General features: G+C 40.9%; 38 protein-coding genes, 1 tRNA gene and 1 pseudogene. 13 read left to right on the forward strand and 27 right to left on the reverse strand.

Annotation, left to right across the window (positions count from 1 at the left end; translation table 11 throughout):
- From ABJV04_RS17090 to wecA, 12 genes are all read right to left on the reverse strand, one after another.
- Positions 1–1,258, reverse strand: a 1,258-nt coding sequence (locus tag ABJV04_RS17090; RefSeq protein ID WP_348492802.1) for a hypothetical protein, incomplete at its 3' end; no start/stop codon positions are given.
- 20 nt (positions 1,259–1,278) lie between these two features.
- Positions 1,279–2,973 (reverse strand): hypothetical protein, encoded by a 1,695-nt coding sequence (locus ABJV04_RS17095; protein ID WP_348492804.1) that lies wholly within the window; start codon positions 2,971–2,973, stop codon positions 1,279–1,281.
- A 250-nt stretch (positions 2,974–3,223) separates the two neighbouring features.
- Positions 3,224–4,312, reverse strand: coding sequence for a dTDP-glucose 4,6-dehydratase (gene rfbB / locus ABJV04_RS17100; RefSeq protein WP_348492805.1), 1,089 nt, complete (start codon positions 4,310–4,312; stop codon positions 3,224–3,226).
- 16 nt (positions 4,313–4,328) lie between these two features.
- Entirely contained in the window at positions 4,329–5,192 is an 864-nt protein-coding gene (rfbD, locus tag ABJV04_RS17105; protein ID WP_348492807.1) for a dTDP-4-dehydrorhamnose reductase, read from the reverse strand.
- Between the two features lie 28 nt (positions 5,193–5,220).
- The gene (gene rfbC / locus ABJV04_RS17110) at positions 5,221–5,769 is read right to left on the reverse strand and encodes a dTDP-4-dehydrorhamnose 3,5-epimerase (RefSeq protein ID WP_348492808.1); all 549 of its coding nucleotides are present in this window, start codon (positions 5,767–5,769) and stop codon (positions 5,221–5,223) included.
- Position 5,770: 1 nt separating this feature from the next.
- A complete protein-coding gene (gene rfbA / locus ABJV04_RS17115; RefSeq protein ID WP_348492809.1) occupies positions 5,771–6,652 on the reverse strand; it encodes a glucose-1-phosphate thymidylyltransferase RfbA in 882 nt (293 codons plus the stop codon).
- A gap of 30 nt (positions 6,653–6,682) precedes the next feature.
- Positions 6,683–8,140, reverse strand: a complete 1,458-nt coding sequence (locus ABJV04_RS17120) for a lipopolysaccharide biosynthesis protein (protein WP_348492810.1) — start codon at positions 8,138–8,140, stop codon at positions 6,683–6,685.
- 2 nt (positions 8,141–8,142) lie between these two features.
- On the reverse strand, positions 8,143–8,793 hold the full coding sequence (locus ABJV04_RS17125) for an ABC transporter ATP-binding protein (RefSeq protein ID WP_348492811.1): 651 nt from the start codon (positions 8,791–8,793) through the stop codon (positions 8,143–8,145).
- Positions 8,790–9,575, reverse strand: coding sequence for an ABC transporter permease (locus ABJV04_RS17130; protein ID WP_348492812.1), 786 nt, complete (start codon positions 9,573–9,575; stop codon positions 8,790–8,792). The genes ABJV04_RS17125 and ABJV04_RS17130 overlap by 4 nt, the downstream gene beginning before the upstream one ends.
- A gap of 22 nt (positions 9,576–9,597) precedes the next feature.
- Positions 9,598–11,379 carry a polysaccharide biosynthesis/export family protein gene (locus ABJV04_RS17135; RefSeq protein WP_348492813.1) on the reverse strand — a complete coding sequence of 594 codons (1,782 nt, stop codon included), beginning with the start codon at positions 11,377–11,379 and terminating at the stop codon, positions 9,598–9,600.
- On the reverse strand, positions 11,379–11,738 hold the full coding sequence (locus ABJV04_RS17140; RefSeq protein ID WP_348492814.1) for a DVU3141 family protein: 360 nt from the start codon (positions 11,736–11,738) through the stop codon (positions 11,379–11,381). Before ABJV04_RS17140 ends, ABJV04_RS17135 begins: the two co-directional genes overlap by 1 nt.
- A 123-nt stretch (positions 11,739–11,861) precedes the next feature.
- The gene (wecA, locus tag ABJV04_RS17145; RefSeq protein WP_348492815.1) at positions 11,862–12,932 is read right to left on the reverse strand and encodes a UDP-N-acetylglucosamine--undecaprenyl-phosphate N-acetylglucosaminephosphotransferase; all 1,071 of its coding nucleotides are present in this window, start codon (positions 12,930–12,932) and stop codon (positions 11,862–11,864) included.
- 718 nt (positions 12,933–13,650) lie between these two features.
- Between wecA and ABJV04_RS17150 the strand changes: the two genes are divergently transcribed.
- The 3 genes from ABJV04_RS17150 to galE all read left to right on the forward strand — a co-directional run bounded on the left by ABJV04_RS17150 (position 13,651) and on the right by galE (position 16,624).
- Positions 13,651–15,168 (forward strand): peptide MFS transporter, encoded by a 1,518-nt coding sequence (locus tag ABJV04_RS17150; protein ID WP_348492816.1) that lies wholly within the window; start codon positions 13,651–13,653, stop codon positions 15,166–15,168.
- A 132-nt stretch (positions 15,169–15,300) separates the two neighbouring features.
- Positions 15,301–15,606, forward strand: a complete 306-nt coding sequence (locus ABJV04_RS17155; RefSeq protein WP_348492817.1) for a DUF6170 family protein — start codon at positions 15,301–15,303, stop codon at positions 15,604–15,606.
- Between the two features lies 1 nt (position 15,607).
- Positions 15,608–16,624: a UDP-glucose 4-epimerase GalE gene (galE, locus tag ABJV04_RS17160; RefSeq protein ID WP_348492818.1), complete on the forward strand. Its 1,017-nt coding sequence runs from the start codon at positions 15,608–15,610 to the stop codon at positions 16,622–16,624.
- Between the two features lie 1,079 nt (positions 16,625–17,703).
- On the opposite strand, the gene ABJV04_RS17165 is transcribed toward galE, so the two are convergent.
- A complete protein-coding gene (locus ABJV04_RS17165) occupies positions 17,704–17,910 on the reverse strand; it encodes a cold-shock protein (protein WP_303470701.1) in 207 nt (68 codons plus the stop codon).
- Positions 17,911–18,544: 634 nt separating this feature from the next.
- On the opposite strand from ABJV04_RS17165, the gene pulA reads away from it, so the two are divergent.
- Both pulA and ABJV04_RS17175 read left to right on the forward strand, forming a co-directional pair.
- Entirely contained in the window at positions 18,545–21,370 is a 2,826-nt protein-coding gene (gene pulA, locus ABJV04_RS17170) for a pullulanase-type alpha-1,6-glucosidase (protein WP_348492821.1), read from the forward strand.
- Positions 21,371–21,401: 31 nt separating this feature from the next.
- Positions 21,402–22,064, forward strand: a complete 663-nt coding sequence (locus tag ABJV04_RS17175; protein WP_348492823.1) for a DUF480 domain-containing protein — start codon at positions 21,402–21,404, stop codon at positions 22,062–22,064.
- Between the two features lie 258 nt (positions 22,065–22,322).
- On the opposite strand, the gene ABJV04_RS17180 is transcribed toward ABJV04_RS17175, so the two are convergent.
- From ABJV04_RS17180 to ABJV04_RS17190, 3 genes are all read right to left on the reverse strand, one after another.
- Complete coding sequence (locus ABJV04_RS17180; protein ID WP_348492825.1) at positions 22,323–23,420, reverse strand: glutathione S-transferase N-terminal domain-containing protein; 1,098 nt, start codon at positions 23,418–23,420, stop codon at positions 22,323–22,325.
- A gap of 7 nt (positions 23,421–23,427) precedes the next feature.
- Positions 23,428–24,453 carry an alpha/beta hydrolase gene (locus ABJV04_RS17185; RefSeq protein ID WP_348492827.1) on the reverse strand — a complete coding sequence of 342 codons (1,026 nt, stop codon included), beginning with the start codon at positions 24,451–24,453 and terminating at the stop codon, positions 23,428–23,430.
- Between the two features lie 528 nt (positions 24,454–24,981).
- The gene (locus ABJV04_RS17190; RefSeq protein ID WP_348492829.1) at positions 24,982–25,731 is read right to left on the reverse strand and encodes a glutathione peroxidase; all 750 of its coding nucleotides are present in this window, start codon (positions 25,729–25,731) and stop codon (positions 24,982–24,984) included.
- A gap of 450 nt (positions 25,732–26,181) precedes the next feature.
- On the opposite strand from ABJV04_RS17190, the gene asnB reads away from it, so the two are divergent.
- Positions 26,182–27,849, forward strand: coding sequence for an asparagine synthase B (gene asnB, locus ABJV04_RS17195; protein ID WP_348492831.1), 1,668 nt, complete (start codon positions 26,182–26,184; stop codon positions 27,847–27,849).
- Positions 27,850–28,258: 409 nt separating this feature from the next.
- Here the strand turns inward: asnB and ABJV04_RS17200 are convergent, their stop codons facing one another.
- From ABJV04_RS17200 to queE, 3 genes are read right to left on the reverse strand one after another with little or no spacing between them, the layout of a single operon-like run.
- On the reverse strand, positions 28,259–29,101 hold the full coding sequence (locus tag ABJV04_RS17200; RefSeq protein ID WP_348492833.1) for an amino acid ABC transporter substrate-binding protein: 843 nt from the start codon (positions 29,099–29,101) through the stop codon (positions 28,259–28,261).
- Positions 29,102–29,104: 3 nt separating this feature from the next.
- Positions 29,105–29,521, reverse strand: coding sequence for a hypothetical protein (locus ABJV04_RS17205; protein ID WP_348492834.1), 417 nt, complete (start codon positions 29,519–29,521; stop codon positions 29,105–29,107).
- Between the two features lie 14 nt (positions 29,522–29,535).
- Positions 29,536–30,219, reverse strand: a complete 684-nt coding sequence (gene queE, locus ABJV04_RS17210; RefSeq protein WP_348492835.1) for a 7-carboxy-7-deazaguanine synthase QueE — start codon at positions 30,217–30,219, stop codon at positions 29,536–29,538.
- A gap of 112 nt (positions 30,220–30,331) precedes the next feature.
- Here queE and queC point away from each other — a divergent pair, with 112 nt between their 5' ends.
- The 3 genes from queC to hemW are packed head-to-tail and all read left to right on the forward strand — an operon-like array spanning position 30,332 to position 32,759.
- A complete protein-coding gene (gene queC / locus ABJV04_RS17215; RefSeq protein ID WP_348492836.1) occupies positions 30,332–30,988 on the forward strand; it encodes a 7-cyano-7-deazaguanine synthase QueC in 657 nt (218 codons plus the stop codon).
- Positions 30,989–31,002: 14 nt separating this feature from the next.
- Positions 31,003–31,623, forward strand: a complete 621-nt coding sequence (locus tag ABJV04_RS17220) for an XTP/dITP diphosphatase (RefSeq protein WP_348492837.1) — start codon at positions 31,003–31,005, stop codon at positions 31,621–31,623.
- Positions 31,620–32,759 carry a radical SAM family heme chaperone HemW gene (hemW, locus tag ABJV04_RS17225; RefSeq protein WP_348492838.1) on the forward strand — a complete coding sequence of 380 codons (1,140 nt, stop codon included), beginning with the start codon at positions 31,620–31,622 and terminating at the stop codon, positions 32,757–32,759. The genes ABJV04_RS17220 and hemW overlap by 4 nt, the downstream gene beginning before the upstream one ends.
- A 24-nt stretch (positions 32,760–32,783) precedes the next feature.
- On the opposite strand, the gene ABJV04_RS17230 is transcribed toward hemW, so the two are convergent.
- The 7 genes from ABJV04_RS17230 to ABJV04_RS17260 all read right to left on the reverse strand — a co-directional run bounded on the left by ABJV04_RS17230 (position 32,784) and on the right by ABJV04_RS17260 (position 39,376).
- On the reverse strand, positions 32,784–33,572 hold the full coding sequence (locus ABJV04_RS17230) for a DUF2884 family protein (protein WP_348492839.1): 789 nt from the start codon (positions 33,570–33,572) through the stop codon (positions 32,784–32,786).
- A gap of 89 nt (positions 33,573–33,661) precedes the next feature.
- The gene (locus ABJV04_RS17235; protein ID WP_348492840.1) at positions 33,662–34,168 is read right to left on the reverse strand and encodes a DUF1566 domain-containing protein; all 507 of its coding nucleotides are present in this window, start codon (positions 34,166–34,168) and stop codon (positions 33,662–33,664) included.
- 1 nt (position 34,169) lies between these two features.
- Positions 34,170–35,876, reverse strand: a complete 1,707-nt coding sequence (locus ABJV04_RS17240) for a DUF1566 domain-containing protein (RefSeq protein WP_348492842.1) — start codon at positions 35,874–35,876, stop codon at positions 34,170–34,172.
- Positions 35,877–36,019: 143 nt separating this feature from the next.
- On the reverse strand, positions 36,020–36,502 hold the full coding sequence (locus ABJV04_RS17245; RefSeq protein WP_348492843.1) for a PAS domain-containing protein: 483 nt from the start codon (positions 36,500–36,502) through the stop codon (positions 36,020–36,022).
- Positions 36,503–36,504: 2 nt separating this feature from the next.
- Positions 36,505–37,500, reverse strand: a complete 996-nt coding sequence (locus ABJV04_RS17250; protein ID WP_348492844.1) for a response regulator — start codon at positions 37,498–37,500, stop codon at positions 36,505–36,507.
- A 781-nt stretch (positions 37,501–38,281) separates the two neighbouring features.
- Positions 38,282–38,620 (reverse strand): DUF3718 domain-containing protein, encoded by a 339-nt coding sequence (locus tag ABJV04_RS17255; protein WP_348492846.1) that lies wholly within the window; start codon positions 38,618–38,620, stop codon positions 38,282–38,284.
- Between the two features lie 426 nt (positions 38,621–39,046).
- Positions 39,047–39,376, reverse strand: coding sequence for a hypothetical protein (locus ABJV04_RS17260; RefSeq protein ID WP_348492848.1), 330 nt, complete (start codon positions 39,374–39,376; stop codon positions 39,047–39,049).
- 354 nt (positions 39,377–39,730) lie between these two features.
- Here ABJV04_RS17260 and ABJV04_RS17265 point away from each other — a divergent pair, with 354 nt between their 5' ends.
- The 3 genes from ABJV04_RS17265 to ABJV04_RS17275 all read left to right on the forward strand — a co-directional run bounded on the left by ABJV04_RS17265 (position 39,731) and on the right by ABJV04_RS17275 (position 43,018).
- On the forward strand, positions 39,731–41,143 hold the full coding sequence (locus ABJV04_RS17265) for a DUF945 family protein (protein ID WP_348492850.1): 1,413 nt from the start codon (positions 39,731–39,733) through the stop codon (positions 41,141–41,143).
- Between the two features lie 177 nt (positions 41,144–41,320).
- A tRNA-Ile gene (locus ABJV04_RS17270) sits at positions 41,321–41,397 on the forward strand.
- 427 nt (positions 41,398–41,824) lie between these two features.
- Positions 41,825–43,018, forward strand: a complete 1,194-nt coding sequence (locus ABJV04_RS17275; protein WP_348492852.1) for an MFS transporter — start codon at positions 41,825–41,827, stop codon at positions 43,016–43,018.
- Positions 43,019–43,544: 526 nt separating this feature from the next.
- Here the strand turns inward: ABJV04_RS17275 and ABJV04_RS17280 are convergent.
- Positions 43,545–43,886 carry a DUF3718 domain-containing protein gene (locus ABJV04_RS17280; protein WP_348492854.1) on the reverse strand — a complete coding sequence of 114 codons (342 nt, stop codon included), beginning with the start codon at positions 43,884–43,886 and terminating at the stop codon, positions 43,545–43,547.
- Between the two features lie 344 nt (positions 43,887–44,230).
- Between ABJV04_RS17280 and ABJV04_RS17285 the strand changes: the two are divergent.
- Positions 44,231–44,515: pseudogene (locus tag ABJV04_RS17285) on the forward strand (transposase); the annotation flags it as partial.

The following is a 44,515-nucleotide window of genomic DNA, read 5'->3' on the forward strand; positions in this document are numbered from 1 at the left end:
TTCGTTTTTCGAGTTTTGTTTTAAGTGAAGCTAACTCAAACTTCAATGAACTTTTTACACTCTGAAAAGATTGTTTGGCTTGTGAACTCTCTTCCAGTTGTTGTTTATGTTCTAACTCTAAAGTTGAAAAGCTTATTTTCAATTGCTCTAAATTACTCGCTACTTGTTGTTTTTCAGCCTGCAATGTTTCGAACTGTTTTGTAGACTCTGCTTTTTGAGTTTCTAAAGAACTCTGTAAATGTTCGATTTTTGTAGTTTTTTGCTCCACTTGAGCCGTCAATGTTTGAATTTGACTGAATAATTTTTGATATTGCTGTTCGTTTTCTTCTTTATCTTTTCCGTGCGTTTCAATTAATTGTTGCTTATCCGTTTGAAGCTGTTTTATTGTGGCTTCAGATGCTAACTTGTCACTTTTTAACCTTTTTTCCAAACTTTTTACTAAGTCTGTTCTTTGTTGATCAGACTCTTCCAACTCTGATTTAAGTTTGTTTTTAGTTTCAACTACTTTCTTCAATTCAACAGACTGTTTTTCTAAAGATTGAGTAAAATCCAACTTTGCTTTTTCGGCATCATTATTTTGCGCCTGCAATTGACTTTTATACTCATCGATTTCCTTCTGATGCTGACCTTTTTGCAACTGCAGTTGTTTTTTTACCAACTCAAGTTCAGACCACATGGGGTTACGATGCATCTCGGCAACGGGAATATCGGGGTCGAGGATATCTGTAGTGTTCAGTTCGAAACCTTGGGACTGCAATAAGGATAATAATTCCGGAGCAGGTAAGGCATTTTCGTATAACGAGAACTCAGGAAAAGGTAAATAAAGTGAGTTTATATTCTGCCAAAAATCAGTGCTGAACAAAGACTCTAATATCAAGTGATTTATATCAAGTATATCCAAAACCAAGGTAATCGAAGCAGGTTGAGTAATGTACTCTTCTAACACATCAACAATAATTTGAGTATTTACTTCTTCCCGCTCTTCTAACTTTAACCCCGGATAAAGTTCCTTTAAGCCTGTAGCAGATGAAAAAGCAGAAAACTCACCTAAAGAATACCGATTAAAATCAGATTTCTGAGCAGTATTAGAAATTACTCCGTGGACTATTTTGAACTTTTTATCTTTACTAAATTGTTTACGAAGCTTGGTTACCTGTTCTAAGCGAGCTTCAACCAACACCACAGTTTCGAACTTATCGAAGTTAATACTTGGTGTTTCGGCTTGTCCAGCTCCTAACCAAATTAAAACTTTATTCATTATATTCGTCCTTGCTCAAACTATGGTTTATTTTGATTAACAAGCATTTTTGGAGAGGCACTTCTTCCTTCACTTATTCCAAACTTTATAAAATGGACAAGTGGATTAATATCTTTACCAGCAATATCAGGGTAGCGCTGAAGATACCACTTCCCATCAAACTGGGGACTCGGGAAACGCCCCTCTTTGGCACCAAATTTTAGATAATGTTCCGCAGGATTAATCTCCGATGCCGCCACATCAGGATAAGTTTCTAAGTACCAAGCTGCGTCAAAATATTCGGAGGTTAATAACAAACCTATATTTTCCTGTAATTTAGCTTTCTTTTTATCCATATTCCCAACGGCTTTTACCAGTTTACGAACGGGATCTGCCGACTTCCAGAAAGTGGATGATTTAATCTGGGTTATTTCAGTTTTTGCTTGATTCAAATTGTGCTTAAGAATGTTATTTTCACTCTTTGCCTTAGCGATTTGAGAGGCTTGTTTATCCAACTCCATTTGCTTTAATTTGATTTGCTGTAAATTTTTAGCCTGAGTTTTATCTTTTTGTTTTATCTCTGCGTTGAGATCAGTAACCTTGTTATTTAACGACACCACCAAATTAGTTGAATTAGCCAGTTGTTTCTCTAAATCAGCGTTTTTCTTGTTGAGCGATTCTAGTTCAATTTTAACGGCTGTAATTTCTTTGTCTTTAGATTGGTAGTATAAGAAAAACTCTTCTAACTCTTCTTGTACCTGCCCTAATTGCAGTTCTAATAACTCCCCTTCACTTTTCTCCGCCTCTAACTTAGCTAAGGTATCTTTTAATTGGGTTGTTAACTGCAATTCTGTTTGTTCATATTTCTGTTTTTCAGTTTCGAAATCTAAATAAAACTGTTCTAACTCTTCCTGCACGCTTGCCAATTGTAATTCCAACAACTCATGTTCTTGTTTTACACTTTCGGCTTGCTGTTTCAGTGAGGTACTCTGGAGCACCAATTTATCTTGTAGTTCAGCAACAATCTTCTGTTCACCTTTTAACGCTTGGTTAGCTAAATCCATGGCGTTTTCTTGTTCTTTGAGTTGATTGTTTAGAGTTTCAATATTTTTCTCTAACTCTTTTCTTGTACTACTATCAGCAGCATTCAGTTTTAACACCTTGTCGCTGTCCAAAACCAAATCAATTGTCTCACATACCGGCAAACTGCTAGCTGTTAAGACGAGATTTAGATGCGCCAATCTTTGTTCCTGACGAACGTGTTGACATGCAAGCAGTAGATTAAAATCGGAGATAAGTTGATAATCAACGCTGTTAAGAATGGAAACTCCCTGCTCGTTCATTTGTTCGGCAAAAGTAGTTTGATTCAGCAATGCTTGATTTAAATTAATCAGTTTAATTTTACGGCGATATTGTTTATGAACGTTCAACAATAAATCACCTTTTTGTTGCCATTCATTAGTGGCGGTTGCTAAATCCTCACCTTGACTAATTGCACTTGCGAGAATAAATTCACTTTGTTGATAAAACAAAAATGCCGAATCAATTTTATTCGTTTGCAAATCTTTCGCCAATAGTTCTAAGTCAACTACGGGTTGGTAACAAAAGACGAGTTTACTTTCTGTATTGTTTTCTAAATCACTATAAGATTCTATAAATTTGATATTCTTATCATCAAATGAGTTCGCTAAATTTCGCCAAAGCTCTGTGTTCTCAGTGGTAGTGATGATTTTCAAACTATATATCCTATTAATATCATTTGACTTTTTGATTGCTTGGATTAACAGTTTCAAAGGAAACTGTTAATCTGTTAATTTGACGACTACTAATTATGTAAATAATAACTAATTTGTAAGAATATTACACCCGTAACAGCATCTATTGTTTAATAGCCTATATATTTGTTAACTAAACAATTACTGACCCAATATTTAAATAACTAAAGAACATTTAATTAAAATTTGCGTTCTTCAGAAAAGACACTAATTAACGCTCAACTAATGTTTTCCACCAACTATCATTTTTTAAATACCAATCAATCGTTTTAGCTATCCCTGATTCAAAAGTCTCTTCAGGTTTATAGTATAATTCATTATTAGTTTTAGTGGCATCTATCGCATAACGTCTATCATGGCCTGCCCTGTCGGTAACGTAAGTAATCAGGTTTTCTGCGCAGCCTTGAATTGCCTTCGCTGCATCTGGATACTTTTCTTGTAATTCGGTACTAGTAGCAAACGCCTGATTCATCTTTTCACACACCAGCTTCACAATATCAATATTAGCCCATTCATTATGGCCACCAATATTATAATTTTCACCTATGCGGCCTTTTTTAAGAACAAGCTCAATTCCGCGGGCATGGTCTTCAACATAAAGCCAATCACGAACTTGCTGGCCATCACCATAAACAGGCAAGGGTTTATTGTGCAAAATATTAGTAATAATGAGCGGAATTAACTTTTCTGGGAAATGGTAAGGACCATAATTGTTTGAGCAATTACTGGTGGTTACCTCTAAGCCATAGGTGTGATGGTAAGCTCTCACTAAGTGATCACTGGCCGCCTTACTGGCTGAATAGGGTGAATTAGGGGCGTAGGGCGTGTCTTCGGTAAAAGCCGGATCATTTGGCTCTAGTGTGCCATATACTTCATCGGTACTAACGTGATGGAAACGATGTTGCAAAGGTTCTTTCCCTTCAGCTTTGGGAAGGTCTATCCACACCTTTTTAGCTGCTTTAAGCAGGCTATAAGTACCAATAATATTAGTTTCAATAAAGGCATCTGGGCCGGTAATTGAGCGGTCAACATGAGACTCAGCGGCAAAATGCACAATAGTATCTACTTGGTATTCTGCCAATAGTGATTCCACCAATGGTGTGTCACAAATATCGCCTTTTACGAACACAAACTTTTCATTAGACTCTACAGATGCTAAATTTTCTCGATTCCCTGCGTACGTAAGGGCGTCGAGTACAATGACAGTATCTTCTGGATTATTCTGCATCCAATATAATACGAAGTTTGCTCCGATAAATCCGGCACCGCCAGTGACAAGTAACGCTTTATTTTCAATCATTTCAAATATCTTTTATTTATTTTGTTGAGGCTAATTGGTGAATAACTTCACTCAACTCTACTCGCCAATGTTTGGGTTCTAGTCCATCAAAAGCCAACTTCAGTGAACTTTTATCTAATACACTATAGCTCGGTCTTTTTGCTGGAGTGGGATACGCTGATGTTGGAATTGGCTTAACTGGAATGGATTTATCTAATAATTTATTTTTGGCGCCTAGTTCTTGGATCGCTAATGCAAAATCGTACCAACTGCACACCCCCGAATCAGTAAAGTGATGCACCCCATTCACATTATGGTGAACCGCATACAAACAAGCTTTGGCTAAAGCGCTAGCTGATGTAGGTGAACCAATTTGGTCATCAATAATACCAAGTTCGGGTTTTTCGGCCATCAATCGCAGCATGGTTTTCACGAAATTATTGCCAAATTGAGAGTAAACCCAACTGGTTCTGATAATGCAACTGTGCTTAGGGGCGTATTCCAATAGCGCTCTTTCCCCTTCTGCTTTGCTCGCGCCATACACACCGATAGGCTCAAGTTTGTCGTCAACCTGATAAGGAGAGCCTTTATCACCACAGAACACATAATCAGTTGAAACATGCACTAGCGGCACAGAATTTTGATTTGCAAACTTGGCCAAATTCTCTACCGCGGCAGCGTTAATTTCAAACGCTTGTTGCTTTTCTGACTCGGCTTTATCTACGGCGGTGTACGCTGAAGCGTTGATAATACCAGTGACATTATTGTTACTCAGTATTGAATTAACGCTTTCTGCACTGGTTATATCAATATCGTCACGGCCTAAACAAAGCAAACTATCATCTAATAGTTTTAACTCTTGTGCTAACTGACCACTTTTTCCAATAACCAATATTGTCATTTATACATCGCCTATGAATTTTTTCATATTATTCAAAATAGGGTGCTGAATTGAAGTCAAGTCCCTTTTCATCTTTTGCTGACAAGCCCGGCTTTTCAGTATTACTAAAAGGCCACTCGATTTTAAGTTTAGGGTCATCAAAACGAACTGAAATCTCAGACTCAGGGTGGTAATAGTCGGAGCAGCGATAAACAAATTCGGCGTATTCGGAAGTCACATAAAACCCATGGGCAAATCCCGCAGGCACCCACAATTGCTTTTTATTCTCAGCAGATAACAAAACGCTACACGTTTTTCCAAAAGTCTGTGACGATTTACGCATATCCACGGCCACATCAAACACTTCACCATGGGTAACTCGAACTAACTTTCCTTGGGTATGCTTTAGTTGGTAATGTAACCCTCGAAGAATTCCCTGCTTTGATTTGCTGTGGTTGTCTTGCACAAACTCGACGTCTGCGACATTTTTTTTGAACCAGTCTTGGCGAAAGGTTTCCATGAAAAAGCCTCGCTCGTCACCAAAAACCTTAGGTTCGATAATTTTTACATCTGGAAGGTTTGTATGTATTACTTTCATTCTAATGTTTGATTTTCTCGGTAAGCAATTTAGACAGGTATTTTCCATAACCACTTTTCAACAGTGGCTTCGCAAGCTTTTTAAGTTGTGCAGCATCAATAAAGCCTTTGCGGTAAGCAATTTCTTCTGGGCAACATATTTTTAAACCCTGGCGTTTTTCGATGGCAGCAATAAAGTTTGAAGCGTCTAATAAACTATCAATAGTACCTGTATCCAACCAAGCCGATCCCCTTCCCATTAGCTCAACTCTTAAGTTACCTTGCTCTAAATAAAGATTATTAAGATCGGTAATTTCCAGTTCGCCACGTTTGGAAGGTTTAACCTGCTTTGCCAACTCAACTACTTGGTTATCGTAGAAATACAAACCTGTTACCGCGTAATTAGATTTCGGCTTTTGTGGCTTTTCTTCGATAGAAAGCGCCTTCCAATTGTCGTCAAAATCCACTACACCATAACGTTCTGGATCATTTACGTGGTACCCAAAAACGGTCGCACCAGAAGAATGATTATTTGCATGTCGCAATGACACTTGAAGGTCATGGCCATAATATAAATTGTCGCCCAAAATCAACGCGCAGTGATCTTCACCAATAAACTCTTCTCCCAGCAAAAATGCTTGGGCCAATCCGTCTGGAGAAGGTTGTGCAGCATAACTAAAACTAAGCCCCCACGCTTCTCCTGTGCCCAATAGCGCTTTGAATCTGGGCAACTCTTCTGGGGTAGAGATTATTAAAATATCTTTAATACCGGCTAACATTAATGTGGAAATGGGATAGTAAATCATGGGTTTATCATACACCGGCATCAGTTGTTTACTGATAACAGAGGTAAGAGGGTGCAAACGTGTGCCAGACCCTCCTGCTAAAATGATTCCTTTTCTCACATTTATTACCTTATTAAATTGGACTGTCGTTTATCTTAATTCAGTCACAGTCGCAATAACAATTCTACCTATTCCAAATAGCATCAACGCTACAGCCAAGAATAAACTAAGGTTATAAAAAACTTGTGGATATTTGGCATCCTGTGGGAATGTAGGAGACTCCACCGTAACCAAATATTTTAGTTGACGGTATGCTTCAATTCTCGACTTCTCTAAAGAAACCTGCGATGACGTATACGCCTGTAACGCTAATTCCATATTAATTTTATAATCGCTAAATTTGGCCATGACTTGTGAAACACTTAGGTTTTTTTCATCATCTGGTAAAGAGCTGTCAGCTGTTTTATCAGTTGTAAGTCTAGCCCTTTCGTTTTCGAGCTGCTGAACCATACTTTCCAATTGAGATCTAGCTTGTAATACTTGTGGCGCATTTTCACTCATACTATTTCTTAGGGCGTTAAGTTCCGTTCTTTTTGCTGCAATTTGCCCTTCTATTTGATAAGTAATTTGTTGCAATGCAATCCCTTCGGCTTGTGGATCGAGTAAATTATGACGACGTTGAAAAGCCAACAATTCGGTCTTGGCTTTTTGTAGTCTCTTCTCAACCAACTGGTGCTCTAAGGTGATAAACTCTAGTTGTTTTTTCGCTAAATTATGACCAATTTCATTGATGTACCACTCTGCCCTATCAACAATAGTCTTGCTCATCAAGTGAGCAAATTCAGGGTCAAATGCTTGAACATAAATGCTAATAACTTGGGATTTTTCATCCAACTCCACTAGAACCCGGTCCAAATAATACTTTAAGACAGATTCTCTGCTAGCATCACCATCTAAGCGACTAAAGAAATCGTATTCCGTATTGCTGTAATGTGTTGAAAATTCCAATGTATTTTCTAAATAAGCTAACATGTCATTTGAATACACAAAGGCTTTGACCAATTCAGTATCTAAACTACCAGATGCAACTCCAAACCCTGACATTATGGCCATGGCGGGATCTAAAGTTGCCATACCATCAGGCTCTTTCACAATGAGTTTAGCCTGACTTTCGTACCTTGAACTTGCCCATATCACTTGATAAAACGTAAACAACAAAAAGGGTAAGATTACGCAAAGTATAAATGGACGTTTAAATTTTTGCAGTTTAAGGTGGGCCGATAAAACAACCAGTTTATCTTTTATACTAACGGCATTATTTTTTAACATTGTTTTTCGACTAGTAGGCTCATTTGAAGATAGAGTAGCCAGTTCTGGTTCCTTTTCTAACGCCTTTACACGCAACTCTTTTAACTTTTGTTGATTACCTTCTGATGGAGATAAGTTTTTAACCCGCTGCATCAATCGAAATGCTAAGGTAATATCGGTCAATTCCAGTTCTTCAACTTTTCTAATTAAAAAATCGGCATCAGACCATTGTTCATTAGATAACCTAGCTTTGAGTTCATTGAAGCGTTGTTCTAATTCTAATTGCGCTTGATTAGTCATATTTATAAAGCCTGATATTGTTCGATCCCTTGCTCGAGATCATTGTAAAATGTTAGTTCACCCTTATGCAGCACTATTGCACTATCACAAAACTGCCTAATCTCATCCATTTCATGGCTAACCATAATGACGTTCGCTTTTTCACTGCGCTCCAAGAGCGCTTCTTTGGCTTTTCGTCTAAATTTTGCATCTCCTACCGAGGTGACTTCATCAATAAGGTAAACATCAAAATCAATGGCAATGGAGCAAGCAAAAGCTAATCGAGGTTTCATACCACTTGAATAGGATTTAACCGGTAAATTATATTTATTTCCTAATTCTGCAAACTTCTGCACCCGCTTTTCATAGGTATCTAAATCTGCGACTCCATTTATTTTTCCTATAAATCGCGTATTCTCTCGTCCTGTCATTTGCGGGTGTATTCCTGTAGTCAAGGCTACAGGCCAGGATAAACTTAAGTCTGTTACTATTTGCCCTTTATTCGGATATTCACTGCCCGCAAGCAGTCTAAATAGCGTTGACTTACCTGCGCCATTGGAACCCAATATACCGATGTTATGCCCTGCAGGTATCTCAAAAGATAATTCTTTAAAAACGTACTGATCACCTAACTTCGAAGGGTAATACTTGGTAATATTTTCTAAACGAATCACCTGCTTATCGCCTGTTTCCAAGTAACATGATACATAGCTAATGAAAAGAAAGTAAAAACCAATACAATAAAGGTTAAATATGCCAAACTGACACCTTCATTACCATATGAGGAATAAACAGAGAAGCGTGTTAATTCGATTGCATGCAGAACCGGATTCCAGTTTAGGAAATGCCAATATTCTTTAGGAAAGTCTTGCAAAGAAAAGAACACTGCGGAAATAAAAAACATAGGTCGAGTTATCATTTCTCTTACACGGCTAACTTCCTTTAAAAATAGTTCAGCTATTCCAAACAACAAGCCGATTGCCATTGCAAAAACCCACAAAAGAAAAAAGCAGGTAAGAAACAAGAGTAGATTGGATATATATATATCCATACCCAAAAAATACATCAAAACAACAATACAAATTGTCACAAAGCCTTTAACTAGGATCTGAAATAATCCCCCAGCCAAAACAGCACTAATTGGTTGCACTTGCTTAAACGCATAAAGAGGCTTATTTTGTTTAATTGCTCTAGCAGTGCTCCCCAGCGTTTGCAAAAAGCTTTGAATAAATAAGATGCCAATGGCCATAAAGGTAAAGGTAGGCATAGTATGGGTTTCGCCTCCTGACAATCTACCACGCAAAAAGGACAGTGCAAAGACAAAAAGAACAGGGTTTATTACCGCCCAGCTCAAACCAAACTTATCATTAAACCCCGTTCTTATTTCTCGGGCAAATAGGGCGAATATGACGTCTCGCCATATTTCCCATTTGTTGCGTTTAATAACCGTAGTCATGGATTAATGTTTAGCTATCAGATTAGGTTGCTGCATTGGCTGCAACAGCAATTTGGTAGATGATTTGGGTGACATCTTTGATGGATTGCATAATCTTAGCATCAACTTTAGGTAGCACTAATATTTGATCTCCGGCTTCCAAAGTCGCGTTCTGCTCGTCGCTATACCAATGTTGCCCTGCATCTGAGGACACAAAGCTGGTGATACCGTTGGCATGCACTATGGCAATACGATCATCATCGGCACGTTCGCTAAACCCGCCTGCCCATGCAATATAATCAGAGACTGTGGCATCAGGGTTATAAACCACCGCTTGTGGCATTAGCACTTCACCCGCAATCTGGATCAAGTCAGTTTGCGCCGGGATCACAATTTCATCCCCTTGTTCTAGACGAATATTCGCAACTTTGCCGTTTTCAGACACAATCACTTTGCCTAGGGGCTCGATTCTTCTGGCACGAGCAATAAACTGGGATACTAATTCTGCTTCTTGAGAGCGTATCGACGCTTCACCACTAGATGAAGCTGGTGCAGTAAATAAACTACGCTCTAAGCGATCTAATGACTCATTGATCAGCAACTTTTGCTGTTCCATTACACTTTCACGCTTAATGTAAATGGAACCATAGTTGGCTTGTTCCGGGTCGATCTCGATGTAACTCAATAAATCTAATAAACGAGTATCTTTTTCCACAGCATAATAAGATGGCCCCTCATAACTGCCTGATATCTGCACGCTGATAACTTGGGGGCGAATATCATCGTTAAATAATACGGTGTCGCCGTCGGCCATAGTAAATTGGTCGAATTCATTTACCGGCAAATAAACCGAAATAGGGCCAGTTGCACGATTGCCGGTTATCGCCACATGACTGGTTTTCGACAAAGGTCTTGCGTAAGTCATTAGTGCAGTACCGGAGCGTTTTGAAGGCTCAAGTTCGAACCGGAAAGGGTAACGAGCTGCGCCTTCTACATTAACCATAGCGCCCTGCTCCCCCACAAAAATCACATCTTCATCTTTAAACGAGAATGCAGGTAGTTTACCCAGTTTAAGAAAATCATATAAATCGTAAGTTAATACAGTTTCACCTTGGCGCATTACCGTAATGTTTCGATAACTACCGCGATGGGGATCAATACCACCAGCCCGTTTAAGGTAAAACAACACTGAGTCAGAAGCTAAACCCGCGTATTGCCCTGGTCTCAATACTGGCCCGGCCACAAACACACTCACAGGGGTAGCAGTAAGAAGATTAACGTACACACTCACGTTGTTGGTGTATATGGATTTAATTCCTTGAGTTACCACCGAGTTCACACGATTAGCAGGAACATCTTGAACTTTAATGGGGCCAACTTCTGGAATAAAAATATTACCTTGATTGTCTACGGTAACCACTTCCGAACTATTGACTGTACCCCACATTTGGATAGCAATTTTGTCACCAGGGGCAACTAAATAAGACGAATTTAAACCATCACTACGTTCGGTTTCAAAGCCACCTTTGAACAAGTTTGCACCATACGGTGGTGGCAATCCCTCTTCGCCCGCAGGCATTGGGCCTGAATCAGAGGGTAAATTAACGTTTCCGCCACGACCCGTGCTGTTTCCACCAGATTGAATGTATTGGGATAAATCTACTTGTTGGCTCTGACTGGCCTGTTGGGCTTGCTGCAATTGTTCTTGGGTTGGTGCTTGTTGCGCAACTGAATAACCAACAAAAAGGCTGCTTGCAAACAACAAAACTAACTTAGCTATTAACTTGACTATCATGGGTGAAACGAAACGATAATTGAATAACATTATTGGTTTCCTCCTGCTGCAGCTTCATTGTAACTGGCTAAAACAGGGCTAACAGGATACCAGCCACCATTATCGGTTTGACAATACACCCGTTGACCATCAACCAAAAATTTAACTTTACGACAGGTTTTGCCACTTGCCGAGAAAAAAGGCTTACCTAATATCGCTGATTGGCCATTAAGCTGAACACTTTTAGTAACAGAAGACTGAGACAAAATCGCTTGCTGCGCAGACGAGACAAGGGGAACATCGGTCACAAATTCATGCTCAACCAATGCACGGCTGGCGATAGGTTGATCAATCGAAGTACAGCCTTGAACAAGGATGCTTAGTAAAAAGAAACTACTCAGTTTTTTCATAAATTATTATTAGCTTTTATCCACAACAGTTCATACTAACGCGTCACTCTGGTTTTGCAAAGAATGTGTTTTCAAAGTGACACTAAAAGTAAGGGCAACCTGTTGGTTGCCCTTGATGTTATCTTAGGGAGCGACTTTTCGTTTACCGCGAACGAAGCGTAAAATAGTCCAGATATTTTGAATCACCAAACTGTATACAATTAGCGACACAATGAATCCCCAAAACATAATAAATTCGGGAACTTGGTACAGCTCGCATAAAATCCCAATCGCTGAAAAACACAATCCCATAAGCAGGATGGCCGCCAAAGAACGACGAGAAGAAAAGCCTGCTCGCATAAATATGTTGTGTAAATGCTGACGATCAGGTTTAAGTACTGACTGACCTTTTTTGGCCCGTCTGTACATAATGGCAGCCATATCCATTAATGGTAAACCAATAATCCAAACGGCTGTCATTGGACGCATGGCAGCTTCTGGCCCTTGAGTAAAATCAACCATCAACCAGACAATAGTTAAACCAACGAACATACTGCCGCTGTCACCCATGAAAATCTTGTTACCTTTGAAGCCTTTCCAGCTCAAATTAAAGGCCATAAAAGGCACAATGGCGGCAATTATCATCATAGGAGCCATAATGGCATTGCCATTATTAGACATTAATAAAAGGAATACTACGGCCAACAGCACAATCAAGCTCATACCACCGGCAAGCCCATCAATACCGTCGATCATGTTGAATGCGTTAATCACACCAACCACACATATAAGGGTAAAGAAGTAGCCGAATAGGCCAAAGGATGTATCACCAAATCCAAAAATGTTGCCCAAAGAGGTAATATAGTTTTGTGCAGCCCAGGCCATTATCGCCGCGACACCAAATTGACACATCAACCGCCCTTTGGCGCTTAAATCAAATTTGTCGTCGAGCATACCCAGTAAAATAATGAAAAACGATGCGGTAAAAAACAAAGAACCGTTTTTAAACCAGACATCAGTAAGGATGCTAGTGATTAACACTGCACCAAAAATGGCCACTCCACCGGTTAGCGGCACCATCCCATTGTGCTGTTTTCTGGCACTAGGATGATCAACCAAACCGAGTTGGTGTGCAAAGGGAGTCATGACGATCAACAATATCACTGCTACAAAAAATGCAGTGAAAAGTGGAACAAACTCCAAATAGGCAAACATATGTGACACGATTCCTTGTTAATTCGTTAATGCTGCAGAAGCAATAATCGAGCCTGTCTGCAGCAAAGCGTTCCAGCAATATTTATGGCTTCATTTAAAATCAAGTCATACCCTCTTGATATATATAAGAAAAACGTATTTTTCTTAATATTTGCACTAAATAGCTAACGCCGCTAAATCTAAAATTCGCGGGGATGATAACAAATATCAGTTAATGAAAACCAGTAAAATCGTGTTACTAAATGCAATCGACTTATTATCCGTTCGTATAATATACAGGAAAAACATTTACCCATCAAAGAACTGTATGCTTTTCGCAACACCGAGAAGAATTACTACCAAGCCGTTTGTTTTTTAAGCAAAAAAATATAGACAAATTTAGGCTGCTCTCAAAATTGATAGCTGCACCAATTTTGTTGCACTAGCAATGTGCATTATTGCCGTTAATTTAGGGCAACGACTTCGTCTTTGTTTTAGCCATAATGCTCAAAAATCAAAATCCGCCTAACTATTTGTGTAAATAAAGTACAATAAAAACTGCGAATCTTGTTTTCAGGCAAGAGCTCTAGTATAAACAACGAGTTTACAAGTTTTCATCTCCTTCATTTGATGCAGATAAACAATCGAATAATGAGACAAACAACAATAATTAAAATAAAGCAGTTCGCACTTTTTTTCGCATTTGCGCGCGTGTTGAACTCACCTAAAGGCAGCAACAATGAATTCAAAAACACCTGATTTTTTTGGTCACCCTGGTGGCCTACAAACACTCTTTTATACTGAAATGTGGGAACGAATGAGTTACTACGGCATGCGTGCATTGTTAGTACTGTTCATGACTGCCAGTATTCAAGAAGAAGGAATGGCAATTACAGTAGCATCCGCCACTGCGATATATGGATTGTACACAGGTGCAGTTTATTTTATGGGTTTACCCGGTGGTTGGATAGCCGACCGCCTAATTGGTAGCCAAAAAGCAGTTTGGTACGGTGGTATTGTGATTATGTGTGGCCACATAGTTTTAGCCATTCCCGCCAGCTGGAGTTTCTTCATCGGTCTAATTTTGGTGGTAATAGGCACAGGTCTGTTGAAACCAAACGTGGGTATCTTAGTTGGTCAGTTATATTCACCTGAAGATCAAAGACGTGATGCGGGTTATACCATTTATTATATGGGGATTAACCTAGGGTCATTAATTGGTTACTTTGTATGTGGTTGGTTACAAGTAAACGCGGGTTACCACTATGCATTCGGTGCAGCCGCTATTGGTATGGCCATTGGTCTTATTCAATATCGGGCGACCATAGGAAGACTTGGCGGCGTAGGCGCTGAACCTTTGCTTAAAATGACACCTGCTGGTGAAAAGAAAAGCTGGACTGTGATAGTTGCGTTTTTGATCGGTATTGCGGTACTAACCTTCGCTATGATGACAGGCATGTTAAGTATTGACCCTGTTACCCTTGCTCAGTATGTCGCCGTAGCCATTACCGTTGTGTTCTTGGCCTATTATGCGGGTATCTATGCCTTTGGAAATTTGTCGTCAGATGAAAAACGAACCTTGGGCGCGCTGTTTGTTGTGTGTTTAGCCTCTATCTTTTTCTGGTCTGGTTTTGAACAAGCAGGTTCTTCATTAAACTTATTTGGCCGTGATTACACGGAACGTATGATAGGTTCTTTTGAGATCCCACCAGCTTGGTTCCAATCCGCTAATTCCTTCTTCATTATCACTTTATCTCCTTTCTTTGCTGCACTTTGGGTAAACCTTGGTAAACGCATGATAACCCCTTCCTACGGGATTAAATGTGCCATTGGTCTGGTGATCATGGCCACCGGCTTTATCGTCATGTTCTTTGCTGCACAAATCGCGGCAAGTGGTTTAAAAGCAGCGCCTTACTTCTTAGTGGCCACTTACTTCTTGCATACTGTGGGTGAGCTTTGCTTAAGCCCGGTAGCCTTGGCTGCAGTAAGTAAATTGTCACCTAAACGTTTCGCAGGTCAAATGATGGGCGTGTTTGTACTTACTTACTCAATTGGTAACGTTACAGCCGGTTTGTTAGCCGGTGGATTAGATCCTGACAACCTAAGCGATATGCCTAACCTGTTTTGGGGAATCGGACAAATTACAGTGGCAGCCGCTCTTGTAGTCGGTCTATTAACCTTGAAAACCCGTAAATGGGAAAAACTGGCTGAAAAGAAAACGTTCAACCATGACGAAGAGCAGCCCACTATTTTATAAAGTGTAAACTCTACGGTTTATTTTAAAGTTAGAACTAAGCCCCGAAATAAAAAACATTATTTCGGGGCTTTTTTGATCCAAATTGTTTGTATAATGCCTGTCATATCATTTACAGATCTCAAGGTAGTTCTTTTGAAATTTTATTTTTCAACCCGTCAAATTCCACAATTAAGAAATTTAAGCATTGACGAACGTTTCATCAGAATACGTGCTGCTGAAAATAAACTGACTGCGCCGGAAAAGCTGCTATTGAATGTAATTAAATTACTGATTATGGTGCCTGTATTCGTCTTTGTATTACGGACATTTCAAGATTGGTCATCATTATTATGGGCTGGATTGATAATTTTAGCTTACCCGCTGATTTTGAAACCCTTTCAATACAGTTTATGTGCGAAATATTTAAAACAACCTGAAGACACACATACAAAGGAATAATATGTCTACAATTCTCGTTACAGGCGGTGCTGGTTATATCGGCAGCCACACAGTTTTACAATTATTGGAAAATGGTGATCAGGTCGTTGTGCTTGATAATTTGTGCAACTCCTCTCCTGAATCCCTTAAAAGAGTATGTGAATTAACAGGGAAAGAAATTGCTTTTGTAGAAGGGGATATTCAAGATTCAAATATTCTCGATAAAGTATTCAGCGAAAATACTATCGATTCGGTTATCCACTTTGCAGGCTTAAAAGCGGTGGGTGAGTCCGTTGAAAAACCACTACTTTATTATCGAAATAATGTGTACGGCACGTTGAATTTGTGTGAAGCCATGGCCAAACATAATGTCAAAAATATTGTGTTTAGCTCCTCTGCCACAGTTTATGGTGACCCAACTACCCTGCCGCTACATGAAAAGTTGCCAACTGGACAGCCAACTAATCCCTATGGTCAATCTAAACTAATGGTTGAATTGGTATTGCAGGATTTGTTTAAGTCAGATAACAGTTGGAATATAGCAATTTTGCGGTATTTTAATCCTGCAGGAGCACATCCTTCTGGTCGAATCGGCGAAGATCCCAATGGTATTCCCAATAACTTAATGCCTTTCATCACCCAAGTGGCAACCAAAAAGCGCGAAGCCTTGTCAGTGTTTGGTGATGATTACGACACCCCAGATGGCACAGGTGTGCGGGACTATATTCATGTGGAAGATTTAGCCAATGGTCATTTAAAAGCCTTGGAAAAACTTTCTCAAAATGTAGGGCTAGTCACCTATAACCTAGGAACAGGCCAAGGTTACAGTGTGTTAGATATGGTCAAAGAGTTCGAAAAACAAAGCGGCCAATCAATTCCCTATAACATAGTTCCAAGACGCAGCGGCGACGTAGCAGCCTGTTACGCCGATCCAAAGTTGGCGAAACAAGAGTTAAACTGGAGCGCCCAAAAAGGACTAGCCGAAATGTGTCGCGACTCATGGAACTGGCAATCCAACAACCCCAACGGTTTTAAATAGCTTTTTCTAACATTCTCGGGGCTGAAAAACGCCCCTGTAGCATGGCCTTTAGGCCATGGGATTAAAATGCTATCTCGGGGCTAAAGCCACCGACTACAAATTCGCCTGTGGCATGGCCTTTAGGCCATGGGATTAAAATGTTATCTCGAGGCTGAAAAGCGCCCCTGTAGGACGGGATTCATCCCGTGGGAATGTTCGCATTCCGTTTCGGGGCTAAAGCCTCCGACTACAGGTGCCTCTGTAGGACGGGATTCATCCCGTGGGAATGTTCGTATTCCGTTTCGGGGCTAAAGCCACCGACTACAGGTTCGCCTGTAGCATGGCCTTTAGGCCATGGGATTAAAATGCTATCTCGAGGCCGAAAACGCCCCTGTAGGACGGGATTTATCCCGTGGAAATGTTCGCATTCCGTTTCGGGGCTAAAGCCACCGACTACAGGTTCGCCTGTGGCATGGCCTTTAGACCGTGGGATTAATACGCTATCTCGAGGCTGAAAACGCCCTGTAGGACGGGATTCATCCCGTGGAAATGTTCGTATACCGTTTCGGGGCTAAAGCCACCGACTACAGGTTCGCCTGTGGCATGGCCTTTAGGCCATGGGATTAAAATGCTATCTCGGGGCCGAAAACGCCCCTGTAGGGCGGGATTTATCCCGTGGGAATGTTCGTATTGCGTTTCGGGGCTAAAGCCACCGGCTACAGATTCGCCTGTAGCATGGCCTTTAGGCCATGGGATTAAAATGTTATCTCGAGGCCGAAAACGCCCCTGTAGGACGGGATTTATCCCGTGGGAATGTTCGTATTCCGTTTCGGGGCTAAAGCCGCCGACTACAAATTCGCATGTAGCATGGCCTTTAGGCCATGGAATTAATACGCTATCTCCGAGCTGAAAAACGCCCCTGTAGGACGGGATTCATCCCGTGGAAATGTTCGTATTGCGTTTCGGGGCTAAAGCCACCGACTACAAATTCGCCTGTAGCATGGCCTTTAGGCCATGGGGCTCATCAAACCAACATTCCCCCCTAAAACTAAAAACGTCAGCTTAAGCTGACGTTTTTCTTACCGACTAAAAGTGCTGTTTTAAACAGTCACGTTTGCCGCTTGTGGGCCTTTTTGGCCTTGCTCGATATCGAAAGTCACTTGTTGACCTTCGTCTAGCGTTTTATAACCGTCGCTAGCGATAGCACGAAAATGTACAAACACATCAGATCCGCCATTATCTGGAGTGATAAAGCCGAAACCTTTTTCTGCGTTGAACCATTTAACAATTCCAGTAGATTTGGACATAGTCTTTTCCTAATTTTTGTCAATAAATAGCGCATGCACGCTTGTTTAGCTGTGTAGAACGATGGAAATAAGGCATGTTACTAACAGAAATTATTCAAAACGAACTGGTAAAACAGATGTAAAAATATTCTTAAGTAAAATGTAATTCACGTTTATGTTACACGCTGATTATTAGGTTAACAGATAATTTTAAGGTATGCATAAAATTCATCTTTTATACGACTAAAAGCTTATAAAATCAGCTCGTTAACCTAACCGTCGTATACAGCTTAATGAACAATGCTACTGACTGATTATGACTTTAACATGACACCAAAACCAATTCTTTTCTGGTGACTATTTTGCCCTCAATCATCTTATCTAAAAGCCTTTTTAACTCGCTTCTAAGCTCTCTAACTATTTATTTGCAAACAACATACGTATGTAGTTCGCACCTTAGCAGATGAACTTATAGACTAAGCCATTGGTGGGGGAAAAGCCTTAAGCGGAATGAATAACCTTTAGCGCAATAGAGAGCCCTTAGCGGGTTAGGAAACCCTTAGCCAAAATATATTAAGCAAACGAACCTAATGCGCTCAAAACGACAACTCGTTTACCCGCGCACTTTAGCGTAGAGAGTATTACAGGATTTAATATGAAACCTAACTTTTACACTTGCATCTTGAGCCTTATCGTCGTGGTCCTATTGACGGCTTGCAAATCAACACAAAACAATTCCTCGTTAGCGTCCCCTATAAAGCTGCATTATGAAACCAGCTCAATACAGCCAGATTTTGCAGCCCATTGGGTTCGTTCCGATTTGATTTTAGTGGCCAATGACTACACAGATCCCGCTTTGGTTTTTTCAAAAAATGGCCATATCGATGACAGAAATCTCGCCGATACTCTGTACCACATAACAGCCATCAAGACGCCAAATTGGGTTTCATCATCCTACCCACATTTACGTCACTTTTATGCCTACAAAGTGGATATTCCAGAAGCTGAAATAAAAGCTCTATTAAAACAACAAATGGCGGTAGTCAATATTGATAACCGAAAGACTTCCGATGGAATTAATATTAGCGGATTATCCTATGTACAAAACGCCAAGTTGCTCGACTCTTTATACACAACTAAACCAAACGATGGTGATGAAATTGATAATTTAGGTGCGCAGATATTAGCAGACACAACTCGCTTTACCCTTTGGGCGCCGACTGCACTGGATGTCAAAGTGCACCTCTTTGACAAACATAAAAACCCATTGGAAAGTAGCATAGTCTCTCTCAGCGAAGACCCTAACACCGGGGCTTGGACTGGCGTAACCCGTGATGCCCCACAAGGCACCTTTTACCGTTATCACGTTCAGGTGTATCACCCTCAATCCAAACAGATTGAAATATTGCAGGTTACCGACCCCTACTCTCTAAGTTTATCTACCAACAGCTTATACTCTCAAGTGGTTGATCTGGCATCCTCACAAACTCAGCCACAAAACTGGCTCCAGCACACCATTCCCGAGGTGGATTCGCCAGAAAGTTTGGTTTTATACGAAACCCATATCCGTGATTTTAGTGCCTCTGATAATAGTTTATCTGACCCTGCTTATGCAGGTAAATATGCAGCCTTTAGCGAAAATAACAGCGACTCAATCTTACATTTGAAAGCCCTGAAAAAAGCAGGATTAAACACGATTCATCTATTGCCCACCTATGACTTAAGTACGGTAGAAGAAATGCCTGGCAAGGCGATTTCTATGCAGGACACATTGGATAAAGTCTGTTCTATAGCCAACAAGGCGGATATTTGCCAGACTCAATTTGATCCTCAGCAAAGCCTAGCTTCACTGCTAAGTAGTTATGATCCCTTATCCGCAGATGCTCAAAACCTAGTGCAGCAGATCCGCAGTAAAGATGCTTATAATTGGGGATATGATCCCTATCATTATACGGTGCCAGAGGGCAGCTATGCGTTAACCCCGGAAGGCATAGCTCGACTGGTTGAATTTCGGCAAATGGTCATGAGCCAGCACCAGTTAGGGTTTCGCGTCATAATGGATGTAGTCTATAACCATACTTTCGCAGCCGGGCTAGCAGAAAAATCGGTACTCGACAAAATCGTCCCCAATTATTATCACCGCTTAGATCCTATTTCTGGGGCGATTGAACAATCTACCTGTTGTGAAAATTCCGCCACGGAAAACGCTATGATGGCTAAATTGATGACAGACTCTCTGGTCATGTGGGCGCAACATTATAAAATCGATGGTTTTCGCTTTGATCTCATGGGACACCAACCTAAACAGGCCATGTTGCAAGCCAGAGAAGCGGTTAGAGCCGTTGATGCCGATACCTATTTTTATGGTGAAGGCTGGAATTTTGGCGAGGTCGCCAACAATGCTCAGTTCACCCAAGCTAGTCAAATGGAAATGGCGGGCACGGAAATTGGCACCTTTACCGACAGATTAAGAGATGCCGTTCGAGGTGGTTCGTCATTTTTGTCAGGAAGTGATATTCGCAAAGGTCAGGGACTCGGCAATGGCCTAATGGTGTTTCCCAACGAGCTTCAAAGCCAACTCGATGCACAGGCATTGCATGAGGAATACCAGCTTTCCATGGATCAAGCCCGTATAGGCTTAGCAGCAAATTTAGCTAAATTCCCTCTACAAAATGCCAAGGGAGAAGATGTACTTGGTGCCCATATAGATTATGGCGGCGCGCCTAGCGGTTATGCCTTAGATCCAGCAGATACGATTAATTATGTGTCGAAACACGATAACCAAACCCTATGGGACAACAATCAATATCGCATCAATCACCAAGCGACCACTCATGAACGGGTGCGGATGCAGTTAATCTCTCTAGCCTATCCATTAATGGCGCAAGGCATACCTTTTATTCATATGGGCAGTGAATTATTACGCTCCAAATCATTTTTGCGGGACAGTTATGATTTTGGTGACTGGTTTAATAAAGTCGACTTTGGGAAAAATGCCAATAATTACAACGTTGGTTTACCCCCTGCCGAAAAAGACCAAAGTAATTGGCAGTTAATCACCGAAACCATTACCCGAAACCAAGGTAGAGATCTCGCTTCACCAGAGGACATTGAGTTTTCGTCTCAAGTCTTTATGGACTTTCTTAAAGTACGTACCTCTACCAAGCTATTCAGTCTGCAAACGGCTGATGAAGTGATTCAACAAGTTAAGTTTCTAAACACAGGCCCCAACCAGCAAAAAGGTGTCATAGTGATGTCAATTAGCTCGGCAAACTCAGAAACTATTGACTCTAATTTCAAACAGGTCATAGTTATTTTCAATCACAATCCCCATACCATAGGTTATAGCATGGCGCAGGCGCAGCAATTTAATTTACACCCTGTCCAACAAGCTGGCAGTGACCCCATCGTCAAAGCAGCTACAACCGATGAATTTGGTTTTCATGTGCCAGGATTGACAGTCGCAGTATTCGTTCGATAAAGCTTTCGAATAAGAAATAGAAGGAAATAAGATGTTAGTGCAATTAACCCCACTTCAGTGCCGCGTGATTGGAGTACTACTGGAAAAAGAAGTCACCACACCTGATCAATATCCCCTTTCAATTAATGCTTTAACCTTGGGTTGCAACCAGAAAAGTAATCGTGACCCAGTGATGAACTTAACTGAAACTGAGGTTCAGCAGGCCCTTGATGAGCTTAGGGAACTTAAACAGGTCAACGAGCACAGTGGTTTTGGTAGCCGAGTGGTAAAGTATCAACATCGTTTTTGCAATACTGAATTTGGCGATTTAAAACTGAGTCGACAGCAATTCGCCATTGTTTGTGTTCTGCTTTTGCGCGGCCCTCAAACCCCAGGAGAATTACGAAGTCGCACCAATCGCCTTGCCGAATTTAAAAATGTAGACGAAGTGGAAGAGAACCTCGAATACATGAAAACCCTCAATGGTGAATGTTTAGTCACTAAGCTGCCAAGAGAGCCCGGCAAACGAGAATCAAGATACATGCATATGTTTTCTGGCGAACCAGATATCAGTGAGTTTGAATCTGCGCAAGAAAGCACCCCATCATCTTCTGTTCCGCAAACCTCGTTGTCACAGAAAGTGGATATGCTAGAAAAAGAACTGGCCGAATTAAAAGAGCAGTTCAATCAATTCAAACAAGAACTAGGCATGTAGTCGGTGGCTTTAGCCCCGAGAAATTGGTTTGGGTGAATCCATGGCCTAAAGACCATGCTACAGCCCCGATTAATTGATTTGGACCGCCCCCATGGCCTGAAGGCCATGCTACAGAGATCCGTTGGAAAATATCCATTGTAGTCGGTGGCTTGAGCCCCGAAAAAAGAAAGGTAAAAATCACCTGTAGTCGGTGGCTTTAGCCCCGAGAGGTTGATTTGGGTGAATCCATGGCCTGAAGGCCATGCTAAAGGGGCTCTTTTATGCTACGACCAATTTATTGTTTATTCGCTGTAACCGCTTGGGCATGGGTAAAGATTCCACTTGCAGGCCAAAGGATGTCTGTAAAAATGTATCAACCTTAACCTTTTCGTCGGTATCAAAGCCATCGTACAAATCAATCACTCTTTGCAACTTCCATTGGTGGAACGGCATAATCGCCCGCTTATCGGTAACCCCGCCAATGCTAAATTCATGGAAACCGATACTCCGTGGAATTTTGTCAACTGTGGGATTATCCATAATCCACTCTTGTATTTTCTCAACACTTTGCATTAATACTGGCCAAAACTCTTTAAAAATTCTAGTTAACAACGGCATCAATGTCTCTGGAATTTTGTCATCTTCCACCCAATTTCCAACACTTTTAGGAGTATTTCGCAGCCGTTCAATCCATTTAGCCACATAAGGTGCTTTTTCACGAATAATAGCTCCAGGGGCAGGATCCCGATAAAGGTGAGCGTAAAGGGGGCCGAATAATCCAAAATCGCCGGCACAAGCTCTGCCACCTAATAAATAATTGTGGATAGAAAAGTGTTTATTTAGTTCAGGTAAAACATGGTTTTCAAACCAATCTTCAATAGCCGGAATGGTTTTTTCGGTAATGCCGAGAATAGGAACAAACCCATTAAACCTACTGGCTAACTTTTTACCTAGAAAAGCTCGCACGAAAGCCGGCATATTAGGCGCAGCCACTTTGCCGAATTCTTCGTAAATAAAGGGAAAGTTATCTTTGTTCCAACGATAGTGCATTGCTGGAATGACTAACCATTCATCTCCCCACAGTTGAAATATTTCCGACACCAACTGCTGTTTAGGTGAAGTGGGATAGATACTCGATTCAACAAAGCGTTTTTCTAAATCGTCGATGATCTGCACGGTATCTTGAATAAATTCCCCCTCAGGCGTTTCAACAACGGGGATGAATCGAACCCCAGTTTTCGGTTCAATTATGGTTTTATAAACCTTCACCGACGAAAACACTTCTCGAAACGGGATATTTTTATAGGTTAAATAAGCACGAGCTTTCCCAGTGTAAAGTGACACTGGCGCACCATACAAAGTAAACATATCAGACATAAATGTACTACTTATTGTTATTGAAAAAACCAATTAATGCCGCGATCATTTCAGCATGTTGCGGATTTGCTTTGGGTACTTTGCAAGCCTCAGACGCATCCACTTCAGACGCATCGTATTGCATATCAATTAATTGCGAGTCACTTACCACTAGATCTGCATGACAAACCTCAAAAGCGCTATCAATAAAGAAGGTTTCACTGGGACCGGCATTTTGCTTTACAAAACTTTTCACGCCTCGAATGGGGGTGGTGGAATCAGCTTCCGAATGAACCGAAAAAATAGGTAGGTTCAGTTCACTCCCGTCTGCTAATTTATCTCTTACATCAAAAATGATGTCAGTTAACATAAACGCAGAATGCCGAGACACTTCAGGATATTTATACGGATTGGGCCCCTGGGTTTCATAGCTCCAATCAAGAAGCTTTGCCAAACTCTTAATCCCCCAAATCCCTGCCATACTCTCCACGGACTCATCTAGAGCGAGGGCACCGGAAAATAAAAGTAATCCTTTTTGCTGATTCGGATGAGTTAATACATGTTGCGCTGAAAGCGCTCCACCAGTAGAGAACCCACCAATATATACATTAGGGCTCAAGCTGTGAGCGTAAGTCATAACTTCGTTCACATGGGCAGTCCAACGTTTTGCTAAATTACCATCCTCCATATCATCATCGGCATCTAATTTACCGTGTCCGGGCAACAAAGGCACAATAACGGTATATCCAAGTTGATGCAGGACAGGAGCAATAGATTGGAAAAAGAAAGGAGAATCGCTTAGGCCATGGAATAACACCACAGTTGTTTCTGTAGGTTGCTGATGATGATACACATAGGCAGCATTTCCCTCATTTTTAAGTACTGGTGAACAGACGGTATAAACGGATGCTTTGGTACTTTGACAATCTGACGTCTCGCCCAACTCAGTGGTATAAAAAGTTTGGAATGGCATTAGCCAATCAGGCGTTTTAGCTTGGGTTATTTGAATGAAACTTAAGGACATTCCAAAAACAAATAAGGATAATTTTGACATAAAAAAGGCCATAAAAACGGTAATTAAAATACTATAAACAGGCCTGACCAGCATTGCTACGTTTTTTTAACATTATCCCCATGGCTACACAAATACCTGTAGTCGGCGGCTTTAGCCCCGAGATTGGTGGAGCCATGGCCTAAAGGCGAATCTGTAGTCGGCGGCTTTAGCCCCGAGATAGAAGGACCCATGGCCTAAAGACCACGCTACAGGCAAACCTGTAGTCGGCGGCTTTAGCCCCGAGATTGGAGGAGCTATGGCCTAAAGGCCATGCTACAGGTGAATCTGTAGTCGGTGGCTTCAGCCCCGAGGGTTAGGTTTCGGTGAACCCGTGGCCTGAAGACCATGCTACAGGCGAATCTGTAGTCGGTGACTTTAGCCCCGAGGAATAGGTTTCGGTGAACCCATGGCCTGAAGACCATGCTACAGCCCCGAGAATTACGTTTGCACAGGCCATGGATATAAATTCGAGGCATAAAAAAACGGGCCTAAGCCCGTTTCTAAAAATATAAACTTAATCTTTAACGATTATGCTTTGAAATACGCTTCCAAATCGTCGCTGCCGCCGATTAGTTTTCCGCCGATAAAGACTTGTGGCACTGTATCGTTACCAGTGATAGCTTTAAGTGATGTTAGGCTAGCACCTGCTCCCATAACAATCTCTTCGTAAGAATAACCTTTGTCATTTAACAATGCTTTTGCTTTCACACAGAAAGGGCAGCCTGGTTTTGTGAAGATGCTTACAGCTTCTGGTTTAGCCGCTCCTGGAGCAATATACTCAAGCATGGTGTCTGCGTCAGAAACTTCAAACGGGTCGCCTGGTAGATCTGGTTCGATAAACATTTTATCAACCACGCCGTCTTTTACCAGCATGGAATAACGCCAGCTACGCTTACCGAATCCAAGGTCATTTTTATCCACTAACAACCCCATGCCATCAGTGAATTCACCGTTTCCGTCTGGGATTAGTGTCACGTTATCACTCTCTTGATCTGCTGCCCATGCGTTCATTACAAAGGTATCGTTCACCGACATACAAACAATATCGTCTACGCCGTTTTCTTTGAATGTTTTAGCCAACTCGTTATATCGTGGCAAGTGGGTTGATGAACAGGTTGGTGTAAATGCACCAGGTAAGGAGAAAACGACAACAGTTTTTCCAGAAAAAAGTTCGTCACTAGTTACATTAACCCACTCATCATTTTGGCGAGTGCGGAAAGTGACTGAAGGCACTGTTTGGCCTGATTTGTCTTCAAAGTTAGGATTTGCTTGTGTCATGTAAATCTCCAATTAAATATATAGTTTCGGCTAGTTGGGATAATAGTACATCGCATTTATGTTTATGAATAATGATTATAATCAATCATGCTAATCTAAAAAATAGATTAAAAGAATTTACCAACGTTATACTCTGTAAAAAGATACGCAATTTGTTAGTTTGCAATACTAGTAGATAATTCAGTAGTTTTGTTACGCTCAAGTTACATATGGGTGTTATTTCCATCGAATTCAATGAATTTATTGTAAATTAACGGCTTAATTAAAATAATTGAAAATAAATTACATATTATCCTTGCAATTTTTGCTCATACTGGCAAATTCACCCGTTGGAAAAGGATATACGTCATAAAAATCTGAGCTGTTCGAAAAAGTTATTTCCTTTATCAGCCTCATTCTTGCGATACTTTTCCCTTACCTTAAACTTGGATATAAGAGAGATAAACCTTTATGTGTGGAATATTCGGCATTCTGGACATCAAAACTGATGTATCAGAACTTAGGACGCAAGCGTTAGAGCTTTCCAAATTGCTACGCCATCGTGGCCCTGACTGGTCAGGTATTTGGAATAATAATAACGCAATCTTGAGTCACGAACGCTTAGCGATCGTAGACGTGGATACTGGAGCGCAACCTTTAATTAGCCGCAATAATAATCACGTTCTGGCTGTCAATGGTGAAATCTATAACCACAAAGCGTTAGAAAAAGATCTTGCGCAACCTTATGACTTTAAAACAAAGTCTGACTGTGAAGTGATTCTTCCTTTGTATCAACAAAAAGGCATCGAATTCATAGACGAACTGCAAGGCATGTTCGCTTTCATTTTATATGATGAAGAGCAAGATGCTTATTTAATCGCCCGTGACCATATTGGCATCATCCCTCTATATACTGGCTTTGATGAACATGGAAACTTCTATGTTGCTTCAGAAATGAAAGCTTTGGTCCCAGTATGTAAAACAGTTTCAGAATTTCCTCCTGGGCATTATCTGTGGAGTAAAACTGGCGAGTTGAAAAAATACTATCAACGGGATTGGATGTCTTATGATGCAGTGAAAGACAACACGACTAACTTAGACGACTTAAAAACCGCCTTTGAAAAATCAGTGAAGTCTCACATGATGTCAGACGTACCTTACGCGGTATTATTATCAGGTGGTTTGGATTCATCGTTGGTATCAGCGATTGCAGCTAAATACGTCGCCAAGCGAATTGAAGACGAAGATAAGTCAGACGCATGGTGGCCTCGCCTGCATTCATTTGCAGTAGGTCTTGAAGGCGCACCAGATTTAGTGGCAGCTAAAAAAGTAGCTGACATGATTGGTACAGTGCATCACGAGATCCACTTCACGATTCAAGAAGGTATTGATGCCATTCGTGATGTTATTTACTACCTTGAAACCTACGATACCACGACCATCCGTGCAGCTACGCCAATGTACCTTATGAGTCGTAAAATCAAGGCTATGGGTATTAAAATGGTACTCTCTGGTGAAGGTGCAGATGAGATATTTGGTGGTTACTTATATTTCCACAAAGCTCCAAATGCAAAAGAGTTCCACGAAGAGACAGTGCGTAAGTTAGACCGTTTGCATATGTTTGATTGTGCTAGAGCAAACAAAGCAACGGCAGCTTGGGGCGTTGAAGCTCGTGTTCCGTTCTTAGATAAAGAGTTCCTAGATGTAGCGATGCGTCTTAACCCTCAAGATAAAATGTGTCTTGATGGCAAAATGGAAAAATGGATCCTTCGTAAAGCTTTTGATAACAATGAGTACTTACCTGCTGAAGTGTTGTGGCGTCAAAAAGAACAATTCGGTGACGGTGTTGGTTATTCTTGGATCGATTCAATTAAAGACTATGTTGATAACGAAGTAACAGATCAGCAACTTGCTACCGCTGAGTTCCGTTTTCCTCACAATACACCTGATACCAAAGAAGGTTATTTCTACCGCACGATTTTTGAAGGTTATTTCCCTCAAGAAAGTGCTGCGAATTGTGTACCAGGCGGTAAATCCATCGCTTGTAGTACAGTAGAAGCCTTAGAGTGGGATGAAAGCTTTAAGAATATGGCCGATCCCTCAGGACGTTCAGTGATTAGTGTTCACGGAAAATCCTAAGCATAGATCACACATTAAATTGAAAATGGGGCTTTTATAGCCTCATTTTTTTGCCCAAAATCCCCCTGTAGTCGGGTGCTTTAGCCCCGAGAAAACGTGGGTTCCCCATGGCCTGAAGACCATGCTACGAGGCTCGAGATTGGTTTGGGTACCTCCATGGCCTAAAGGCCATGCTACAAAGGTTGGGATTTGCCATCTGTAGTCGGGTGCTTTAGCCCCGAGAAAACATGGGTTTCGCCATGGCCTAAAGGCCATGCTACAGAGGTTAGTTTTACCACCTGTAGTCGGTGGCTTTAGCCCCGAGAGGGATTAGCCCCGAGATAGGTGATTTACCCCATGGCCTATCGAGATTGGTGATTTGAACCCATGGCCTAAAGGCCATGCTACAGGGTGATGGGGTGTTTGTTGGTTAATACCATAATTCTTTGCGGTCGATGGGCATTTCGGGGGCGATTAATGGATTGTCGATTTGAAAAAAGAATCGTTTGTCCATATTAGAACGTTCAAAAATATCCTTAAACTCTTCTTCGAATAATTTATCAAACTCTCCGCTTGCTATGGCTTTTTCTAACCCATTTTCCAATAATTTGGCTAAAGTACGGTTACTTTTATTAACGAAAAAGTACATTGCGGCTGGGTATTTAACGCCCAAAGTCGGTTCAACCGCAATAGATTCATCGATAAACCCCCCATCGTACTCTTTCCACACTTCAATAATTGAACGTGGCACAAAGTCACCTTGATTATTTGCTAGCATGGTAAATATATTTGAATAGTTTTTGGAGGTAACCACATCGAAGCCATTGGATTGCAATATTTTCGTATCTGGCCAATCAAAACCTTGAATAGGTTTAAAATTAAGTAAGCTCTCCATGGTATCGATGTTCTTAAACTTAGCGAGTTGGTTTTGTTTCACTAAAAATACTCGCCAACCAATTAAACCTTTATAAATAGGGATTCGAATCGGCAGCAATCGACTTTCTCGATCCGTGTCTGTCATGCTCCAAACCACATTTACAGATCTATTCTCAGCTAATTGTTTCAACGACTTTTCTTGCAACATAACCACGCTAGCAGGCTTTAAGTCGTAGTTAACCCCTGTTTGTTCTAAAGCTAATGCTAACAGTTTGACCGGATACTCTTGCCGACGATCATCATCGGACATGGGGCGAGGATAGGTAATCTCCCATGTTGCCCCTGTGGCAAAATGGCAAAAGAATGGCAAGATTATTAATCCAAGTATCTGTTTCATTACTTAATTCCAGTGTCGTTTCATCATCTGATTAAACTGTTTATCTTCATCATCTACTACGATGATGATTATCTTAAACAAGTTCAGGTCATCTATTTGTAAGGTATATGAACAATAGCAATTAAACACATCTTTTCCATTTTGATCGCACAAGGTCCAACGGACTTTCACGAAAATAACACTTTCAGATAGCCGCATTGACTGCACAACTTTAGGAATATATTTAACGATCCCTCCCGCTTTAAGGCTATTGAGCATGTCGCTATTAATTGCATTGATATCTTTTTGTGAATGACAAATTATTTTGTTTTCATCGGTCACTACGACTAAGGTTTTTCCAGAAAACTTAGCCATTTCATCAATTAAACCTAGGTTTAGAGATTCAGAATAGTCATCAAAAAACTTCTCGATTTTTTCCAAGTGCAAATACTCCGTTACTCAATGCCAATAAATTTGTGGGTTTGTAGAGACAGTCGCCAATTTTTAGCAATACAGGTTTTTACCGCTAGTTCAGTGGCTCTTTTCTGCTGACTTATTGGTTGTAAATAGACTAATGGCGCAGGTGTTTGCTTAGCCCATACTAATAAGTCTTCCAATTCTTCAATGTGTTTTTCCATAGCGATAGGATGCTTAATTTCATTCGCACGCAATATCGCATCTTCACGCACTGCAAATCCGCCTTTCATATCCACCTTAGGAGAAACGGTAACCCAAGTCTTTGGGCTAACTTTTATTTCAAAGGTTCCACTGGTTTCAACCGAAACCGAATAACCATGAGCAAATAGCGCCTCACATAATGGGCGCAAATCGTACATACAAGGCTCTCCGCCGGTTAATATGACATTTTTAGCCTGATAGTTTTGCTCTTCGAACAGTTCCAACAGCTGCTCAATTGAGGTTGAAAACCAGTTTTCAGACTCAGTTGATTCTGCCATTACCTGATCAGCATTTACTTGAAACTGCGGATCTAAAGTCCAAGTGTGTTTGGTATCGCACCAAGCACAACCAACCGGACATCCTTGCAATCGAACAAATATGGAGGGTACACCTGTTAATGCCCCCTCACCTTGGATCGACTCAAACACTTCGTTAATTTTATATTTTATAGGAGTTTGCAAATAGACTTCCTCTAGCACTTTGACTCGCTTAACGGCATAATTCGCCTTTTCCGGGTTGCAGTCAAAGATTTGTTACTGCATTAAAACAACAGATTATAGAGAAGCAAGGCAAATGTCACAAAAGGTAGTGGTAATTTTTTCAGGTGGGATGGATTCTTTCACTGTACTTAACAAAGTATTGCGCGAAGGATATGAAGTCTATGCATTGTCTTTCGACTATGGCCAACGCCACAACAAAGAGCTGACGTATGCCGCAAATGTTTGTAACGAGCTAAATGTAGCGCATAAAATCGTCGATATATCGGCAATTAACCAATTAATTGGTGGTTCTTCATTAACCTCTGATATTGATGTGCCCGAAGGTCATTACGAACAAGAAAGCATGAAGACCACGGTTGTTCCCAACCGCAACATGATTTTATTGTCCATGGCTGTGGGTTACGCGGTTTCACTAGAAGCGAATAAAGTATTTTATGGCGCTCATTCTGGTGACCACGCCATCTACCCCGATTGTCGGCCTGAATTTGTGCACAGAATGAATGACGTTTGTGCCATAGCCAATTACGAAGCGGTTGAAATAGCCTGTCCTTATTTAGATGTAAGCAAAACTGATATTCTGACAGATGGTTTAAAGATGGGCTTGGATTACAATAAAACCTGGACCTGTTACAACGGTCGTGAAAAAGCCTGTGGAAAATGTGGTGCCTGTCAGGAACGCCTTGAAGCTTTTGCAGAAAATAATGCAACCGATCCCCTCGCCTACGAATAAAATGAGTAACAAAGATGTCGACTGAAAAACAAAAAATTGTATTAGCAACAGGCAATAAAGGGAAAGTCAGGGAGTTCGAGAGGCTACTAGAAAACTTTCCCTACGAAGTGGTGCCGCAAAGTGAGTTTGACCTTCCCGAAGCGGATGAAACAGGTACCACCTTTGTGGAAAATGCCATTATCAAAGCACGTCATGCTGCAAAGTTGACTGGACTACCTGCCATCGCGGATGACTCAGGCTTAGCTGTAGAGGCCCTTGGTGGTGCACCAGGAGTATATTCCTCTCGTTATGCTGGCGTGGATGCGACCGATCAACAAAATGTCGACAAGTTACTATCGGCATTAGAAAACGTAGCAGACGAGCATCGCAGCGCCCGTTTTTTATGTGTCATTGTCTTTATGCAATCGGCAGAGGATCCTACGCCTATTATTTGCCAAGGCGAATGGCATGGACATATAAGTGACGTCCGTCGAGGTGAAAAAGGGTTTGGTTATGATCCGGTATTTTGGGTGTCTTCACAAAATCAAACAGCCGCTCAGTTACCTGCGGAAGTCAAGAATCGACTCAGTCATCGTGGTAAAGCAATGGCCAAACTATTGGCAAGCTTGTCAGACAAAATTGGACTAATGGATTGATCGCCCCACCGCTATCCCTCTATATTCACATACCTTGGTGTGTTCAGAAGTGTCCATACTGTGATTTTAATTCCCATGGCATGAAGCAATCCATACCAGAAAAGGAATATGTTCAGCACCTACTCGCAGATCTTGAAGCTGATGCACAACAAGTAAAAGGTCGGACTGTAAACACCATATTTATTGGTGGAGGCACCCCAAGTTTACTTAGCGCAGAAGCACTGAATACGCTGTTAGTGGGTGTCTCACAACGGGTTCATTTAGCGCCAGATGCCGAAATCACCTTAGAAGCTAATCCTGGAACAGTAGAGAGCCAAAAGTTCAGTGACTTTAGCCAAGCAGGCATCAATCGTATCTCCATCGGGGTTCAAAGTTTTCAACCTGAAAAGCTCATTGCCTTAGGACGTATTCACGATGACTCTCAAGCCCTAAATGCGGCGCAGTTTGCCAGAAATGCTGGTTTAAATAGTTTTAACCTAGACTTAATGCACGGATTACCTAATCAATCCATTGAGGATGCCTTGAGTGACCTGCAAATTGCCATTGAACAACGTCCACCGCACTTATCTTGGTATCAACTAACCATTGAACCTAACACTCAATTTCATTCCAAGCCGCCTACTCTGCCCGATGACGATATTCTGTGGGACATTCAAGAGCAAGGACAAGTTTTACTTGATGCTGCTGGTTACAAACAATATGAAATCAGTGCTTACAGCTTGCCTGAGCAACAATGTCAGCACAATCTCAATTACTGGCGCTTTGGTGATTATTTAGGAATTGGTTGTGGGGCTCATAGTAAAGTTAGTAATCCTATTACTGGCAAGATAACTCGCACAGAGAAAGTCAAACATCCCCGCGGCTATATGGATTTAAGCAAAGATTATCGATTTCAAACTTGGCAAGTGCCCACTGAAGATTTGCCCTTCGAGTATTTCATGAATCGTTTACGTTTGCTTGAAGCCTGTCCAAAACAGGAATATGAAATGTTTACTGGACAGCCACTCAGTGCAGCTTTAAAACAAAACTTGCAGATTGCGGTACAAAAGGGATTAATCAGTGAGACACAAAACGAGTGGCAGTTAACCTTTCTAGGAAAGCGTTACCTCAACACGTTATTAGAAACCTTAGTGTAAATCAGGGAGCGAGCTCAATGGCTTTTAGTCTGACATTTTGGTTTTGGAGGTGATGATCACATTGATGTCTTTTAGCTCTGGTACATTTTTCCGTAAGCTTTCTTCTATTTGATCTAAGTGATTCATTTTTTTACAAAACCAATGGGCTTTTTTACGTAAATATTGCGCTTTTGAGCCCACTTGTCTTTCTAGTTCTTGGCCCATAGCTTCAATGCGTTGAGACAAGTCATCGACTTTTTGTTCGGTTTCTTCACCGCCGCCATCACTTAATCCACCGATTGCAGACAAAACGCCACCTAAGGAAGTGTTAAATGCTTTTTCCAGTTGTTCTTCTATTTCCTGATCAACCAAATCATTTACATTTTCTAAGCGTCCTGGGCCGATGTAAAAGTTTTCATTGGCTTGAATAAACTTTTCTTTAATTCGATCTTGTACCCGTTGCAATGACGATTGGACTTTCTCGTAATTTGTATTATCCGCGCCAACAAGTCCTTGGTATACATGCTCAACCGTTTCCACGGCAAGTTGAACCCCTTCAGTGGCCAAAATAATCATTTTCGGTACTACATAATGTATACCTGTTGAGAAGTCTTCGAGTTCAGCTTGTTGTTTCGACGCCAAAGGCACTACTTCGCCCAACACAATGAGTTGATTGGTATCGTTGATTTGATAAATGGTGCGGCTGTGATCATCCACAACACGGATCTGGCGTTCATTCACAACCACTCCGTATTTGAGATCAATGTCACATTTGAGATCCGCAAAACTCGTCAGCGGATACATCAAACAAATTGTAAACAGCAAAGCTCGCATTCATACACACCTAAAATAACTTGAGGGTATTGTGTACCGAATCTTGCTGGAAAAAAAGTAGTGAATAGACAAGCCGGATAAAATATAAGTTAATCGGCAGTGCGCACCAATCTGACGAACACAAACAGGTCCTTTTGTTTAATCGAGTTACTACTATTAAAAAATGCCACAACCCAAGCCCTTTGGGGATCAGTTAGTGAAGGAGTCGAGCTCCAATAATCATCAGAAGGCGTATTCGGAAAGCGTGTTTCATTAATGGCCGGTCGCACACACTGTCTTTCAGTCAAGCTAGCGAGTTCTTTGACATTAGGCAGTCGCCATCCATCTAAGCTGGCAAATTCGTAACCGTGGGCTTGCTGTAAGGCTTGTTGCCAAGTCAACGCATCGGCATCACCTGTGCAACTACCATTTTCCCAGGTTTGTCCTAAACTGCACTGCATCCACATTAAATCGTGATCTGTGTCGGTAACCGTACCGTCACCATTGTCGACAAATTGAACTTCTGAAGCTGTTGTGGGTGCATCAGATAAACAGGTTTGTGCACTTGCAATACCCGTTAAAAGCGACATAGCACAAGCTAAAAGAGTGAATTTCATATTAACGTCCTCCGCGTACTAAGCGCACTTTACCTAAGGTAGATTTGTTTAAAAAGTTGTCGTTACCAGTGGAAAAATCAATGGCCCAAGCGGTTTGTGATGCATCGTCTGAAACTCCGTCAGCACTGGGTTGGCTTGTCCAATACCAGAGGGGAGAGGTAACAAAATCGTCGGTGTAAGGAAAGTAATTCACATCAATTTTAGTGCCTGTGACATTGCCATAATGAACCAATGACAACAACTCGTTGTGGGTAGGTAAACGCCAGTCATAGAAGTTACACAACCCAGCTTGATTGACCGCAGCTACAAATAATTCAGTGTCGCATTGCTCATTGTCACAGGTTAAACCTAGGCTACCTTCTGCCCCTTCGTAACCGCCATTTAGCTCTTCTTGATACCAGCTAAATAAGTGCTCAGCACCGTGTAATTCACTATCGTCAGTTTTGACTTCCCACACCAAACCCGTTGTATTATCACGCACACAACTCCAATCTGGGCTGGTCTCGTCTTGTTCATCACCGATGGCATCTAACTTAGTAAAGTCGAATCCCTGCTCACCGCGCCCGGCTTTTTCTAATAACCCGTTTTCGCTAATGATATCTTGTCCTCGTTGACCATCTTGACCTGGATAATCAGGCTGATGCTGGGTACCATTTTGAGTCAGCGAAGCTTGTAAAGTCACGCCCGTATCATTCAGGTTACTAATTGGCAGAGGTTTTATCCGTACGTTGATGCTGTCCTCTACTTCATTACCATAACTATCGGTCACCGTTAACGTAAAGGTGATCAGTTCAGTTTCCGTGACTAACGGAGCAATGGCATAGGTTTGTTCTGCACTGCGATTATTAATATCAGGCAATAATTCTGAATCATTTAACCAGTCATACTCCAACGGAAGACCTTCAGGAATGCTAGTGCTAGCTTCACCAGTGAGCAATATTATTTCACCGGAATAAACCTGATGATCAACCCCGGCATCGACTATCGGCTGAGTTTCACTAGCACTTAATACGTTAAGAGTAATTGTGGCCGTATCTTGGGCCCCTTCTTGATCTGTAACTGTCAGCTCAAAACTCAATGAACTGGCATCATCTAAAATGGGCGTAACAAAAGCGATGCTATCGCCATCCAAACTGACATTATCTAACACGTCGGTTCCGGCAGTTTGTTGCCATCGCCATGCCGCTATTGGGTCAAGGCTGTCCGCAGGATCAATATCACTGCTAGTACTACCATCTAAGGCAACCTCAATACCAGCAGGGTAACTGCCAGATATCACAGGGCTAGTCACTTCAATCAAAGCACTAGGGGCTTCATTTACTGGATTGATTTGATATTCAACCGTATCAGAACCTTGGTTTCCATTTTCATCGGTTACTACCAATGTCAGCACATAAGTGAGGGTTTCAGTAGCGCTGGGAGCTACGAATGTTGCTTCAGGAGAATTTACATCTTCTTGGGTAATGGTTAAGGCGGGAGAAGCGCTCCAACTATAGGTTAAAGTGTCGGTAGTGCCTTGTGCAGTAGCACTCAGTACCACGGTACTTTCTTCGTTGACACTTTTACTTGCGCCAGCATTGACTAATACATCTGGAGTAGGTTGATCAGTGTCACTATCTAAAGAGCTTCCCGAACACCCCACCATCATCATAGTAAAAATGCTAATGGCTAGGACTTTGTAATATCTAAGAAATAAAGTGTAATTCAAGAAAAACCCCATAATTGATAGATCACTGTTAGTGGAACGGCAAATAAATGTTTGCTTCATTATCAGAGTTTAGCAATTACTATACCAAGGAAATTCAAACGAATTTAAATCAGGACGATTTCAAACCAAGACAGACAAGGAAGTTAGGGTTTAAACTTTTCTTCCAACGCGTGCAGCTTCACTTGCAACGTCTCAAAACTCTTTTTATTTTCTGCCACATCAGTGACATCATAAATCATCATACATATAGTATTGACCTGACCAGTAGCACTTGCTAGTGGTGATATGGTGATATTTTGGTACATAAAATCTTCACTGCCTGTGATAGGACGGTAGTTTGGAAATCGAAATAAAAAGGGACGTTGCTCCCATGTCATAAATGCTCGTGTACCTAATTCGAACACCGGTCGGGTTTTACGACGAAACCATTGGGAATTGATGTCGGGGAATAGCTCAAACAAGCTTTTATTCTGCACTTGAGTAGGTAACAAGCCACTGTGGCTTTCCATGAAACCATTCCACACTTTCACCACAAAATCTTTGTTTAATACCACTATCCCGACGTCAACGGTTTGCACCATATCCATCATCCAATGGAATTCAGCCATTTCGTGATTTTGCGACATGCTCAATCCTCCAATAAGTGTGAAAGTTTATAATTCATCACTTGCATAGATTCTTCGGTAAATAACAACACTAAATCACATTGCACATTGTAACCTTCTAACCCGTAACTAAGCTCGATTGCTAAGGTTTTGCGCCATTTCGCTTTATTGTTTGAAATAAGTTCCGACACGCTTCGATGTTGCCCTAAAACGATGGGGTGTCCTTGACTGAAGTTTAAATCGAGCTGATTGGCAAACCCTCGTAGACAGGTTCCAATTAAAATATTCGCTGCATCCATTAATAATTCAAGTTGTACCTGATCGTCGACTTCCTCAGTTATATCCATTATTTTAGCGACATCTCCAAAGCTAGAGTCACTCAATATGAACAATGCTTCCCCGGATACACCAGCCCCTAAAAACCCTTGGCATATACCTGAAACAGTTTCTTTATCTTCAATATCTTGCAGCATCATGTGTAGTTCAGATACTTCGATAAGATTGACGTTAGGTATTGGCAATTTGACAAATACGTTTAGCATTCGCGCAAGGTGGTCTCCCGCCTGCCCCATGGCGATGTTCGTTATCTCTTGATAACAATCTCGAATCTCAGCAGATAAATCAGAGTTGAGAATTTGCTTTTCAGAAACCTCTTCGCCTATAAACTGATGTTTAACTAAAACACTATGGATAAAATCAGGAGTGACTGGTTTTTCGATAAAGTCAATTGCACCCAAAGCTTTTACTCTCTCGTGAGCGGTAGGCTGTACATCACCCGTAATCACTATAACTTTGGAGCTAAGTTGCTTTTTGTGGATCATTTTGAGGGTGTCGTAACCATCCATTACTGGCATGTTTAAATCCAGAAACATGAGCTGCCCTTTCCCCTCTTCTATTGCAGCAATAGCCTCTTTACCATGTTTAGCAAAATGGACTGCAACCTGCCAGTTTTGAGGAAGGCATTTAGCAACTTGTTTACGTGCGACCATAGAGTCGTCACATATCAACACTGAAAACATATTGGTCAATATTCTCTATTTAACAATGAAAAGACTTTACGGAAGATTAAAGTAACACAGCAAGGGTAAATTTTTTCAACAAAAAAGTAGCAAATTCATTCGTTTATCAGATAGCCTATGTTAATAAATAGCAGTGTTTGAAAATAACACCAATTAATAGTCGCCTTTATTATCAATTTCCCTGTAAACCAGAACGGTGAAAAAGGAAAAGCCCAGACAAGAACAAATGGGGAGGGGGTGTGTTTAGATAAATGAATAGGCAAAAAAAGAGGCTGCGTTTTGCAACGAACAGCCTCTATTTATCCAGGAATTAATACATGTTTAAGAAATGAGTTTCAAAAGCATATATTCATCGGTTCACTACGCCGACGTTTCAATCTATTCACACAATTTACTGATTAACAGGCAATTGTGACGAAATCACACTATTTTGGGTTAAACACCTCCTTTTTTAATTTGAATGTTTGAAAAATGTTTGGTGACAACAGCCCTGTTACATGGGCTATATCCCAAGGTTTTTTGGCATATCATCTACCGCTTGCTATTCACGGCATACATACCGTGCTACATCCATTTGGTGCTAGGCTTGCTATTCACGGCATAAATACCGTGCTACATCCTTTTGGTGCTTGGCTTACTACCCATGGCATAAATACCGTGCTATATCCTTTTGGTGCTTGGCTTGCTATTCACGGCATAAATACCGTGCTACATCCTTTTGGGGTTTGGCTTACCATTCACGGCATAAATACCGTGCTACATCCTTTTGGTGTTTGGCTTGCTATCTTTTGGCTAACATTTTGTCGTAATTAATATTCACTTTTCGGGCCAAAAAACCTGCAGTTTCGTGGGCATCATGAATGGCGGCAAAATCTAGGGCTGATTGACCATTACATACCAAACCTTTGGCTACTGCTTTATAATTTAAATTGCTAGCCTTTATGGCTCTTTGCAGTTTCATTCGGTTATCACTTTTTAACGCTTTGCAGATCTTAACTAAGGAAGCTTCTTGATATGAGGTGAGCGATGAAGCAGCTAACGCACTATTGGTTGAAAATACACCTATCATAAGTGCAATTGCCAATACGCTTTTATTGTTGACGCTTTTCAAAATTTTCATTTCAGTTCCACCATTGGTTAATTTTAAGTTGTGCCTAAATAAATATTATTTCGGCTGAAATCCACCTTAGTACCCATTCCCATGGCTTTAGGAACAAAGCAGACTTGATATTAACCGTAAGAGTAAAATGCTGTTGCGCACAGTAAATATCGCTAAGTTACAGTTACATGAGACTAAGCGACAAGCCGCTAAAAAAGCGCGATAGACTGTCGTGGGAAACGGTTATTTAACCTGAAATGAACACGCTTTGTTACATACGCGCAAAATGGAATTTTAAATAATGAATAGAATAATGACTATTTAGGGGAAGTTAAATGCGTAGCATCAATTGGAAGCGAGTCCCCTGCCTGTTGGAAGGTAAGTTACAAATTTGCAGCGTAAACCAAAAAAGCAAAGCGGCCGATGATGGCCACTCAGTTAGATAGGCTAAAACGCATTATCTTGATGAATTTTGATAAATAAAGGCGAGTCTACTTTACTGTAATCAATTTTGTACTCTTTGCCGTTTAGGGTTTGTACGAAAATCAATGTCTTTTCATCACCAAATACATCTGTAACGGTAACATCCACCAATTCAATATCCTGCAGTTTGGCTTCACGTTTGTTGTCAGGCACTTTGCCTGTAAACTTTTTCAACGCTTTATGGGTCACTAATACTGGTGGATTTTCTTCACCATTAAGAATTAGTAGATCCAGTTTTCTTATCTTATGAATGATGGTATTTCTACCACTGACTAAGAAAGGTTTTTCAGTCATAAATGTCTCCGCAATGACGAACCGCCATTTATAAAATTTCAAATCTGTAACTGTGATTCGAATGTAACAAAGTTCTTTCTTCCTTGCACCCCTATTTAATTGACTTTCAAGCAGATTTAGTTCAATTCACGATCAAAACAGGGTATCGAGCTCAGAGGTGTTTTAACAGAATATCAACATTTAGTTTATTAGATAAATTTTAGGTTGGTCAAATCTCTCACCACAGTTTGTTTAATTGAACTGATCCCTGTGTCATAATTCTCTGCATCATTGGTAGATTCAACACTTCTACTTCACTTTCAAAAAATAGCCGTTTCTGCTGGTTAATCAACGATTTCAAGGACGTTTTAAATAATGAAAAAACGCTATATTGTTCTCTCATTCATTTTTGTTGCCATACTTATTTTACCCAAATACTTCAGTTTGCAAGTTAGAGAAAACCTTGAGCAATATATTGCTGAAATCAATAAAATTAATGGTTACAACGTCGAACTAGTTGACTTAAATGACGGTTGGTTTAGCTCTAATGGTACCCTTAAAGTTAATATAGCCTTTGCAGAAATGGGAGCAAATTCAGATTTACCTTGGGCACAAGGAAATCCTGAGTTCTTGGTAGATCTCACCTCTCATCATGGCCCCGTTATTTTCACCGATGGATTCGATATTGGCCTAGTCAACTTGGCACTAGTCTATAAGGGCGATGCCTTGAAAACTAAGCTAAATTGGTCAGAAAATGTCAACTTTTATGAGCTCACCATTGGCCAAGGGCTTTTAGGTGGCTTTGACATGGAAGATCGCATTGTATCGTTCTCTGTTACTGAAGATACTGATAATCAGAATGTTGTATTTTCTGGCTATCAAGGAGAAGGCGAGCAATCCAGCGGCGGTTTTTCTTACGAAGGTGAAATGGACTCTTTTCAGTTTACATCTGACGAAGGTAAGTTCGAGATAAAGGGGTTCGATATATCAATGGACTCCGAAGGCGAATTATTTGCGGCAATGCAAGGTGAGATATTTGAATCTAGCGCTGAATTAAGCCTTGATAAATTAAACATTTTGACGGTAGGCGATTCAGAACAGTCTGTTGAGTTAGATGAACTATCTTTTTCAGTAGAATCAGATATCAATGAAAAAGAACAATTCATGGATATTACTCAAAACCTTAAAATCAACAGCATTTCAGCAATGGATTATGATGTCACCGACATTCAGTTAGATATCGAAACCAATCGGCTAAGTTTAGTATTTCTTAAAGCCTACCAAGAATTTGCGAAAAGTTTATCTGGAATGAACGAACTTGAAATGAAGCAGCAATCTATGAGCTTTGTGACGAATAACCTATTGCCACTTTTGCAGAGCGAGCCACAACTTAACATCAGTAAGTTGTCTGCCACTTTGCCTGAAGGGGAACTATCAGGCTTTAGTAATAACCAATTAGTTGGCATTGAAGCACTTCCAGATGCAACAGCAGATCCAAAATTTTGGATTAACCATACCGTATCTGAAACAGAGTTAGAGATGGATAAAGGTGTAGCAAACATAATATTTACTCGCTACGTAACCAGTCAATTACAGCAACATCCACAGACTGCTGAAATGAGTCAAGAAGAAATAGACCTTATTGCCGCACAACAAGTGCCCAACATGATTGAAGGACTAAAATTACAAGGATTTCTAGTAGAAAAAGATGACAAACTACTAATGCAATTTTCACTTAAAGACGGAAACGCGATATTGAACGACAATGCCATCCCTTTGCCCTATTAATTTGGCAAGGAGTATCTGGAAAAGGTAACTTAACCGTTACCTTTTCATTGTTTCACAAGCAAAACGCACAAATATTAAGCAAACAGGAATATCTGTCATACAAAATAATGACAACACCGAAAAAACTGCTTATACTGCGCACCGTTTTGGAAAACCTATTTCCTTACATCCTCAAATGGCCCGATAGCTCAGTTGGTTAGAGCATCCGACTCATAATCGGCAGGTCCCCTGTTCAAGTCAGGGTCGGGCCACCATTTTTTCTTCCAGTAAGATATCAAAACGTCCTAAAATCGGCTCTACCCTATGAACATCAGTACAACGGGCAGTTAAACTGATGTCTGCTGTTGTTAACATTTCCCAAGCTTTGTAAACACCGAGTGAATGGTGATCGTTTATGATGAAATTAAGTTTATAAATTATCGCTGGCCAACAATAAAAACGCCAGTTAGTCGTTAAAACGTAGAATTTAATAGCTAGCATACGATATAATCCAAGTATCAAATAATAAGAAAGTATTTCGACATTAAGAGCTTATTAGTTTTACTAAATCAGCCTTTCATTAATTCTAATTCCCCTACAAAAATTAAATTAATTTTGGTTCTCCGATTGTTTTTTAGCATTTACGGTTAACTTTGTTGTTTGTTTCGTAATTTCGTTTTCTCAGATTTTTTAAGGTTTTATATGTCTGCATCACAAGCTGATCACGGCTCGACGGTTTGGCCGCTACTGATAATGGCGCTTGGCGCTTTTGTATTGGGGTTAACTGAATTTTCATCTATGTCGATGCTGCCGTTGATTGCCGATTCGTATAACGTTACGCCAGCTCAAGCAGGTAATGTAATCAGCGGTTATGCCATAGGCGTAGTTATCGGCGCCCCTCTGTTTATGTTGTTAACCAATAAAACCAACCGGCGGACGTCGCTAATTATATTCGTTGCTATGATGTGTGTGGGCAATGGATTAAGTGCAATAGCATCAACATTACCAGAGTTAATAATTTATCGAATATTGTCGGGGTTGCCCCATGGAGCTTATTTCGGCACCGCATTATTAATTGCTGCGAGCATGGCCCCTAAAGGTAAACGTGCCAGCTATATGTCGAAAGTGTTTGCTGGCCTCACCATTGCAACGATTGTGGGTGTGCCATTAGCAACCTTAGTTGGACAGTCAATGAGCTGGCGAGTTTGCATGGCAATAGTCGCGGTGTTGGCGGTGGTTACTTTGGCACTCATTTACTGGTTGGTTCCAAGCTGCCCGATAAAAGAACCTTCTCGCCTACGAGAAGAATTCAGTGTGCTTAAAAATAAGTTGGTGTGGTCTATTTCGGGCATCATATTTGTGGGCTTTGGAGGAGTATTTTGCATTTATACTTATCTAGCCGATACCATTATAAATGTAACACAAACACCTATAGTGACCATTTCTATCGCCATGATGATGTTTGGTGTAGGAACGACGATTGGCAATTTAGTCATCAGTAAATTGGCTGATCATTCACCTCTTAGCACCACGGGTATTGCCTTACTTTGCAGTGTATGTATTTCTGTAATGTTTGTATTTGCTGCTAGTCATATCTGGTGGTTGTACATTACCGTCTTTTTGTTGGGGGCAAGTGTTGGCTTGGCCGCCGTGATTCAGTCGATGTTATTGGACGTCTCGCCAAAGGGCCACGCTATGATAGGGGCACTCGTGCAATGTGCATTTAACACTGCTAATGCTATTGGACCAATGGTTGGCGGCGCGATGTTAGCTTCTGGTGCAAACTTTAACGAGATTGGTTACGCCTCTGCCATGCTATTCTTAGGTGGCTTTATCATGTGGGTACTGAGTTATTTACAGATGCGTGATAGAAATATGCTATCCGCAGTGAGTTAAACTGTTTGAGTTGGAATTATCGTCCATAAAAAAGCCCTCAAACCGAATTTACAGGTAACAGGTTGAGGTCTTAGCTTCGATAGTTTATATCTAGCTTTTTTACAGGACAGCCACAAACTAGACCACCGTCTTTTTACAGGACAGCCACAAACTGGACCACCGCATTCAAACTATCATCTAAACTTTAGGCATAGCAGTTAGCTAGCCAGACTTATGAATTAAGTTTAAAAAGTAAGCCTTTCTCGCTGAACGAAATATGGTCTATTTTGAATAAAACGTTCGGTTTTTGAAGTAACAACCAATGCCGTGATCAATAGCATAATTTCCTGTACTAACTTTGGATTTGAATTCAGGAAAAACTAATAATCAACTTACTTGAATAACCGAAGACAAAGTTCAAATTTGGGAGGGGGAATATCGTTTTGAAAGGCTATTGAAACTCTTAAATTAATATGGCCAACACTCCATCGTCATACTCAGCAAAGAGTAGACGATGGCAATGAGTAGTGCTATTTAGCAGCATCGTTTAAAATGCATTATGTGTGGTAACGGCGGCCATATCTGTCGTATTACTGTATTTTCCGCTGGTTAAAAAGTTATTCATTTCAGTCACATTGCTACCGTATTGTTCGATAAACGTTGTGAGCTCTAAGTCGTTACAAGTCACCTCTGAAGCAACGTATCGTTTACTCAAACCAGACTTTTTAATGGCTTGTGATAGTTTGACTTTACTGCCTTCAGTGGCAACCACACACAGATTACTGGTGATGTAACTGTCGGCTGGTACTATTACGCTTGCTGCGCTTACGATGCCAATTGAGCTAAGGGTTAATGCTGCAGTTGCGATTACTTTAGTTAGTGTTTTCATCATGTTTTCCTATTTCCGTTGATTAAAGTAAGTCTTCAATGTGACTTGTCATAACTTTTGCAACGAGGATGCCATTAATTTTTATCTTTATAAAACAATGAGATAAAAAAATATCAGTATTTAACACTAAATCGAGTGAATTTAAATGTTAAACATTTGGTTATTTTAGCCAAATATTAGTTAATTTATAAATGGTCAATAGTACAGCGCGAAATTAACAGAAAATGAAGCTGATGATCCTTAGTAATTTAGAATGTGAAAGCTTTTTCAAGACAGCCACAAACTAGACCACTACAGTCAAACTATCAACTACACTCTAGGCATTAAGTTCAACAGGAAGAACGATGCCTTTAGCAAGGAAGCGGCAAATTTGTTTGACAGATACCCCCTATTATCACTGTGTTTCTCGCTGTGTACGCCGAGCTTATTTGTGTGGAGAAGATGAAGTCACCGGAAAGAGTTTTGAGCACCGTCGCCAATGGGTTGAGGACCGATTACTGTTTCTTTCCACGGTATTCGCTATTGATGTCTGCGCTTACGCCATTATGAGCAACCACTCCCATGTGGTATTGCATGTTAATGTTGATAAGGTTAAGCGCTGGACGGATAAACAAGTGTGTGCAAGGTGG

Source organism: Aliiglaciecola sp. (assembly GCF_039982535.1).
GTDB lineage: Bacteria > Pseudomonadota > Gammaproteobacteria > Enterobacterales > Alteromonadaceae > Aliiglaciecola.

Excerpts from the sequence above, each read along its gene's own strand:
- rfbB (WP_348492805.1), bottom strand. The coding sequence starts at position 4,312 with ATGATTGAAAATAAAGCGTTACTTGTCACTGGCGGTGCCGGATTTATC.
- rfbD (WP_348492807.1), bottom strand. The coding sequence starts at position 5,192 with ATGACAATATTGGTTATTGGAAAAAGTGGTCAGTTAGCACAAGAGTTA.
- rfbC (WP_348492808.1), bottom strand. The coding sequence starts at position 5,769 with ATGAAAGTAATACATACAAACCTTCCAGATGTAAAAATTATCGAACCT.
- ABJV04_RS17120 (WP_348492810.1), bottom strand. The coding sequence starts at position 8,140 with ATGACTAATCAAGCGCAATTAGAATTAGAACAACGCTTCAATGAACTC.
- ABJV04_RS17130 (WP_348492812.1), bottom strand. The coding sequence starts at position 9,575 with ATGACTACGGTTATTAAACGCAACAAATGGGAAATATGGCGAGACGTC.
- ABJV04_RS17135 (WP_348492813.1), bottom strand. The coding sequence starts at position 11,379 with ATGTTATTCAATTATCGTTTCGTTTCACCCATGATAGTCAAGTTAATA.
- ABJV04_RS17140 (WP_348492814.1), bottom strand. The coding sequence starts at position 11,738 with ATGAAAAAACTGAGTAGTTTCTTTTTACTAAGCATCCTTGTTCAAGGC.
- wecA (WP_348492815.1), bottom strand. The coding sequence starts at position 12,932 with ATGTTTGCCTATTTGGAGTTTGTTCCACTTTTCACTGCATTTTTTGTA.
- ABJV04_RS17150 (WP_348492816.1), top strand. The coding sequence starts at position 13,651 with ATGAATTCAAAAACACCTGATTTTTTTGGTCACCCTGGTGGCCTACAA.
- galE (WP_348492818.1), top strand. The coding sequence starts at position 15,608 with ATGTCTACAATTCTCGTTACAGGCGGTGCTGGTTATATCGGCAGCCAC.
- ABJV04_RS17165 (WP_303470701.1), bottom strand. The coding sequence starts at position 17,910 with ATGTCCAAATCTACTGGAATTGTTAAATGGTTCAACGCAGAAAAAGGT.
- pulA (WP_348492821.1), top strand. The coding sequence starts at position 18,545 with ATGAAACCTAACTTTTACACTTGCATCTTGAGCCTTATCGTCGTGGTC.
- ABJV04_RS17175 (WP_348492823.1), top strand. The coding sequence starts at position 21,402 with ATGTTAGTGCAATTAACCCCACTTCAGTGCCGCGTGATTGGAGTACTA.
- ABJV04_RS17180 (WP_348492825.1), bottom strand. The coding sequence starts at position 23,420 with ATGTCTGATATGTTTACTTTGTATGGTGCGCCAGTGTCACTTTACACT.
- ABJV04_RS17185 (WP_348492827.1), bottom strand. The coding sequence starts at position 24,453 with ATGTCAAAATTATCCTTATTTGTTTTTGGAATGTCCTTAAGTTTCATT.
- ABJV04_RS17190 (WP_348492829.1), bottom strand. The coding sequence starts at position 25,731 with ATGACACAAGCAAATCCTAACTTTGAAGACAAATCAGGCCAAACAGTG.
- asnB (WP_348492831.1), top strand. The coding sequence starts at position 26,182 with ATGTGTGGAATATTCGGCATTCTGGACATCAAAACTGATGTATCAGAA.
- ABJV04_RS17200 (WP_348492833.1), bottom strand. The coding sequence starts at position 29,101 with ATGAAACAGATACTTGGATTAATAATCTTGCCATTCTTTTGCCATTTT.
- queC (WP_348492836.1), top strand. The coding sequence starts at position 30,332 with ATGTCACAAAAGGTAGTGGTAATTTTTTCAGGTGGGATGGATTCTTTC.
- ABJV04_RS17220 (WP_348492837.1), top strand. The coding sequence starts at position 31,003 with ATGTCGACTGAAAAACAAAAAATTGTATTAGCAACAGGCAATAAAGGG.
- ABJV04_RS17230 (WP_348492839.1), bottom strand. The coding sequence starts at position 33,572 with ATGCGAGCTTTGCTGTTTACAATTTGTTTGATGTATCCGCTGACGAGT.
- ABJV04_RS17235 (WP_348492840.1), bottom strand. The coding sequence starts at position 34,168 with ATGAAATTCACTCTTTTAGCTTGTGCTATGTCGCTTTTAACGGGTATT.
- ABJV04_RS17245 (WP_348492843.1), bottom strand. The coding sequence starts at position 36,502 with ATGTCGCAAAATCACGAAATGGCTGAATTCCATTGGATGATGGATATG.
- ABJV04_RS17250 (WP_348492844.1), bottom strand. The coding sequence starts at position 37,500 with ATGTTTTCAGTGTTGATATGTGACGACTCTATGGTCGCACGTAAACAA.
- ABJV04_RS17255 (WP_348492846.1), bottom strand. The coding sequence starts at position 38,620 with ATGAAAATTTTGAAAAGCGTCAACAATAAAAGCGTATTGGCAATTGCA.
- ABJV04_RS17260 (WP_348492848.1), bottom strand. The coding sequence starts at position 39,376 with ATGACTGAAAAACCTTTCTTAGTCAGTGGTAGAAATACCATCATTCAT.
- ABJV04_RS17265 (WP_348492850.1), top strand. The coding sequence starts at position 39,731 with ATGAAAAAACGCTATATTGTTCTCTCATTCATTTTTGTTGCCATACTT.
- ABJV04_RS17275 (WP_348492852.1), top strand. The coding sequence starts at position 41,825 with ATGTCTGCATCACAAGCTGATCACGGCTCGACGGTTTGGCCGCTACTG.
- ABJV04_RS17280 (WP_348492854.1), bottom strand. The coding sequence starts at position 43,886 with ATGAAAACACTAACTAAAGTAATCGCAACTGCAGCATTAACCCTTAGC.